The sequence below is a fragment of the Enterobacter sp. CP102 genome (assembly GCF_025152625.1).
In the GTDB taxonomy this organism is placed as follows: Bacteria; Pseudomonadota; Gammaproteobacteria; order Enterobacterales; family Enterobacteriaceae; genus Enterobacter; species Enterobacter soli.
On record NZ_CP104014.1, the window covers coordinates 1,379,774 to 1,436,709 of the forward strand.

Below are 56,936 nucleotides of genomic sequence, written 5' to 3' on the forward strand. Positions count from 1 at the left end.
ATTCTGGCATACAGACTTACGTCAGTATCGAATCGCGTTTAATCACTCAAAAATAGTTGTTACAGTCAAAAAGCTTAGGCCATAACTCGTTTTTCGCTATTTTGTGGCGATTTTTAGGCTGATTCCAGGAATTATCTGCGTGAAGTGTAAAAGCCCGTTTACACTTCCTGGCCGACGAGATAGATTGAAGGGATTGCAATCATTACTAAAGATATGGCAGAGCTGAACAGAAAATGAATTATCAGAATGACGATTTACGCATTAAAGAGATCAATGAGTTATTACCTCCAGTAGCACTCCTTGAAAAATTCCCCGCCACAGAAAACGCAGCAAACACGGTTTCCCATGCCCGCAAAGCGATCCATAAGATCCTGAAAGGTAATGACGATCGTCTTCTGGTGGTGATTGGCCCATGCTCCATTCACGATCCAGCTGCAGCCAAAGAGTACGCTTCCCGTCTGATTAAACTGCGTGATGAGCTTAAAGGTGAGCTCGAAATCGTGATGCGCGTTTATTTTGAAAAGCCGCGCACCACCGTGGGCTGGAAAGGGCTGATTAACGATCCACACATGGATAACAGCTTCCAGATCAACGACGGTCTGCGCATCGCGCGTAAGCTGCTGCTGGAAATCAACGACAGCGGTCTGCCAGCTGCCGGTGAATTCCTGGACATGATCACCCCACAGTATCTTGCCGACCTCATGAGCTGGGGCGCTATCGGCGCACGTACCACAGAATCTCAGGTACACCGCGAACTGGCATCCGGCCTTTCTTGCCCGGTTGGTTTTAAAAACGGGACCGACGGCACCATCAAAGTGGCCATTGACGCAATCAATGCCGCAGGCGCGCCGCACTGCTTCCTGTCAGTGACCAAATGGGGTCACTCTGCCATCGTGAACACCAGCGGCAACGGCGACTGCCACATCATCCTGCGCGGCGGTAAAGAGCCGAACTACAGCGCAAAACATGTGGCAGAAGTGAAAACCGGTCTTGAGAAAGCAGGGCTGTCACCGCAGGTGATGATCGACTTCAGCCACGCAAACTCCAGCAAGCAATTCAAAAAGCAGATGGACGTGGGCACGGACGTTTGTCAGCAGATTGCGGGCGGCGAAACGGCAGTCATCGGTGTGATGATCGAAAGTCACCTGGTTGAAGGCAACCAGAATCTGGAAGGCAGCGAGCCGCTGGTTTATGGCAAGAGCGTGACGGATGCCTGCATTGGCTGGGAAGATACTGACACGATTCTGCGTCAGCTGGCGGAAGCGGTAAAAGCACGTCGCGGCTGAAACAGGTTCAGGCAATAAAAAAGCGTGGATTGCTCCACGCTTTTTTTATGTCTGGCGAAAATTACTTCGCTTTACCCTGGTTCGCTACAGCCGCCGCTTTTGCAGCGATTTCGTCAGCGTTACCCAGATAGTAGTGTTTGATTGGTTTGAAGTTTTCATCGAACTCGTATACCAGCGGCACGCCAGTTGGGATGTTCAGTTCGAGGATCTCGTCTTCACCCATGTTATCCAGGAATTTCACCAGCGCGCGCAGGGAGTTACCGTGAGCTGCAATGATAACGCGCTCACCGCTTTTCAGGCGTGGCAGAATGGTTTCGTTCCAGTAAGGCACAACGCGGTCGATGGTCAGCGCCAGGCTTTCGGTCTGTGGCAGTTCAGCATCGGTCAGTTTTGCGTAGCGCGGATCGTGGCCCGGGTAACGCTCGTCATCTTTGGTCAGCTCTGGTGGAGTCACCGCGAAGCCACGACGCCATTGTTTAACTTGCTCGTCACCGTATTTCTCAGCGGTTTCAGCTTTGTTCAGGCCTTGCAGAGCACCGTAGTGACGCTCGTTCAGTTTCCAGGACTTTTCAACTGGCAGCCATGCCTGATCCAGCTCGTCCAGAACGTTCCACAGAGTGTGGATGGCACGTTTCAGCACAGAGGTGTAAGCAAAATCAAAGCTGAAGCCTTCTTCCTTCAGCAGTTTACCTGCCGCTTTCGCTTCGCTTACGCCTTTCTCGGACAGGTCAACATCGTACCAACCGGTAAAGCGGTTTTCGTTGTTCCACTGGCTTTCGCCGTGGCGCACCAGAACCAGCTTAGTAATAGCCATCTCTTACTCCTCAAGCATTTTGAATGATAACAATTCTCATTATATTGCCGTGTCAGTGCCAGCGGCAACGCTTAACCATAACCATAGCGAAAATAGTCTCTCAGTGTAAGCTGCTTGTGAATCCAGGGTTATGATTTTGTCTATGAGTGGCGCTATTTTCAGCAAGATGGACAAAAAAAAGCCCTCATGGTGAGGGCTCTACATTTCTCAGGATTGCGCCTGGCGTTACGCGTGAGGAATAAAATGATATTCCGTTACGCTAACGTACTCTTCACCCGGGCGCAGCACGCAGTCTGGCTGCGGCCATTCCGTATGGTTAGGGCTGTCCGGGAGGAACTCGCTTTCCAGCGCCAGGCCCTGCCAGTCGCTGTATTCGTTATGCGCGCGGGCTGGCGTGCCGCCGAGGTAGTTACCCGAATAAAATTGCAGGGCAGGGGCCGTGGTGTAGACCGTCATCTGCAACTTTTCATCCGCCGACCAGACATGGGCCGCAGGCTTCTTCACGTCGCCTTGTGCCTGTAACAGGAAAGCGTGGTCGTAACCTTTCACTTTGCGCTGATCGTCATCGCTCAGGAAATCCTGGGCGACAGGTTTGGCCGCGCGGAAATCAAAGCTGGTGCCGCTCACCGATTTCAGGCCCTGATACGGGATACCCATCTCATCAACAGGCAGATAGTCATCTGCCAGCAGCTGAAGCTTATGCTGGCGAACATCGCACTGGTTTCCGTCGAGATTGAAATACGCGTGGTTAGTCATATTGACCGGACAGGCTTTATCGGTCGTTGCGCGGTACTCAATCGCAATACGGTTATCTTTCGTCAGGGTAAAACGCGCCGTGGCGACGAGATTACCCGGGAAGCCCTGATCGCCATCAGGAGAGTCCAGCGAGAACAGCACTTCGCCATCATTCTGCTGAACAATCTGCCAACGGCGTTTATCAAATCCTTCCGGTCCGCCATGCAGCTGGTTTTCGCCCTGGCTGGACAGCAGCGGATAGCTCACGCCATCCAGTACAAAACGGCTTTTGGCGATGCGGTTGGCGTAACGGCCCACGGATGCGCCAAGATAGGCCGCCTGAGTGAGGTATTGTTCCGGCGACGCGCAGCCGAGCAGGGTTTCACGCACGCTGCCATCGGGCATAGGCACACGTGCTGAGAGTAATGTTGCGCCCCAGTCCATCAGCGTAACCACCATCCCTGCGCTGTTGCGCAGGGTTAACAGGCGATACGGCAGACCATCCGGTGCGAGGGTTGGCGTTTCGTTTAGCACTGTCCCGCTCCTTGTGTTGCTTTACACACATAGAAGGTTTCTTTGATGCCGGTTTTGGCTTCGTACTGTTTCGCTACGGCATCCTGAACGGCCGGAACCAGCTCTTCAGGTACCAGCGCCACGACGCAGCCGCCGAAACCGCCGCCAGTCATACGCACACCGCCCTGATCGCCGATGGTGGCTTTAACAATCTCAACCAGGGTGTCGATTTGCGGCACGGTGATTTCGAAATCATCGCGCATAGAGGCATGAGATTCAGCCATCAGCTCACCCATGCGTTTCAAATCGCCTTTTGCCAGCGCTGAAGCGGCTTCCACCGTACGGGCGTTTTCAGTCAGAACGTGGCGAACACGTTTGGCAACGATCGGATCAAGCTCATGGGCAACTTTGTTGAATTCATTGATAGAAACGTCGCGCAGGGCAGTCTGCTGGAAGAAACGCGCGCCGGTTTCGCACTGCTCACGACGGGTGTTGTACTCGCTGCCGACCAGGGTACGCTTGAAGTTACTGTTGATGATAACCACCGCCGCGCCTTTTGGCAGCGGAACCGCTTTGCTTCCCAGCGAACGGCAGTCGATCAGCAGCGCGTGCTCTTTTTTGCCCAGCGCGGAGATCAACTGGTCCATGATGCCGCAGTTACAGCCCACGAACTGGTTTTCTGCTTCCTGGCCATTCAGCGCGATTTGCGCGCCATCCAGCGGCAGATGATAAAGCTGCTGGAACACCGTTCCTACCGCCACTTCCAGCGAAGCCGATGAGCTCAGCCCGGCACCCTGCGGGACGTTACCGCTGATCACCAGATCGGCACCGCCGAAGTTTTTATTGCGCTTTTGCAGATGCTTAACCACGCCGCGCACGTAGTTCGACCATTGCTGGGTATCGTGCGCAATAATCGGGGCATCCAGAGAGAATTCGTCAGCCTGGTTGTCATAATCCGCCGCTACTACGCGAACCTTGCGGTCATCACGCCTGGCGCAGCTGATCACCGTCTGGTAATCAATGGCGCAGGGCAGCACGAAACCATCGTTATAATCTGTGTGTTCGCCAATCAGGTTTACGCGGCCAGGCGCCTGAATAACGTGGGTGGCAGGGTAGCCAAATGTTTCAGCAAACAGGGATTGTGTTTTATCTTTCAGACTCATTTTTTTAGACTCCTGATTCGCGATAGTGAACGTCGCCAACGGCGCGCAGACGTTCTGCCGCCTGTTCTGCCGTAAGATCACGCTGGGTTTCGGCCAGCATTTCGTAGCCCACCATAAATTTACGTACCGTCGCGGAACGCAGCAGCGGCGGATAGAAATGGGCGTGTAACTGCCAGTGTTGGTTTTCTTCACCGTTAAACGGTGCGCCGTGCCAGCCCATCGAATACGGGAAGGAACACTGGAACAGGTTGTCGTAGCGGCTGGTCAGTTTTTTCAGCGCCAGTGCCAGGTCATCGCGCTGCGCATCGCTGAGGTCGGTGATGCGTTGCACTTGCGCTTTTGGCAGCAGCAACGTTTCAAACGGCCAGGCAGCCCAGTACGGCACAACGGCCAGCCAGTGTTCGGTTTCGACCACGGTACGGCTGCCATCAGCCAGCTCGCGTTGGGTGTAGTCCACCAGCATCGGCGATCCATTCTGCGCGTAATACGTTTTTTGCAGACGGTCTTCGCGTTCGGCTTCATTTGGCAGGAAGCTGTTTGCCCAAATCTGGCCGTGCGGGTGCGGGTTAGAGCAGCCCATCGCCGCACCTTTGTTTTCAAACACCTGCACCCAGGGATAGGCTTGACCTAACTCTGCGGTCTGTGCCTGCCAGGTGCTCACCACCTCTTTCAGGGCCTCGATGCTCAGTTCCGGCAACGTTTTGCTGTGATCGGGCGAGAAGCAGATCACGCGGCTGGTGCCACGTGCGCTTTCACAACGCATCAGCGGATCTTCGCTTTCCGGCGCATCCGGGGTGTCGGTCATCAGGGCTGCAAAATCGTTGGTAAAAACGTATGTGCCCTTGTAGTCCGGGTTGGTGTCGCCGGTGACGCGCGTGTTGCCCGGACACAGGAAACAGTCTGGATCATGCTGAGGCAGCGTCTGTTTTGCAGGCGTTTCTTGCGCCCCCTGCCAGGGGCGCTTAGCGCGATGCGGTGAAACCAAAATCCATTGCCCGCTGAGCGGGTTAAAACGACGATGCGGATGATCGACGGGATTGAATTGCGTCATGACAAATCCTTAATTCGGATAGCCCTGCGGGTGGCGTGACTGCCAGTGCCAGGTATCCTGTGCCATTTCATCAAGCGTGCGCGTTACACGCCAGTTAAGCTCTTTATCGGCTTTGGTTGCATCAGCCCAGTAAGCCGGAAGGTCGCCGTCGCGGCGGGGGGCGAAGTGGTAGCTCACAGGCTTGCCGCACGCCTTGCTGAAGGCATTTACCACATCCAGCACGCTGCTCCCGACACCCGCGCCGAGGTTGTAAATATGCACGCCCGGTTTGTCTGCCAGCTGCTGCATCGCCGCAACGTGACCATCGGCCAGGTCCATGACATGAATATAGTCACGCACGCCGGTGCCATCTTCGGTTGGATAATCGTTACCAAAAATAGCCAGTGAATCACGACGGCCAACGGCCACCTGCGCGATATACGGCATCAGGTTGTTTGGAATGCCCTGCGGGTCTTCACCCATATCGCCTGATGGATGTGCGCCAACCGGGTTGAAGTAACGCAGCAGGGCGATGCTCCAGTCAGGCTGCGCTTTTTGCAGGTCGGTCAGGATCTGTTCCACCATCAGCTTGCTTTTGCCATACGGGCTTTGCGGCGTACCGGTAGGGAAGCTTTCGGCATAAGGGATTTTTGGCTGATCGCCGTACACGGTGGCAGACGAGCTGAAGATAAAGTTTTTCACGTTTGCTGCACGCATAGCTGAAATTAAGCACAGCGTACCGTTGACGTTGTTGTCGTAATACTCAAGCGGTTTTGCGACCGATTCGCCAACGGCTTTCAGACCCGCAAAGTGGATCACGGTTTCAATGGCGTGGTCGTGAAGGATCTCGGTCATCAACGCTTCGTTGCGAATATCGCCTTCGACGAAGGTAGGTTGTTTGCCGCCAAGACGTTCAATCACAGGCAGCACGCTGCGCTTACTATTGCACAGGTTGTCGAGGATGATGACATCATGTCCGTTTTGCAGCAGCTGCACGCAGGTATGACTACCGATGTAACCGCTACCACCTGTTACCAGAACTCGCATATTTCGCTCCATTGGGCTTATGGTATGAATTAACCATAGCATAACAGAGACGCGAAAAGTGTGACATGGGATAAAATAGTGGAATCGTTTACACTAATCATCGCACCTTAATTTCGAATGGACGGTAGCATTCTAGATCAAAGAGATAACGTTGTAATGTTGCAGGTAATCTGAAAAGCGGGGGCTGGGCCCCGCCAGGTTAATCGATTTTGCTCAGAAGGTAGCGATAGCTCTCACCATCCGGGATGAATTCCAGGCGGTGGGTAATGCAGGAAGGGGCATCTTCGGCGTGATGTGACACAAACAACAGCTGGGTTTCACCTTCCCCGATCAGCACATCCACAAAGCGTCTAATCAGCTGGCGATTGAGCGGATCCAGCCCCTGGAGCGGTTCGTCGAGGATCAACAGGGTTGGATGTTTCACCAGCGCACGGACGATAAGCGCCAGCCGCTGCTGTCCCCACGACAGGCTATGAAACGGCGCGTCAGCGACCCGGTTATCCATACCCAGAATATCCAGCCACTGCTGCGCCAGCTTGTGCTGTTTGTCCGAAACCGCCTGATAAATGCCGATGGAATCGAAGAACCCGGACAAAATGACGTTACGCACCGTAGTGCTGACGCGATAGTCCAGGTGCAAACTGCTGCTGACGTAGCCAATATGCTTTTTGATGTCCCAGATGGTTTCGCCGCTTCCGCGACGGCGGCCAAACAGGGTGAGATCGTTACTGTAACCCTGCGGATGATCGCCGGTTATCAGGCTCAGCAGCGTCGATTTTCCCGCCCCGTTAGGGCCAGTGATCTGCCAGTGATCGCCAGGGTTTACCGTCCAGCTCAGCTGGTTGAGGATCGGGCGATCGTTATAAGAAACCACGCCGTTATGCAGCACAATGCGTGGCTGGTGGGGATCTAAACCGTGGCGGGCTGAAGGGGCGTCGGGCTCCGGAAGTGAAATGCCGTCCAGCTTTTCACTGTGCGCCAGCTGCGCAATCAGGGCCTGCTTCAGTAGTGCGGCTTTTTCGCCGGTTTCGGTCAGGCTACAGTCGGCTAAGACCCCGGCGTGTTGCACAAAGTCCGGGATTTCATCAAAGCGGTTAAGCACCAGAACCAGGGTGTAACCTTGCTGATTGAGCTTTTCCAGCAGGGTGGCCAGCTGGGCGCGGGATTGCACGTCCAGCCCGTCGAAGGGCTCATCCAGGATCAGCAGTTCCGGCTCGCTCATCAGCGCCTGACAGAGCAGCGTTTTTCGTGTCTCGCCGGTGGAAAGATATTTAAAGCGTCTGTCCAGTAGGGCGGTAATACCGAATTGTTCGGCCAGGTGCTGACAGCGTGCACTGTCTTTTATCTCATCCTGGATTATCTCGGCCGTGGTGCGGCCAGTATCTTCTTCACCGGGACTGAGTAAGTCGGTGTTGTTACGCTGCCACTCATCGCTGACCAGCTTTTGCAGTTGTTCAAATGAGAGGCGAGTCAGGCGCGTAAAGCCACATTGACGCTCGCCTTTAAGCTGCGTGAGCTCACCGGCCAGTGCGCGCGCCAGGGCAGATTTACCGCTGCCGTTTGTGCCGACAAAGGCCCAGCTTTCACCTGCGCGTAACGTTAAATCAGGAAGCGCCAGCGTTTGGGTATCGCTAAGACGAAACGTACCTTGCGAAATATGCAATGATGACATGATTTATCCCATTTTTTGCAGCAATAAGCGTCAGGGATACTCACAGTCGGCACGCTTGTCAATGCGCTTAGCATAATGTGGCGATAATCACCCGGTCTGCGTTGAAATATGCGGTGACGACAGCACCTTCTTCTAACTCAGCTGCATCGGCTACCGGTACCGTGGCACACAGAATTTGCCCATCCGGTAAGGTCATGAGCACCTCGCACTGCTCCTCGCCGCGTTCAATGTGGCTGATTGCGCCGTGCAGTTGGTTATCGGCGTGTTTTGCCAGCTCAGGGGCGCGCGTGATGCTGACCCAGGGGGCTTTCAGTAACACCAGAACTTCTTTACCTTCGTCCAGCCCGAGGCGCTCTCCGCTTTGCGCGGTGATAGCCGCTTTCAGACGCGTAGCGCCATCTGCCAGCAGGATCTCGATATGCTGTTGCACCTGTGAGTTGTCCCTGGCCGTGACGGTACCAAACCACTGGTTGCGGGCACTGGTCTGGAGCGAGAAGCGGGAAATGGCCGCCAGCAGGCTATCCAGCGGAACGTTGTCGTCGTCGCTTAAGACATCGAACGCTTTTTGCTGTATCTGCGCCAGCAGATCGTAAAGCTGAATCAGACGCTGACCGTAGCGGGTCAGTACCGCGCCGCCACCGCCCTTACCGCCGGTCGCTCTGTCGACCAGCGCCTGCTCGCTGAGGGTGTTCATCTCATTGATAGCATCCCAGGCGCTTTTATAACTGATGCCGGCGTTTTTTGCCCCCTGGCTAATTGAGCCGGTTTGCTCTATTTGTTTAAGCAGGGCGATGCGTCGTGGATCGGCGAAAAGCTTCTGCTGAAGTCGTAAGGTGAGGAGAATTTCGGCCTGCATAACAATGTCCTGGCAAAAAGCGTATTGTGACCCAAATGCCCCTGCGGGCAAAGTGCACCGCACAAAAGGGGATGTTTTTCTCACTCGAAAGGGTAGAATAAGCCGTTCACAATGTCTGGAGAAAACCATGTTAGAGTTGTTGAAAAGTCTGGTATTCGCCGTGATCATGGTACCAGTAGTGATGGCTCTCATCCTCGGTGCTATCTACGGCCTGGGTGAAGTGTTCAACGTGTTTTCGAACATCGGTCATAAAGACCAGCCTAAAAAGCAGCATTGATTCCCTACAAAACGCCCGGCCAGCCCGGGCGTTTTGCTCTCAAGTTTCTTCCTTTCCCGCCGATATTATTCACAACATCGGGTGAGTTTACTCATTAATCGGTACGATTTAACGCTAGGATATCCCTACAGTTGTCGTTATATTTGGATGTATATAACGACACTCACAGGAGCTACAGATGGCACGTACATGGTTACGCCTTTTCGCAGGGGCAACGCTGACACTTTCTCTGGCGGGGCACGCACTGGCTGAAGAAGGTAAAATCACGGTCTTTGCAGCGGCGTCGCTGACTAACGCGATGCAGGATATTGCAGCGGAATACAAAAAAGAGAAGAACGTTGAGGTTGTCTCTTCTTTTGCATCTTCTTCTACGCTGGCACGCCAGATTGAAGCCGGTGCGCCTGCCGACCTGTTCATTTCTGCTGACCAGAAATGGATGGACTACGCGGTAGAGAAAAAATCTATTGATACGGCAACCCGTGCCACGTTGCTGGGTAACAGCCTGGTCGTTGTGGCTCCAAAAGCCAGCGTGCAGGCGGATATCGCCATCAACAAAGAGACAAACTGGACTCAGCTTCTGAACGGTGGCCGTCTGGCGGTGGGCGATCCTGAGCACGTACCGGCGGGTATTTATGCCAAAGAAGCCCTGCAAAAACTGGGCGCGTGGGAGACGTTATCCCCTAAACTGGCCCCGGCGGAAGACGTACGCGGCGCACTGGCGCTGGTTGAACGCAACGAAGCACCACTGGGTATCGTTTACGGCTCTGATGCTGTTGCCAGCAAAGGTGTAAAAGTGGTTGGTACGTTCCCGGAAGATTCCCACAAGAAAGTGGAATATCCTGTTGCTGTGGTTGATGGACATAAAAATGCGACAGTCAGCGCCTTCTACGACTACCTGAAGGGCCCGCAGGCGTCTGAAATCTTTAAACGTTACGGATTTACGACTCACTAATGATATTGACCGATCCTGAATGGCAGGCCGTGCTGCTGAGCCTTAAAGTCTCTTCCCTGGCCGTTGTGCTGAGTTTGCCTTTTGGGATCTTCTTTGCCTGGTTACTGGTTCGCTGTAAGTTTCCAGGCAAAGCCCTGCTCGACAGTATTCTTCATCTTCCTCTCGTTTTACCCCCGGTTGTGGTGGGCTACCTGTTGCTGATTGCGATGGGGCGGCGCGGTTTTATCGGCGAATGGCTCTATGACTGGTTTGGCCTGACGTTTGCGTTTAGCTGGCGCGGTGCGGTACTGGCGGCGGCAGTGATGTCCTTCCCGCTGATGGCGCGGGCGATCCGCCTGGCGCTGGAAGGTGTTGACCTCAAACTTGAACAGGCGGCACGTACGTTAGGCGCAGGGCGCTGGCGCGTGTTTCTGACCATTACCTTACCGCTCATGCTGCCGGGCATTATCGTCGGTACTGTGCTGGCCTTTGCCCGTTCACTGGGCGAGTTCGGGGCGACCATTACCTTCGTGTCAAACATCCCGGGCGAAACGCGCACCATTCCGTCGGCGATGTATACCCTTATTCAGACGCCTGGCGGTGAAAGCGCGGCGGCAAGGCTTTGTATCATCTCTATTGTTCTGGCGCTGGTTTCACTGCTGGTTTCAGAATGGCTGGCGCGCATCAGCCGTGAACGGATGGGGAGATAACCATGCTGGAGCTGAATTTCACCCAGACGCTTGGCGACCATTGTCTGACGCTGAACGAAAACCTGCCGGCCAGCGGCATTACGGCTATTTTTGGCGTCTCCGGGGCGGGGAAAACCTCGCTGATTAATGCCATTAGCGGGCTGACGCGCCCTCAGTCAGGGCGCATCGTACTGAATAAGCGCGTCTTAAATGACGTGGAAAACAAGGTTTACCTGTCGCCGGATAAACGGCGCATCGGCTACGTTTTCCAGGATGCAAGGTTATTCCCGCACTACAGCGTGCGCGGCAATCTGCGTTACGGCATGGCAAAAAGCATGGCCGGGCAGTTTGATAAGCTTGTTGCGCTGTTGGGCATTGAACAGTTGCTGGACCGTCTTCCGTCTTCGCTTTCTGGCGGTGAGAAGCAGCGTGTGGCCATTGGCCGTGCTTTGTTGACCGCACCGGAGCTGTTATTGCTGGATGAGCCACTGGCATCGCTGGATATCCCGCGCAAGCGCGAACTGCTGCCATATCTGCAACGCCTGGCCCGTGAAATTAATATCCCGATGCTCTATGTCAGCCATTCGCTTGATGAAATTCTGCATCTGGCAGACAAAGTGCTGGTGCTGGAAAACGGCAGTGTGAAAGCGTTCGGCAATCTGGAAGAAGTGTGGGGCAGTAGCGTCATGCATCCATGGCTGCCAAAAGAGCAGCAGAGCAGCATCCTGAAGGTCAGCGTGCTGGAGCATCATCCGCACTACGCCATGACCGCGCTGGCGCTCGGCGATCAGCATTTGTGGGTCAATAAGATTGATAAACCGCTTCAGTCTGCGTTGCGTATTCGCATTCAGGCCTCGGATGTCTCACTGGTGCTGCAACCGCCTCTGCAAACCAGTATTCGTAATATTCTGCGCGCCAAAGTGGCTCAATGTTTTGACGATAACGGACAGGTGGAAGTGCAGCTCGAGGTTGGCAGCAAGACGCTGTGGGCGCGTATCAGCCCATGGGCCAGAGATGAGTTAGGGATCAAACCTGGCCTGTGGCTTTACGCGCAGATCAAGAGCGTCTCGATCACCACCTGATCACAGCAGGTGGGTATAGATATACTGCGCAATGCTGTCGGTGGTGTTGTCGCCAATCACCACGTTGGCGCGTGCTTTAATGGCATCATCAGCATTACCCATCGCCACGCCGGTGCCTGCGGCTTCCAGCATACTGATGTCGTTATAGTTGTCGCCAAAGGCAATCACGTCCTGCATTGACCAGCCCTGAGACTCCACATACTGCGTCAGGCGTTTGCCTTTGCTGTTGCCTTTACGGGCAATATCCACCTGATCGTGCCATGACCATTCGCACTCCAGACCGAGCGTTTGCTCGACGTGTTTAGCGAAGCCGTTCAGTTTGGTGGTGTCTTCGTCCGTCAGGGCGAATTTCCAGACCGCGTCGACATCCGCCGCCGCCTGGCGCAAAGAGGCAACCTGAGTAAAGACCGGACGCTGTGCTTCAGGTAACGATAGCGCCCAGTTGCTGGTACGGATAACGTGGCCCGTAGGGCGTTCATACACCATCGCGTTATCCACATACATCAGGCCATGAATGTTGTGTTCATCCAGCAGATCAATCAATTGCAGCGCCTGTGGCACCGGCAGCGGATCGGACTCCAGAACCTTTTTTGCCTGATAATCATACAAATAAGTGCCATTACAACAAATTGCAGGTGTATCTAACGCCAGTGCCTGATAAAAAGGATGAATGGCAACGTGATGTCGACCCGTTACGATCAGGAGTTGATATCCCGCTTCTTTGGCGCGCTTCAGCGCTTCGAGAGAAGAGGGAAGCAGGGTTTTTTGAGGGGTAAGCAGTGTTCCGTCTAAATCCAGTGCAATCACACGCGAGGTCATTTGTTCTTCCGGGTTAATATTGAATTTAAGGTCTTAGGGGATGGTACACCGAGTGAATATCGCTGCAAAATTCCTGGCTAAAATTCAGCATTCGCCGTTAAAAATAATCACTTTCACGCGCAGTGAGGAAAGGAGTATTCATGAAACAAACCGTTTATACCGCCAGTCCTGAAAGTCAGCAGATCCATGTCTGGCGTTTGAATGCAGAAGGTTCACTCACGCTGGTTCAGGTTGTTGATGTTCCCGGACAAGTTCAGCCGATGGTCGTCAGCCCGGATAAACGTTTTCTCTATGTTGGCGTGCGCCCTGAGTTCCGTGTGCTTGCTTATCGCATCTCCCCGGATGATGGTGCATTGACCTACACCGCCGAAGCTCCGCTGCCGGGCAGCCCAACCCATATCTCGACCGATCACAAAGGCAACTTCGTGTTCAGCGGCTCCTATAACTCCGGCTGCGTCAGCGTGACGCGTCTGGAAGATGGCATCCCGGTTGAAACGGTTGATGTGGTTGAAGGACTGGAAGGGTGCCACTCTGCCAATATCACCCCGGACAACCGCACGCTGTGGGTTCCTGCGCTGAAGCAGGACCGCATCTGCCTGTTTACCCTGAGTGACGATGGTCACCTGGTTGCGCAAAACCCGGCTGAAGTGACAACCGTTGAGGGCGCAGGCCCACGTCACATGGTGTTCCACCCTAACCAGCAGTACGCTTATGTGGTGAACGAGCTGAACAGCTCTGTGGATGTGTGGGAGCTGAAAGATCCAAATGGCGAGATTGAGTGCGTACAGACACTGGATATGATGCCGTCAGACTTCTCCGACACCCGCTGGGCTGCGGATATCCACATTACACCGGATGGCCGTCATCTTTACGCCTGTGACCGCACCTCCAGCCTGATTACCGTGTTCAGCGTCTCTGAAGACGGCAGCGTGCTGGCGATTGAAGGCTTCCAGCCAACGGAAACCCAGCCACGTGGCTTTAATATCGACCACAGCGGGAAATACCTGATTGCGGCGGGACAAAAATCCCATCACATTGCGCTATACGAAATCAAAGGCGAGCAGGGCTTGCTGGAAGAGAAGGGCCGTTATGCCGTAGGCCAGGGGCCAATGTGGGTTGTTGTTAACGCACACTAAGCGGTGTAAAACAAAAAACCTCGCAGATGCGAGGTTTTTTTATGCCCGGTGAACGGGCTTTATGGGCCGGGTAAGGCAAAGCCGCCACCCGGCAAAAGGACATATTACTGCTTAGGCTCAGCAACCACTTTGCTACCCAGACCGCGGTTGTTGTACTCCCACATGCGGTTGAAGTTAGCGTCGTTCAGGTTGCGCTGCACGTTGCCTTTATCATCCACGGCACCGGTGTTGCCGGAGAATGGACGTTTAGACACGGCGGCGTCTGCCCACGGTTTTGCCGTGTTGAAACCTTCGTTGATCACGCTGTCGCGGATAACCACCTGGCCGTTGGTGGCAGAGTCCAGATCCAGAGAGCGACCCAGTTGCGCAACGCCTTCACCGGACGCGGTGAAGCGGCTGTTTACTGCCAGGAAGCCGTAGAACAGGCTGGACTGTGTTGCCGGTGCGAACACATACCCTTCCTGCTGGGTACGGGAGTTCACTACGCGGAAATCGGTGTTATCAAACACTACCGCGCCACGGCCGGAGACGAGGTCTACATCGCCTTCAACGTAGCTGTTGGTGACCAGAGTACGGGTCAGACGGTTGTTCACCAGCGCGTTCTGTACGCCGCTGTTGGTCACGAAGAAGGTGTTCTGACGACCCAGAATGTTCACGTTATTAATCTGAACCTGATCGCCATCGCTGCGCAGTGCAACCGCCTGATGAGTACCGGCATCCACGCTATCACCCAGGGTGTTTTGAATGGTCAGGTTCTGCAACTGGAGACCGTTGTTCTGCGACCAGAATACCGCAGAGCACATCACACCTACGGTTGCGGTACGTTTGCTCTGGCAGTTATCGAACATATACCACGCAGGTTTGCCCGGCATATATTTCCCGGCCGGGTTCACCAGGCGACGCCAGGTGTTGCTGTCGATTTCGGAGTCAATCGCCAGACCAATTTTCACGTCGATGGCTTTTTCGCCCGTACCGTACAGGGTAATGCTGCCCGGGGCGGCAGGCACGTATACGGTGCCTTCGTATTCACCTGGCAGGATCGCGATGTACTGACGGGATGCACTGTGTTTGGTGATTGCTGCGTCAACCGCTGCCTGAATAGAGGTGTGCGTAACACCCTGCGTGCCTGCCGGGCCGACGACGAAATCAGGCTGCTTAGGCAGGTTGATTGAAGACGGGCTCCACGGTGCCCCATTTGGGTCCATTGCCGTGAAGTAACGCGCCTGGCTGAAGTTTTTCGCTTCATCAGCAGACAGAATCGGACGAGATGCTGTGCCCGGTGCAACCTGCTCAGAAGGCTGCTGGTCCGGTGGCGTTGAGCTACATGCGGATAATGTCACGCCAAAGGCGAGTGCTAACGCCAGACGGGAAATCCTGGAAATGTTCAAGGTAAAGCTCCTGGGTATGCAAGTCTTAACGGGATAGACGAAATAGCCTGCTTTTTTATACTAAGTTGAGCGAAACGGGAAGTTTAAATGGTAAAAAGTTGCATTTTTCGCCCGGCGGATGCGGGAAAGTAATCACAAATAAATAACATTTTCCGTAAAGGCGGTTGACAGCGGCAAACAGATGAAAATAAATGTCTATACAACCCATGACAAGTGGAATCCCCATGCAGCAGCTTCATCCCGACGATGTTATCTGGCGTAATGCGCGACTGGCGACAATGGATCCCGACCATTCCGTCCCTTATGGACTGACTGAAAGCTGTGCGCTGGTGGTCCGCGACAAGACTATTCTGGCCGTGCTCCCCGAAGCAGAAATCCCGCACGGGCACGCTAACAGCATTGATTTAGCGGGAAGGCTGGTTACGCCGGGGCTTATCGACTGCCATACCCATCTGGTCTTTGGCGGCGATCGCGCAGCGGAATGGGAGCAGCGGTTAAACGGGGTCTCTTATCAGACCATCAGCGCCCAGGGGGGCGGGATTAACGCCACCGTGACGGCGACCCGCAATAGCTCTCACGAAGCGTTACTGACGCTTGCGCAGCAGCGCCTGCAACGGCTGATGAATGAAGGTGTGACAACCCTTGAAATCAAGTCAGGATACGGTCTGAACGCCGAAGCCGAAGAGAAAATGTTGCAGGTGGCGCGTCAGCTTGGCCAGGATTATCCGGTAGAAATCAGCCCGACGCTGCTTGCGGCTCATGCGGTGCCTGCGGAATACCTCCACGACCCTGATGCCTACCTTACGCTGGTGTGCGAACAGATAATGCCTGCCCTGTGGCAAAAAGGGTTGTTCGAATCGGTAGACGTTTTTTGCGAAAACGTCGGATTCACCCCGGCGCAAACCGAGCGGGTATTCCAGGCCGCGCTTGCGCTGGGCATTCCGGTAAAAGGGCATGTCGAGCAGCTGTCTAATCTGGGCGGCGCGGCGCTGGTCAGTCGTTACCAGGGGCTGTCCGCCGATCATATTGAATATCTTGATGAGGCCGGGGTTCAGGCGATGGCAGAAAGCGGCACGGTTGCGGTTCTGCTGCCCGGCGCGTTCTATTTCCTCCAGGAGCGTCAGCGTCCGCCGGTTGAACGGCTCAGAAAGCAGGGCGTTGCGATGGCGGTCGCCACCGACTACAACCCCGGGACCAGCCCGTTTGCCAGCCTGCATCTGGCGATGAATATGGCCTGCGTCCAGTTTGGCCTGACACCGGAAGAAGCCTGGGCTGGTGTGACGCGACATGCCGCACGCGCGCTCGGACGTGGTGCAACACACGGGCAGTTAAAGGCGGGTTTTGTGGCTGATTTTATCGTCTGGGATGCGAAGCACCCGGTGGAAATGGTGTATGAACCCGGGCGTAACCCGCTGTATCAACGTATCTTTCGTGGGGAGGCAGTATGACGTTATGGAAGCCCGTTTCTGAGCAGGTCTGGCAGGGGCGCGATGACAGCGCAGAGGCCAGCAATGCTAAACGCATTTTCCAGACCATCCGACAGCAGGCGCAGTTTGCGCCTGCCTCCTCAGGTATTGCGCTGCTGGGCTTCGGGTGTGATGAAGGCGTAAAACGCAACCACGGCAGGCCGGGTGCCGCGCAGGCTCCCGATGTCCTGCGCAAGGCGCTGGCCAATATGGCCAGCCATCAGGGGCATGAGCGGCTTGCGGATCTGGGCACGATAGAGGTCGAGGGAGATGGGCTTGAGGCTGCGCAGCGGGTGTTAAGCGATGCGGTTACGGCCTGCCAGCGCGCCGGGATGCATACGTTTGTCTTTGGCGGCGGACATGAAACGGCCTGGGCGCACGGGCGCGGCGTACTGGATGCCTACCCGCATGAACGTGTGGCTATTATTAACCTCGATGCCCATCTCGATCTGCGCAAGGCGGAACGCGCCACCTCCGGCACGCCGTTTCGTCAGCTTGCGCACTACTGCGCTGAGCAGTCCCGCGCATTTCAGTATGCCTGCTTTGGCGTGAGCCGGGCGGCAAACACCCAGGCGTTATGGGATGAGGCTGAACGGCTGAATGTGACGCTGGTTGAAGACCTTCATTTCCGCCGCGATGCGTTATCCGCGCTTGAAGAGGTACTGGCCAGAGCAGACAGCGTTTATCTGACCATCGATCTTGATGTGTTGCCCGCCGGCGAGATGCCCGCCGTATCAGCTCCTGCGGCGTTAGGTATTCCTGCGCTGGATCTGTTACCGGTCATCGAGCGCATCTGCCGCAGCGGAAAACTGCGGGCGGCAGATTTAGTTGAATTTAATCCACATTACGACCAGGACGGTCAGGGGGCGAAACTCGCCGCCCGTCTGGCCTGGCAAATTGCTCACTGGTGGGCATAACACAGGTTAAGGAGTCACCATGTTTTCACGCTCACCTCAGGCCAACCCGAGCCCGCCTGCGCCTTTTTATGAAAAAGTGAAGCAGGCGATCAGCGAAAAAATTGCCAGCGGCGTATGGCGCCCGCACGACCGTATTCCGTCAGAGGCCGAGCTGGTGGCGCAGTTTGGTTTTAGCCGCATGACCATCAACCGTGCGCTGCGTGAGCTGACCGACGAAGGTTTGCTGGTGCGCCTGCAAGGGGTGGGGACCTTTGTGGCTGAACCAAAAGGCCAGTCGGCCCTGTTTGAAATTCGCAGTATTGCCGATGAGATTGCCGCGCGTAACCATCAGCACCGTTGCGAAGTGCTGGTGCTTGAAGAGACTCAGGCCAGCGCCGAACAGGCTCTGGAGCTGAACGTCAAAGAAGGAACGCGGGTGTTCCATTCGATAATGGTCCACTTTGAAAATGAGGTTCCGGTGCAGATTGAAGATCGCTGCGTCAACGCGCTAAGCGTGCCGGAATATCTTGAACAGGACTACACCCGCACCACGCCACATGCCTATCTGTCGCTGGTGGCTCCGCTCACGGAAGGGGAGCATATCGTGGAAGCGGTGCGTGCAACGCAGCAGGAGTGTGAACTGCTGCGGATGAAAGAGCACGATCCCTGCCTGCTTATCCGCCGCCGCACCTGGTCATCGTCCCGGATAGTGTCACACGCCAGGCTGCTCTTTCCGGGCGATCGTTACCGTTTGCAGGGCCATTTTATGTCCTGAGGGTCATAAGAAGTAAAAGCGTGATAGCTAACTCAATATAACAAAATTGTATCTTTTTTGTTAAAACCAACCTTGTGTGTGCTTGTCTATACAAGTATATCTATTTGTATCATCTGTCCCGTATGAGGAGCACACAATGTCGTCAGGTAAATACCGCCAGCAGGATGTCCGCGCTGCGCGTGGCACCACGCTTACCGCAAAAAGCTGGCTCACCGAAGCACCGCTGCGCATGTTGATGAACAACCTTGATCCTGAGGTCGCAGAAAATCCCCATGAGTTAGTGGTCTACGGCGGCATTGGCCGCGCCGCGCGCAACTGGGAGTGCTACGACGCCATTGTAGAAGCCCTGACTCAACTGGAAAACGACGAAACCCTGCTGGTACAGTCCGGCAAACCGGTCGGCGTATTCAAAACCCACAAAAACGCACCGCGCGTGCTGATTGCAAACTCAAACCTGGTGCCGCACTGGGCGACCTGGGAACACTTCAACGAGCTGGACGCGAAAGGGCTGGCGATGTACGGCCAGATGACGGCGGGCAGTTGGATCTACATTGGCAGCCAGGGGATTGTGCAGGGAACCTATGAAACCTTCGTTGAAGCCGGTCGCCAGCACTATAACGGCTCGCTGAAAGGCCGCTGGGTGCTGACTGCGGGCCTGGGCGGAATGGGCGGCGCACAGCCGCTGGCCGCAACGCTTGCCGGCGCCTGTTCCCTGAACATTGAATGCCAGCAGAGCCGCATCGATTTCCGTCTGCGTACCCGTTATGTCGACGAGCAGGCCGAAAACCTTGATGACGCGCTGGCACGTATTAAAAAATACACCGCTGAAGGCAGAGCTATGTCGATTGCCTTGTGCGGTAACGCGGCGGATATCGTCCCTGAACTGGTGGCTCGCGGTGTTCGCCCTGATTTAGTCACCGACCAGACCAGCGCCCACGATCCGCTGCACGGCTATCTGCCAAAAGGCTGGACGTGGGAAGCCTATCAGCAAAAAGCCGAAACCGACCCGGAAGGTACGGTGCTCGCGGCAAAACAATCCATGGCAGAGCATGTGAGCGCTATGCTGGCGTTCAGCAAAATGGGCATCCCTACCTTCGATTACGGCAACAACATCCGCCAGATGGCCAAAGATATGGGGGTGGCCAACGCCTTTGATTTCCCGGGCTTCGTACCTGCCTATATCCGCCCGCTGTTCTGTCGCGGTATTGGCCCGTTCCGCTGGGTGGCCCTGTCCGGCGACCCGGAAGATATCTACAAAACAGATGCGAAGGTCAAAGAGATTGTCGCAGACGACGAACACCTGCATCACTGGCTGGATATGGCCCGCGAACGCATTAACTTCCAGGGCTTACCGGCGCGCATCTGCTGGGTAGGGCTGGAATGGCGTCAGAAACTGGGGCTGGCGTTTAACGAAATGGTGCGCAGCGGTGAAGTCTCCGCGCCGATTGTTATCGGACGTGACCACCTCGATTCCGGTTCGGTCGCCAGCCCTAACCGTGAAACCGAAGCCATGCGTGATGGTTCGGATGCGGTATCCGACTGGCCACTGCTGAATGCGTTACTGAACACCGCCAGCGGTGCGACCTGGGTATCACTGCACCACGGCGGCGGCGTAGGAATGGGCTTCTCCCAGCATTCGGGGATGGTCATTGTCTGCGACGGTACTGACGAAGCGGCCGCGCGTATCGCTCGCGTGCTGCATAACGACCCGGCAACCGGCGTGATGCGTCACGCGGATGCGGGTTACGAGATAGCGGTTGAATGTGCCAAAGAGCAGGGGCTAAACCTGCCGATGATCCCTGCCACACAAGGAAAGCTTTAATGAACGCTCTTACACTCACTCCCGGTTCACTGACGCTAAAACAGCTGCGTAACGTCTGGCGTCACCCGGTGACACTGGCGCTGGATGAAAGCGCCCATCGCGCAATTAACGACAGCGTCGCCTGCGTCGAGGCCATTGTAGCCGAAGGGCGCACCGCCTACGGTATCAACACCGGATTTGGCCTGTTAGCCCAGACGCGTATTGCGACTCACGATCTGGAAAATCTGCAACGCTCGCTGGTGCTCTCCCATGCTGCGGGCGTGGGGCAGCCGCTGGATGATGAGATTGTCCGTCTGATGATGGTGCTCAAAATCAACAGCCTGGCGCGTGGTTTTTCCGGTATCCGCCTGAGCGTTATCCAGGCGCTGATGGCGCTGGTGAATGCCGGAGTTTATCCGTGGATCCCGGCGAAAGGCTCTGTGGGCGCTTCCGGCGACCTGGCTCCGCTGGCACATATGTCTTTGCTGCTGCTGGGTGAAGGCAAGGCGCGCTGGCAGGGAGAGTGGTTACCGGCAACAGAAGCGCTGAAAAAAGCCGGACTGGCGCCGATCACGCTGGCGGCGAAAGAGGGGCTGGCGCTGCTCAATGGGACGCAGGCATCCACTGCGTTTGCCCTGCGCGGTCTGTTTGAAGCCGAAGATCTGTTTGCCTCGGCGGTGGTGTGCGGCGCACTGACCACCGAAGCCGTGCTCGGCTCCCGTCGTCCGTTTGATGCGCGTATTCACGAGGTGCGCGGTCAGCGCGGGCAGATCGACGCGGCCGCCCTGTATCGCCATCTGCTGACCGATACCAGCGACATTGCCGAGTCTCACCATAACTGCGACAAGGTGCAGGATCCGTATTCCCTGCGCTGCCAGCCGCAGGTGATGGGGGCGTGTCTGACGCAGCTGCGTCAGGCGGCGGAGGTATTGCTGGTGGAAGCCAATGCGGTGTCGGATAACCCGCTGGTGTTTGCCCAGGAAAACGAGGTGGTGTCCGGTGGTAACTTCCACGCCGAGCCTGTGGCGATGGCGGCGGATAACATCGCGCTGGCGATTGCCGAAGTGGGCGCGTTGTCTGAACGCCGTATCGCGCTGATGATGGATAAACACATGTCTCAGCTTCCGCCGTTCCTGGTGCGTAACGGTGGGGTGAACTCGGGCTTTATGATTGCCCAGGTAACGGCCGCGGCGCTGGCAAGTGAGAACAAAGCGCTGTCGCATCCGCACAGCGTGGACAGCCTGCCGACATCCGCAAACCAGGAAGATCACGTTTCGATGGCTCCGGCTGCCGGGCGTCGTCTGTGGGAAATGGCCTCTAACACCCGTGGTGTACTGGCGGTTGAGTGGCTGGCGGCCTGTCAGGGTATTGACCTGCGTGACGGGCTGAAATCCAGTGCGTTACTGGAGCAGGCGCGCCATGTTCTGCGCGAGCATGTCACGCATTACGACGATGACCGTTTCTTTGCCCCGGATATTGATAAGGCGATGCAGCTCCTCGAAGAAGGGCGGCTGGTGGGATTGTTACCGTCAGTGTTGTAACTGACGCCCGGCGGCGCTGCGCTTACCGGGCCTACTGGTGCCGAAATGTAGGCCGGGTAAGGCGTAGCCGTCACCCGGCTTTTTTTACGAGTACATCGCCGTTATCGACGCGCTTCCCAGCGTATGGAAGTGCACGTTAAAGCCCACCATCGCCCCGCTGGCACCTTCGTCCACCTCAATCTTATCCACATCCAGCGCATGAACCGTGAAGATATAGCGGTGGGTTTCCCCTTTTGGTGGTGCTGCGCCGCCGTAGCCCGCTTTACCAAAGTCGGTACGCGTCTGGATCGCGCCTTCAGGCAGGGCGGAAACGCCAGAGCCCGCACCCTGCGGCAGGACGCGCGTGCTGGCTGGCAGGTTGGCGACAATCCAGTGCCACCAGCCGGAGCCGGTTGGTGCATCCGGGTCGTAGCAGGTAATAACAAAGCTTTTGGTTCCCGCAGGAACGTCATCCCAGGCCAGATGTGGGGATAAATTATCCCCCTGATATCCCATTCCGTTAAATACGTGGCGCTCAGGCAATTTCTCGCCGTCGTGCAGATCCTGACTGATGAGTTTCATTCGTTTTCTCCGTACTGAGCCGTGCAAAAAGTGTAATGCATAAACAGAGTACCGAAGCTAACGCCCTGGATTAAATCGCAAAATGTGCGGGAACCTTAACCGCTTCGACAACCGCTGCGGTCAGCTTACGCAGCTGCTCCCCGGTAATGAGGTACGGCGGCATCAGATAAATAAGCTTACCGAAAGGACGAACCCAGACGCCACGCTCCACGAAGAAGCGTTGTAGCGCGGCCATATTCACCGGATGTGTTGTCTCAATCACGCCAATAGCGCCAAGCACGCGCACATCTGCCACAAACTCAGAGTCTGATGCCGCGCTGAGCTCCTGCTGAAGTTGCGCTTCAATTGCGGCAACCTGAGTTTGCCATTCACCGCTCTCCAGAATGGCCAGGCTTTCGCTTGCCGCCGCACAGGCCAGTGGATTTCCCATAAACGTCGGGCCATGCATAAAGCAGCCCGCTTCGCCGTCGCTGATGGTATCGGCAACGTGGCGGGTGGTGAGCGTGGCGGAAAGCGTCATTGTGCCGCCGGTCAGTGCTTTACCCAGGCACAGGATATCCGGTGCAATACCGGCATGTTCACAGGCGAACATTTTGCCTGTGCGGCCAAAGCCGGTGGCTATCTCATCGGCAATCAGCAGAATGCCCTCGCGATCGCACATCTTACGGATACGTTTTAGCCACTCCGGGTGGTACATGCGCATCCCGCCAGCACCCTGCACAACAGGCTCGAGGATCACCGCGGCTATCTCATGGCGGTGCGCGGCCATCAGGCGTGCGAAGCCGACCATGTCCATCTCATCCCATTCACCATCGAAACGGCTCTGCGGCGCCGGGGCAAACAGGTTTTCCGGCAGGTAGCCTTTCCACAGGCTGTGCATTGAGTTGTCCGGATCACAGACCGACATCGCGCCGAAGGTATCCCCGTGATAACCGTTACGGAAGGTGAGGAATCGCTGGCGGGGCTCGCCCCTGGCGTGCCAGTACTGCAACGCCATTTTCATTGCCACCTCAACGGCCACGGAACCCGAGTCGGCGAGGAAAACGCACTCCAGCGAGTCCGGCGTCATCGCGACCAGACGGCGGCAAAGATCAACCGCAGACTGATGGGTGATACCGCCGAACATCACGTGCGACATCTGGTCAATCTGCGCTTTCATCGCTGCGCTCAGACGCGGATTGTTGTAACCGTGAATGGCGGCCCACCAGGAGGACATCCCGTCAACAAGCCGCTCGCCGCTGGCGAGATGCAGTTCGCAGCCGTGAGCTGAGGCTACCGGGTAAACGGGCAGCGGGTTCGTCGTGGAAGTGTAAGGGTGCCAGATATGCAGCTTATCGAAGGCGAGATCGTCCTGTGTCATAATCGACTTGTAAACCATTTTGAAAAGTTTTAGGTTTACGAGTATAAACCGAACCGAAAATTAACAAAACCCTTTGGAGAAGCCCGATGGCTCACCACGCACGCTGGACAATGTCGCAAGTCACTGAATTATTCAATAAACCTTTCCTTGAACTGCTGTTTGAAGCGCAAACGGTACACCGTCAGCACTTCGACCCGCGTCATGTGCAGGTCAGTACGCTGCTGTCGATCAAGACGGGCGCGTGCCCGGAAGATTGCAAATATTGCCCACAAAGTGCCCGCTATAAAACCGGTCTTGAATCCGAGCGCCTGATGGAAGTGGAGCAGGTTCTGGATTCTGCGCGTAAAGCGAAAAACGCCGGGTCGACCCGTTTTTGCATGGGTGCAGCGTGGAAAAACCCGCACGATCGCGACATGCCGTACCTGGAACAGATGGTGAAAGGCGTGAAGGAGATGGGGCTGGAAGCCTGTATGACCCTGGGTACGCTGAATGACGATCAGGCGCAACGTCTGTCGGCTGCGGGGCTGGATTACTACAACCATAACCTCGACACCTCTCCGGAGTTTTACGGCAACATCATCACCACGCGTACCTACCAGGAGCGCCTGGACACGCTGGATAAAGTCCGCGATGCGGGCATCAAAGTGTGTTCCGGCGGGATCGTTGGCCTGGGCGAAACGGTGAAAGATCGCGCCGGTCTGCTGCTGCAACTTGCCAACCTGCCAACCCCACCAGAAAGCGTGCCAATCAACATGCTGGTGAAGGTGAAAGGTACGCCGCTGGCGGATAACGACGATGTCGATGCGTTTGATTTTATCCGCACCATTGCGGTAGCGCGCATCATGATGCCGACCTCCTTTGTGCGCCTGTCTGCCGGACGCGAGCAGATGAGCGAACAGACGCAGGCCATGTGCTTTATGGCCGGTGCAAACTCAATCTTCTACGGCTGTAAACTGCTGACCACACCAAACCCGGAAGAGGACAAAGACGTCCAGTTGTTCCGTAAGTTAGGGCTGAATCCGCACCAGACCGAGGTGCTGACGGGGGATAACGAGCAACAGCAGCAGCTGGAGCAGCAAATTTTTAACGCCGATACCGACCAGTTTTACAACGCGGCGACCGTATGACCTGGCAACAACGCATAAACACCGCACTGGAAGAACGCCGGGCGGCGGATGCTTTTCGCGTACGCAGGGTGGTGGAAAACGGTGCTGGCCGTTTTCTCACCCGCGACAATCAGCGTTTTTGCAATTTCTCCAGTAACGATTATCTGGCCCTGAGTCAGCACCCGCAGGTTGTCCGCGCCTGGCAGCAGGGTGCTGAACGTTACGGCGTGGGCAGTGGCGGATCGGGCCACGTCAGCGGCTACACCACAGCCCATCAGGCGCTGGAGGAAGAGCTGGCCGACTGGCTGGGGTATCCCCGTGCGCTGCTGTTTATCTCGGGCTTTGCGGCCAATCAGGCGGTGATTACCGCCCTGATGGGGAAAGACGACAGAATTGTGGCCGACCGCTTAAGCCATGCCTCGCTACTGGAGGCGGCAAACCTGAGCCCGGCGCAGCTTCGCCGCTTTGCCCATAATGACGCCACCCCGCTTCACGCTCTGCTGGGCAAACCCTGTGACGGCCAGCAGCTGGTGGTGACGGAAGGGGTGTTTAGCATGGACGGCGACAGCGCACCGCTGAACGCCCTGCATGACACTGCGCAGCAGCACAATGCCTGGCTGCTGGTGGATGATGCCCACGGCATCGGCGTGGTGGGTGATGAAGGGCGCGGAAGCGCGTATCACCAGGGGGTGAAACCTGAATTGCTGGTGGTGACGTTCGGTAAAGGATTTGGCGTCAGTGGCGCGGCGGTGCTGTGCAGTGACACGGTGGCCGATTATCTGCTGCAATTCGCACGGCACCTGATTTACAGCACCAGTATGCCGCCTGCTCAGGCCGTGGCGTTATCTGTGGCTATGCAGGTCATTCGCGGGGATGATGGGGAAGCACGTCGGCAGCGCCTGGCGCAGCACATTCGGCATTTCCGCCAGGGGTTAAGTACGCTGCCGTTCCGGAGCACTGACTCACTGAGCGCCATTCAGCCGGTGATCGTCGGGGATAACGGCCGGGCGCTGGAGCTGGCGCAACGGCTACGCGAAAAGGGCATGTGGGTGACAGCGATCCGCCCACCGACCGTACCTCCTGGCACGGCGCGGTTACGCCTCACGCTCACGGCGGCGCACGAAACGCAGGATATCGATACGCTGCTGGAGGCGCTGCATGTCTCCCGTCAATAAAGAGGCCATTGCAGCCGCGTTTGGCCGCGCGGCACAGAGCTATTCACAACACGATGAACTGCAACGTCAGAGCGCGCGTGGGTTGCTCAGCACGCTGGGTGAGAGCGATTTCCCGCAGGTGCTGGATGCCGGATGTGGTCCGGGCGCCAACAGCCGCTACTGGCGCGCGGCGGGAAGCCGTGTGACGGCTATCGACCTCTCGCCACAGATGCTTGACGAAGCGCGCCAGCAACAGACAGCCGACCATTATCTGGTGGCGGATATTGAAGCTATTCCCCTTCCAGACGGGCAGTTTGACCTGGTGTGGAGCCACCTTGCGGTGCAGTGGTGCAGCAGCCTGCCTCAGGCGTTGCATGAGCTGTATCGCGTGGCACGACCGGGCGGAAAAATCGCGTTTACCACGTTGCTTGAAAGCTCGTTGCCGGAGCTGAATCAGGCCTGGCACGCGGTGGATAGCGGGGCGCACGCGAACCGCTTTTTATCGCGGGATGAAGTGCTCCAGGCGCTGAGAGGCTGGCGTTATCGCAGCGTGGTGCAGACCATTACGCTCAGTTTTAGCGATGCCCTCAGCGCCATGCGCTCGCTGAAAGGCATTGGGGCGACGCATTTGCATTCAGGGCGGGACACCAAACCGCTTACCCGTGGTCAGTTGCACCGTTTAGAGATGGCCTGGCCGCAGCAACAGGGTGAGTTTCCGCTCTCTTATCAACTTTTTCATGGGATTATCGAACGTGACTGAACGTTATTTTGTCACCGGCACCGATACGGAAGTCGGTAAGACGGTTGCCAGCTCGGCGCTATTGCAGGCGGCGAATCAGCAAGGGCTTATCACCGCGGGCTACAAACCTGTGGCCTCCGGCAGTGAGATGACGTCAGACGGTTTGCGCAACACCGACGCGCTGGCGTTGCAACGTAACAGCAGCCTTGCGTTGAGCTACCCGCAGGTAAATCCGTATACGTTCGCAGAACCAACCTCGCCGCACATCGTCAGTGCAGACGAAGGCCGGGCGATTGATTTTGCGGTGCTGTCGGGGGGATTACGCGCTCTGGAGCAGCAGGCAGAGTGGGTACTGGTGGAAGGGGCAGGCGGCTGGTTTACCCCGCTTTCTGACCAACAAACCTTTGCCGACTGGGTTCAGGCTGAGCAGCTTCCGGTCATTCTGGTGGTAGGGGTGAAGCTTGGCTGCATCAACCACGCCATGCTGACTGCGCAGGCTATCCAGCAGGCAGGATTGCGCCTGGCGGGCTGGATAGCTAACGACGTGGTCGCCCCGGGCAGACGTCACCAGGAGTATCTGGCAACGCTAAAACGCGTGCTGCCTGCGCCATGCCTGGGTGAGATCCCCTGGCTTGCTGAGGGGGCAGAAAGTGCCGAAACCGGTCACTATCTGGATCTCAGCGTCTTGCCTCCAGCGTCATCCAGTGGGCAATAAGCTCATCATTCAGCTCGTTAACGTGGCCCTGGGCCACGTTACGCCCGCGATACAACATGCAGAAGCGGTCCGCTACCCGGCGGATAAACGACAGCTGCTGCTCCGCTAACAGTACCGTCATACCCAGCTCCCGGTTCAGCCGTATCAACAGTTGCGCAAGCTTCTGGGCAAAGCTCGGCCCCGCGCCGTGCATCGGCTCATCCAGAATCAATACCCGCGGGCGGTTCACCAGGGCGTTGGCTATCGCCAGCTGATACTGAATATCCGGCGATAACCCGTTGGCCCGGGTCTGGCGCAGCGTATAGAGCTGCGGGAAAAGGGCGTAAACCTCGCTTTTGGCGGTGGCATCCGGCTTCCCGGTGGCCCGCATCGCGATATGCAGATTCTCTTCAATCGTCAGCTGCGAGAAGATCCGCCTGTCCTGCGGAACGTAGCCAATTCCAGGCCGGTTTCGCTGTTCAGGTGGCTGGCTGAGCAGGTCGCGCGGTGGTGCGCCTGCTTCATGCCAGATGATGGTTCCGCTCTCAACGGGTAAATTGCCCGCGATGCAGTTCATCAGCGTGGATTTTCCCATACCCGGCAGGCCAACAACCCCCGTACACAGACCTGGCGGTAAATCTAAATCAACATTCCATAGCGTATGTTGGCTTCCGTAAAACTGATTCACTGCACGCAGACTCAACATGTTTCTCTCCTTAAACATCGATGTGGGTATGGCTCGTACGAATTGTGCAAAACTCCTGCCAGAACCGTTAAGTTGATTAAAAAAGAGACTTTTTTAGGAATGAGCCTGGGGCAAGGGAGGGATGTGACAGGGAATTGCACAGTAGCAGTGCCGGTGATGTTGAGTTGTGGTGCAGCGGCATAATCACTGAATTGTGATTAAGATCTCACCAATCCGTTATGTCTTGCGCAACTGATTACCATCAAAAAAGAGCTATAAAAATTTTTTGTCACCCCACCGGTGGGAAAAACCGGGAATTAGCTGAGTGGCGGTCTATACGGGCTGGAAGCAGTTATCCACTATTCCTGTGGATAACCATGTGTATTAGAGTTAGAAAACACGCGATAAGCGAGAGAATACGCGGCTTACGCCTGAATTGGTGCGAAACGCGGCTTTATGAAATATCGTTTAAAAATCAATTTGTTATATAAAAGCAATTGGCGTAATGAAACTGTCACTGGTTGCCACAAAACTTTCATTACACGGCTTGACAAATGTTAAAAAAGAAAAAGTTCTGGGGATAACCCGGGTTAGCTGGTGTTTTATTTTGTCACAGTCTAAATTTTGGCCGGGATTGCGCTAATCATCCGAACGCTACTCTAAATATCCTGACACGCCACTGGTTTTTCATCCAGTATTTTTTACTGGCAATCCTGGCAGCTGCGAGTAAAATTACTCACCTGCCGCTAATTACGTCATCAGGTCATCGCCCATGAGTAAACCGTTCAAATTGAATTCTGTTTTCAGCCCTTCAGGCGACCAGCCTGAGGCGATCCGTCGCCTGGAAGAGGGTCTGGAAGACGGTCTGGCACATCAGACGCTGCTGGGCGTTACCGGCTCGGGTAAAACGTTTACCATTGCCAACGTCATTGCGGATCTCCAGCGCCCCACCATGGTGCTTGCCCCGAATAAAACCCTGGCGGCTCAGCTTTATGGTGAGATGAAAGAGTTCTTCCCGGAGAATGCGGTGGAGTACTTCGTCTCTTACTACGATTACTACCAGCCTGAAGCGTATGTCCCAAGCTCAGATACCTTTATCGAAAAAGATGCGTCGGTGAACGAACACATCGAACAAATGCGTCTGTCGGCAACCAAGGCGCTGCTGGAACGCCGCGATGTAATTGTGGTGGCGTCGGTGTCCGCTATCTACGGTCTGGGTGACCCGGACCTGTACCTGAAGATGATGCTGCACCTTACCCAAGGGATGATCATCGATCAGCGTGCGATTTTGCGCCGCCTGGCGGAGCTGCAATACACCCGTAACGACCAGGCCTTCCAGCGCGGTACGTTCCGCGTGCGCGGTGAAGTTATCGATATCTTCCCGGCAGAGTCAGACGACATTGCACTGCGTGTTGAACTGTTCGACGAAGAGGTTGAGCGGCTGTCGTTGTTTGACCCGCTGACCGGGCATGTGGAATCGATCATTCAGCGTTTCACGGTTTACCCTAAAACGCACTACGTGACCCCGCGCGAACGTATTGTGCAGGCGATGGAAGAGATTAAAGTCGAGCTGGCAGACCGCCGTAAGGTGCTGCTGGCGAATAACAAGCTGCTTGAGGAGCAGCGCTTAAGCCAGCGCACCCAGTTTGACCTCGAGATGATGAACGAGCTGGGTTACTGCTCTGGTATCGAAAACTACTCACGCTTCCTCTCTGGCCGTGGGCCGGGCGAGCCACCGCCAACCCTGTTTGACTATCTTCCGGCGGACGGCCTGCTGGTGGTGGATGAATCCCACGTGACGATCCCGCAGATTGGCGGCATGTATCGCGGTGACCGGGCTCGTAAAGAGACGCTGGTGGAGTACGGCTTCCGCCTGCCATCAGCGCTGGATAACCGCCCGATGAAGTTTGAAGAGTTTGAAGCGCTTGCCCCGCAAACCATCTACGTGTCGGCAACGCCGGGCAGCTACGAGCTGGAAAAATCCGGTGATGAGGTCGTTGACCAGGTGGTGCGTCCTACCGGTCTGCTGGATCCGATTATCGAAGTGCGCCCTGTTGCCACCCAGGTTGACGATCTTCTGTCTGAGATCCGCACCCGCGCTGCCATCAATGAACGCGTGCTGGTGACGACCCTGACCAAGCGCATGGCGGAAGACCTGACTGAATATCTTGAAGAACATGGTGAGCGCGTGCGGTATCTGCACTCGGATATCGATACCGTGGAACGTATGGAAATAATCCGCGACCTGCGTCTGGGCGAGTTCGACGTACTGGTGGGGATCAACCTGCTGCGAGAAGGTCTGGATATGCCAGAAGTGTCGCTGGTCGCGATTCTGGATGCAGACAAAGAGGGCTTCCTGCGTTCTGAACGTTCCCTGATCCAGACTATCGGCCGTGCCGCGCGTAACGTGAACGGTAAAGCTATCCTCTACGGCGACAAGATAACCCCGTCAATGGCGAAAGCGATTGGTGAAACGGAACGTCGACGCGAGAAACAGCAGCGTTACAACGAAGAAAACGGTATTACGCCGCAAGGGCTGAACAAGAAGGTGGTGGATATCCTGGCGCTGGGTCAGAACATCGCCAAAACCAAAGCGAAAGGGCGTGGCAAGGCGCGTTCAGTGGTGGAAGAAGATACCGTCGTGCTGACGCCGAAAGCGCTCCAGCAGAAAATTCACGAGCTGGAAGCACAGATGATGCAGCACGCGCAGAACCTGGAGTTTGAAGAGGCGGCGCAAATCCGTGACCAGCTGCATCAGCTGCGGGATTTGTTTATTGCAGCATCGTGATTTACAGGTTATGTGCCCTTTGTAGCCCCGGTAAGCGCAGCGCCACCGGGGTTTTTTTAACCCAGCGCCTGAATAGCTTTTTCCAGCGCCTCGCGCAGCAGATGGCGATCGTGGCGATACTGAATATCGCTGGCTTCCAGCGGCTCCTGCACCACCACGCGGGCACCAATTCCTGACACATTCGCTTTCGGCCCTACAACCACCGCGTCGATGATTTTTTTCCCGACGTACTGCTCCATGATGCCAAGCTTATCTGCAAGCGTCAGGCCTGCCGCCGCCGGGCTCAGTTCACGCCCTAAATTACCGATATAGACCACCGGCGCAGGGGTTCTGCGCAGCGCCTGGGCAAGCTCTTTGACCAGCAGAATGGGCATCAGGCTGGTATAAAAACTGCCCGGCCCAATCAGGATCAAATCCGCTTCGCCGATAGCATCAACGGCTTCGCGCGTGGCGGGCACGGCCGGATAAGTCATAAGTTCTTTCGGCGGCAGGGTCAGCTGGTCAATATTCACTTCGCCGTAAATTTCGTGGCCTTCCACATCAATTGCCATCAAGTCGACCGGATGTTCAGACATAGGGATCAGGAACGCATCTACTTTAAGCAAATTACGTATTAAATTGATGGCTTCAAGAGGGCGCACGCTCAGGTGATCAAGCGCCTTTAACATCAGGTTTCCGAGGTTATGGCCAGAAAGTTCACCATTACCGGCAAAACGATACTCAAACATCGCTGAAGCTACGCTCGGTTCGGTAATTAACTGATTTAAACAGTTACGCATATCACCCCATGCGATACCGCCTTCCGAACGGCGAATGCGCCCTGTAGAACCGCCGTTATCGGTGGTGGTGACTATCCCTGTGAGCCTGGATCCCAGAGAGGAAAGTGAAGACATCACCCGCCCCAGACCGTGGCCTCCGCCAAGAGCAACTACCCGGTCAAGATCCGCAAAAGTGCGATTGCGCATACCAATTCCTTATCACGTTCGAACAGCGTAACAGTAACCTAACTACCCCTAAAAGACGATGCTTCACCCGGTGCAAAATGACGTATATCAATGCGAAAGTACCGTTTTTGCGTATTCTGTTACGAAAATGCACGAACATGTCGCTATATATATAATTATATAGCGAAAAGCGATAATGGCGAAGAGATGATTTCCGCGCTACTATCGCCTTAACCACGTTTTCGAATTTGAAAACATACACTCTAGCCTTTGTGCCTGTGTCGAAAGATATGGCGCTCTGGCCGTGGCGGTTTTGCCACCAGGGTACAGAAAGAAATGACTGTGCCTCCCGTATCTGGAAAGGTGTACATGGCTTCACAACTTACTGATGCTTTCGCGCGTAAGTTCTTCTACTTACGTCTGTCGATTACCGATGTGTGCAATTTTCGTTGCACCTACTGCCTGCCTGACGGTTACAAACCTGGCAGTACCACCAATAACGGCTTTCTCTCCGTGGATGAAGTGCGCCGCGTCACGCGTGCGTTCACTGAACTCGGCACCGAAAAGGTGCGCCTGACCGGGGGAGAACCTTCTCTGCGTCGCGACTTTCCCGACATTATCGCTGCGGTGCGCGAAAACGACCGTATCCGTCAAATTGCGGTAACCACCAATGGGTATCGCATGGCGCGGGACGTGGCGAACTGGCGTGACGCTGGCCTGACGGCGATCAACGTCAGCGTAGATAGTCTCGATGCCCGCCAGTTCCACGCCATTACCGGCCAGGATAAGTTCCGGCAGGTGATGGACGGCATTGATGCGGCGTTTACTGCCGGTTTCGAGAAGGTGAAAGTCAATACGGTACTGATGCGCGATGTTAACCATCATCAACTGGACACCTTCCTGGCGTGGATCAAATCACGCCGTATTCAATTGCGTTTTATTGAGCTGATGGAAACCGGCGAGGGCAGCGAGCTGTTCCGTCGTCATCACATCTCCGGCATGGTGCTGCGCGATGAGCTGCTGAAACGCGGCTGGATCCACCAGATCCGCCAGCGCAGCGACGGCCCGGCACAGGTCTTTTGTCACCCTGATTACGAAGGGGAAATCGGGCTTATCATGCCGTACGAGAAAGACTTCTGCGCCAGCTGTAATCGCCTGCGCGTCTCGTCTGTGGGCAAGCTGCACTTATGCCTGTTCGGGGATGGCGGCGTAGACCTTCGCGATCTGCTGGAAAACGATGCTCAACAGGACGCGCTTGAAGCGCGCATTTCCGAAGCGCTGACGCATAAAAAACAGACCCACTTCCTGCATCAGGGCAACACCGGAATTACTCAGAACCTGTCATACATTGGCGGGTAATCAGTCTTAAGAAGGAACCAGAAGATGAGTCAGGTAAGCGCAGAATTTATCCCGACACGTATCGCTATTCTTACCGTTTCTGAACGCCGTGGTGAAGAGGATGATACCTCTGGCCACTGGCTGCGCGATGCGGCACACGAAGCCGGGCACCATATTGTTGATAAAGCGATTGTTAAAGAGAACCGCTACGCCATCCGCGCCCAGGTTTCCCAGTGGATCGCCGGCGATGACGTGCAGGTGGTGCTGATTACTGGCGGGACCGGTTTTACCGCAGGTGATCAGGCTCCCGAAGCGTTGATTCCTCTGTTTGATCGCGAAGTGGAAGGCTTTGGCGAAGTGTTTCGGATGCTCTCATTTGAAGAGATTGGCACCTCAACCTTGCAGTCCCGCGCGGTGGCGGGGGTCGCGAACAAAACGCTGATCTTTGCCATGCCAGGCTCCACCAAAGCCTGTCGTACTGCGTGGGAGAACATCATTGCGCCGCAGCTCGATGCCCGCACCCGTCCATGTAATTTCCATCCCCATTTAAAGAAATAAGTTATGTCGCAACTGACCCACATTAACGCCGCTGGCGAAGCGCATATGGTGGATGTGTCTGCCAAAGCCGAAACGGTGCGTGAAGCGCGTGCTGAAGCATTCGTTACCATGTTGCCTGAAACCCTGGCGATGATTATCGACGGCAGCCACCACAAGGGCGATGTGTTCGCAACCGCGCGCATTGCCGGTATCCAGGCCGCGAAACGGACCTGGGATTTGATCCCACTGTGCCACCCGTTGATGCTCAGCAAGGTTGAGGTAAACCTGCTGGCGCAGCCGGAACACAACCGCGTGCGAATTGAATCACTCTGCCGTTTAACCGGGAAAACCGGCGTCGAGATGGAAGCGCTGACGGCGGCCTCTGTCGCCGCCTTGACCATCTACGATATGTGTAAGGCCGTGCAAAAAGACATGGTGATTGGCCCGGTTCGTCTGCTGGCAAAAAGCGGCGGCAAATCTGGCGATTTTAAGGTGGACAGCCATGATTAAAGTGCTCTTTTTTGCTCAGGTCCGCGAGCTGGTCAACACCGATAGCCTGACCCTGGAAACTTCATTCGATAACGTTGCCGCACTGCGCGCGCATCTGGCAGGACAAAGCGACCGCTGGGCGCTGGCGCTGGATGAAGGCAAATTGCTGGCGGCTGTTAATCAGACCCTGGTGGATTTTAACCATCCGCTGAAGTCCGGTGACGAAGTGGCGTTCTTCCCGCCGGTAACAGGAGGCTGAAATGGCTGAAACCCGAATTCTGGTAGGTCATGACCGCTTCAGTGTCGGTACAGAATACGACTGGCTGGCGGAACGCGACGAAGATGGTGCGGTGGTCACCTTCACAGGCAAAGTGCGTAATCATAATCTTGGTGACAGCGTAAAAGCGCTCACGCTGGAACATTATCCCGGCATGACCGAAAAATCGCTGGCGGAGATCGTGGACGAGGCGCGCGGGCGCTGGCCGCTCGGGCGCGTCACGGTAATTCACCGCATCGGCGAAATGTGGCCGGGTGAAGAGATCGTGTTTGTCGGCGTGACCAGCGCGCACCGCGGTAGCGCGTTTGCGGCGGGCGAATTTATTATGGACTACCTTAAAACCAAAGCGCCATTCTGGAAGCGTGAAGCAACGCCAGAAGGTGAGCGGTGGGTGGAATCGCGTGACAGCGATAAACAAGCTGCTGGTCGTTGGTAGTCGGTTTACGTAGATGTGTTAGTCTTAAAACGTGTGTCTACTTAATCTTAATCAGGAGTGAATCATGGACCGATTTCCGCGTTCCGATTCGATAGTGCAGCAGACCCGAACCGGTCTGCAAACGTATATGGCCCAGGTGTACGGCTGGATGACAGTCGGCCTGCTGCTGACCGCGTTTATCGCGTGGTACGCCGCAAATACACCTGATCTGATGATGTTTATCTTTTCCAGCAAAATCACCTTCTTTGGGTTGATCATCGCCCAGCTGGCGCTGGTATTTGTCCTCTCTGGTCTGGTGCACAAGCTCAGCGCCGGCATGGCGACCACGCTGTTTATGCTCTACTCGGCCCTGACCGGGCTAACGCTTTCGAGTATTTTCATCGTTTACACCTATTCCTCCATCGCCAGTACATTTGTGGTGAGCGGCGGGATGTTCGGTGCGATGAGCCTGTACGGTTACACCACAAAGCGCGACTTGAGCGGTTTTGGCAGTATGCTGTTTATGGCGCTGATTGGGATCGTGCTGGCATCGCTGGTGAACCTGTGGCTCAAGAGCGAAGCGCTGATGTGGGCAGTGACCTACATTGGGGTGATTGTCTTTGTCGGGCTGACGGCCTACGACACCCAGAAACTGAAAAACATCGGCGAGCAGATTGACGTGCGTGACAGCTCAACGTTGCGCAAATACTCCATCCTTGGCGCGCTGACGCTGTATCTGGACTTTATCAACCTGTTCCTGATGCTGCTGCGTATTCTGGGTAACCGTCGCTAGGGTTGTTTTGCCAGGTGGCGGCTTTGCCTTACCCGGCCTACGAAACGCGAACCGTAGGTCGGGTAAGGCGAAGCCGCCACCCGGCTTATTCACTTCGCTAACATCCTCTCATTCTTCGCCCGCAGCTTTTTCGCCCGGCTCTCCAGCAACAAATAACAGACCGTTGCCAGCGCCAGCGGCAGGAAGTAATAGAGCATTCGGTACGCGAGCAGGGCGGCGATAATCGTTCCCTGAGAGACGTGCTCTCCGGCAAGCAGGGCGATAAACACCGCTTCCAGTACGCCAATCCCTGCCGGGATATGGACAATTACACCTGCGATACTGCTCACCAGCAGCACACCCAGCACGAAGAAATAGTTCACATCCTCGCCGATCAGTAACCAGATGATCACCCCCATCACCATCCAGTTGGCGCCTGATACCACTAACTGTATAGCGGCAAATCGCCAGGAGGGCAGCACCAGCTTTTGGCCTTTTATGGTCATGTGGCGGCGACGTGAAAAAGCACAGGCCCACAGATAAAGCGCGATAATCAGCAACAGCACACTGCCTAAGATGCGCAGCGTAGTGTCATCGATGTACCAGTGTGCGGGCAGTTGCACCACGCCTGCGGTGAAAATAACGCCGCCCAGCAGGATATAACCCAGCCAGTTCGTGGTAATACTCAGGGAGAAAATGCGCGTGATGGTACTGCCAGGCAGCCCAAGCCGTGAATAGAGGCGGTAACGCATCCCGATGCCGCCCACCCAGGTGCTGAGTGTCAGGTTGAAGGCATAGCAAATAAACGACACCAGCATCACCTGCCGTTTCGCCAGTTTATGGCCGCAGTACTTTCGCCCCAGCAGATCGTAACAGCCGTAAATCAGGTAACTGACAATCACCAGTCCAAGTGCGCCTAGCAGTACCATACGGTTGTAATTGCGGATAACCTTCCACACCTCTTCCCAGTCGACTTTCCGGGCGTACACCACCAACAGCACCACAACGGCAATAAAGAAAAGCCAGGTGAGGATTTTCTTAGCCAGGCGCCAGCGAGGATGGGAGCGTGACATCAGGTTTTTCCTCCATCTTCCGCTTCAACGCGATCCTGTGTTTCCATTTCAGGCTGCACTGGCGGGTTGACCAGCGCAAGTTTAGGCGTGTGTGCGGGCAGCCAGCCGACCATGGCCGGGAAATGGCGCAGGAAGTGGAACACCACCACGCCGATACCGAGGTTCCACCAGGTGCGTTTCGGCACCATAGACTCATCCACTCGCACGCAGTCGTTAACGATCAGCCCCTGAAGGTTATCGCGCAGGGTCTGGTTGAACTGGCGATCGTGGACGATCAGATTGGCTTCCAGATTGAGCGACAGGCTCAGCGGATCGAGGTTACTGGAGCCGACGGTCGCCCAGTGATCGTCCATCAGTGCGACTTTTCCATGCAGCGGTCGGCGGCGGTATTCGTAAATCTGCACACCGCCTTTCACCAGATAGTTATACAGTAGACGCGCGCCGACTTTGACAATCGGCATATCGGGCTCACCCTGCACAATCAGTTTCACCCGCACGCCGCGACGCGCCGCATTGCGCATGGCGTGCAACAGGCGGTAGCCAGGGAAAAAGTAGGCGTTGGCAATAATCACCTCGCGCTTTGCGTTCGCCAGCATCTTCAGATAATGACGCTCAATATCGTTCCGGTGTTCGCCGTTATCCCGCCAGACAAACAGCGCCTGCGCTTCGCCGGGCTTGCGGTTCTCTTCCGGGCGATGGCGGCGCTTCCACCAGCGTCGCACAGCATTATTACCCGGCAGGTTTTCCAGTTCGAACAGTAATATGTCCTGAACCACCGGGCCTTCGATACGGATCGCGTAATCCTGCTTGGCCTCCGGGCCATAGTCAGACATATGTTCGGCGGAATAATTAATGCCACCGACAAAGGCGACCGCTTCATCAACCACCACAATTTTGCGGTGCATACGTCGGAAAAGATTGGTGCGCATACCAAACAGACGCGAGCCGGGATCGTAGTAGCGGAATATCACACCAGCCGACGTGAGTTCATTGACGAATTCGTCGCTCAGATCCGGAGAGCCGTAGCCGTCGAGCAGCACTTCGATTTTGACGCCGCGCAGGGCGGCGCGCAGCAGCACGCCATGTAACTGTTTCCCCACCTCGTCCTCGAACCAGATAAAGGTTTCGAGGATCACTTTGTGTTGCGCACGGTCAATGGCCCTGAACACCGCAGGATAATAATTATCGCCATTTTCCAGCAGCGTGATGCGGTTGCCTTCCTGCCATGAGCATCTCATAAGTGGATCTCCGCGCTAAGCGGGGCGTGGTCGGAAAGATGGTGCCAGTTGAGTAACGCCAGGGCGGTTGGGCTACTGGCGTGGGCGTTTTTCACGTAGATGCGGTCAAGCCGCAGCAGGGGAAAGCGCACCGGGAAGGTCCGTGCCGGGCGGCCATTGGCGCGGGTAAAAATCTCCTCAAGCCCGGCATCCACCTTCAACGGGTGGTTGGCCCGCTGCCGCCAGTCGTTAAAATCACCCGCCACCACCACTGGCTCACCTTCCGGCAGGGCATTGCTCCATTCGGCCAGCATCTTTAGCTGCGCCTGACGGTGCGCTTCACGCAGGCCAAGATGCACGCAGCCAACGTGAACGGGAAAGTCCAGTCTGGGGGGGGTAATGCGGCAGTAAAGCAGACCGCGTTTTTCGCTTTCGCCCACGGAAACGTCGCGGTTTTCGTAATATTCGATCGGGAAGCGGGACAGCACCGCGTTGCCGTGGTGGCCTTCCGGGTAAACCGCGTTACGCCCGTAGGCATAATCACTCCACATCGTATCCGCCAGAAATTCGTAGTGCGGCGTATCGGGCCAGTTCTCGACATGCATTGGGTGCACGTCATGGGCGCCCATCACCTCCTGCAGGCAGACGATGTCTGCGCTGACGGTGCGTACAGCATCGCGCAGCTCCGGTAACATGAAGCGGCGGTTAAATGCTGTGAAGCCTTTATGAATGTTTATCGTCAGCACTTTAAGCGAGAAATGCTGCATTTTTTTCGTCATAAGCTCCTTCCTGAGTGACTATCCCGATGAAAATAAAGTGTAGTAGGCGTCACAAAAAGATGCGGCGTTACGGAATTTTCCGTAAAGTGCGGTAGTCTGATTAAGCAGAGAAAAATCCTTCAGGAGAGAAGCCATGAAGTGGCAACAACGTGTTCGTGTCGCAACTGGCCTGAGTTGCTGGCAGATAATGTTGCATTTACTGGTCGTGGCCGTGCTGGTGATGGGCTGGATGAGCGGTACGCTGGTGCGTGTTGGCTTAGGGCTATGTGTTCTTTACGGCGTCACCGTGCTGTCGATGCTGTTTTTGCAGCGCCACCATGAAGCGCGCTGGCGCGAGGTGGGTGATGTGCTCGAAGAGCTCACCACCACCTGGTATTTTGGTGCGGCAATGATTGTGCTCTGGCTGTTGTCGCGTGTGCTGCAAAACAATCTGTTGCTGGCCCTGGCGGGTCTGGCAATCCTCGCAGGGCCTGCGGTGGTCTCACTGTTGACCAAAGAGAAAAAGCTACGCAATGTTGCGTCTAAACATCGCGTACGCCACTGAGCCCGTCGTGGCCGCTATAACCAAAAGCGGCCACAAACTTCCCCAGATAATCGCCATACTCGCATCCTTGAGATAAATTTGCTTGGTGATGTCCGTAAAGTGCCGGATAGGGTTAATCCATGTCAGATCCTGCAGCCACACCGGCATGTTCTCCACAGGTGAGACATACCCCGAAAGCAAAATCGCCGGCATCATAAAGACAAACACGCCGATAAACGCCTGCTGTTGCGTGGAGCACAGCGCTGAAATCAACAGACCAAATCCCACCAGCGACAGACCGTAAATCACCATAGTGAAATAGAACAGAGCCAGCGATCCGGCGAAAGGAATTTGATACGCCCAGATCCCCACCCCCAGCACAATAGTTGCCTGAAAGGTGGCAACAATCAGCGCCGGAACGGCTTTACCGACAAAAATCTGCCAGGTGGCCAGCGGGGACACCAGCAGCTGATCGAGCGTGCCTTGCTCGCGTTCACGGGCGACCGACAACGAAGTCACGATCATCACGCCGATGGTGGTGATCATGGCGATAAGCGATGGCACCACAAACCATTTGTAGTCCAGATTTGGGTTATACCAGTTACGCACTACCAGCTGGCTGTTGTTGGGCTTAGGTTTACCTTCCATCAGCTCCTGCTGGTAGTCCTTCACCACCTGTTGCAGGTAATTTGCGGCAATTTGCGCGCTGTTCGAGTTACGTCCGTCCAGAATCAGCTGCATTGGCGCAGTTTGCCAGGTATCCAGGTTGCGGGAAAAATCGGCCGGGAAACGCACCAGCAGCAGCGCTTTTTGCGTGTCGATGGTGGGCTGGATCTCCTGGGGGCTTTTCAGCAGCAGAATGTGGGTAAAGGCTTTCGCCCGGGCAAAACGCTGAGTCAGCTCGACGGAGTGTTTGCCGCTGTCTTCGTTGTAGATGGCAATGGTGGCGTTCGTCACCTCAAGCGTTGCGGCAAACGGGAACAGGAAAACCTGGATCAGCACGGGCAGAATCAAAATGGCGCGGGTTTGCGGCTCGCGCAGCAGCGATTGCAGCTCTTTGCGTATTAACGTCCATAAGCGGTGAAACATTACATCATCCTCCAGTCGGGTGGCGCTTGCGCTTGCCCGACCTACAAAATCCGTTGGCTAATCTAATCTTCTTTTCGTTTTCATCCACGTCAGCCCGATAAACATCACCGCTGACGCCATCAAAAACAGGATGTTGATAATCAGCACCATCGGAATATTCCCGGCCAGGAACAGGCTTTGCAGTGTACTGACGAAATAACGTGCCGGAATGATATAGGTCACCGCACGGATGACGGCCGGCATACTGTCTATCTGGAAGATAAAGCCCGACAGCATGATAGACGGCAAAAAGGCGGCGTTCAGCGCAACCTGCGCGGCGTTAAACTGGTTACGGGTGATGGTCGAAATCAGCAGCCCCATGCCCAGAGTGCTCAGTAAAAACAGGCTGGTGATAAAGAACAACAGCACCAGCGAGCCGCGATAAGGCACCCCCAGAATGAACACTGACACCAGCATACAGAGCAGCATGGCCAGCATTCCGAGGAAGTAGTAGGGGATAAGCTTACAGAGCAGTAGCTCCACCCGCGTGACCTCGGTGGAGAGCAGCGCCTCCATCGTGCCGCGCTCCCACTCGCGGGCGATCACCAGCGAGGTCAGTATCGCGCCAATCACCGTCATGATAATGGTCACTGCGCCCGGGATAATAAAATGCTGGCTGATGGCGGCCGGGTTAAACCAGTAACGGGTCTGTACGTCGATCAGCGGTTCGAAGGTTTCCCCCCTGTCTTCCGCCCGCTGTTTCTGCCAGAGCTGCCAGATGCCTTCGACATAGCCCTGCACAAAGTTAGCGGTGTTAGGCTCGCTGCCGTCGGTGATGACCTGAATCGGCGCGTCGGCATCGGCGCGCGCCATGTTGGCGGCGAAATCGACCGGGATCACCACCAGGCCGCGAATTTTCCCGGCCTGCATTTTCTGAATCAACGCCTGGCGGTCGTCGCTGATGGTGGCGTCAATGTAAGGCGAGCCGGTCATGGCGTGGGTGAAATCCAGCGCCTCTTCGCTGTGCTGCTCCAGCAAAATCCCCACCCGCAGCTTACTGGAGTCGAGGTTTATCCCGTAGCCGAAGATAAACAGCAGCAGCAGTGGGATCACCACCGCAATCAGCCAGCTGCTGGGATCGCGTACGATCTGGCGGGTTTCTTTGATGCATAACGCCCGCACCCGGCGCCATGAAATCGCGTTATGACGCATTGGCGTGCTCCTTATCCCAGTCGTGAATGAGCGTGATAAACGCCTGCTCCATTGTCGGGTCCGGCTGCTCATCGTCAGCGGCCTGGCTTTTCAGGTCATCCGGCGTGCCGTGGGCGATCAATTTGCCGCGATACACCAGCCCGATGCGATCGCAATATTCCGCTTCATCCATAAAGTGCGTGGTTACCATGACGGTCACGCCTTTTTCCACCATGCTGTTGATATGCAGCCAGAACTCACGGCGGGTGAGGGGGTCGACCCCGGACGTTGGCTCATCAAGAAACAGGATGTCGGGCTCATGCATTAGCGAGCAGGCCAGCGCCAGACGCTGCTTGAAGCCGAGTGGCAGGTCGTCTGTGGCGTGAGACGCAATGTTCGTCAGGCTGAACGCGTCGCTCATGCGGCTGATCTTCTCGTTTTGCGCCCGCCCGCGCAGGCCATAAACGCCGGAGAAAAAGCGCAAGTTCTGTTCAACGGTCAGGTTGCCGTACAACGAGAATTTTTGCGCCATGTAGCCGAGGTGCTGCCGCGCCTTTCCGGAGCTTACTTTCAGGTCCATATCCAGTACCAGCGCCTTACCAGAGGTCGGCACCAGCAGGCCGCACATCATTTTAAAGGTGGTGGATTTGCCCGCGCCATTGGGCCCCAGCAGGCCAAAGATCTCACCGCGTTTCACCGCGAAATTCACGTTGTCGGTGGCGGCAAAATCGCCAAACTTTTTGGTCAGGGATTTGGCTTCAATCACCGTTTCGCCTGGTGTGCCCTCAACCGTATGCAGGATAGCCCCCAGCGGGGATTCTGACGTCCCCGCGCCGCCCAGCAGGTCGATAAACGCGTCTTCAAAACGCGGGGCGGTTTCTTCGATCTCCACATCCGGCATTCCCTGCGCCTGGCGAATGTCGTCCGCCGTGGCCTCTTTCTTGAGAATGACCCGTACGGATCGCCCCTGAATCATCCCGTCGCTGATCTGCGGCAGTTTCAGTACCCGCTGGAGCAGCTTGCGGTTGGACTCCTGCGGGCTGTGCAGCAGGAAGCTGCGTCCGGCCATGCTTTGCGTGAGCTTTGTCGGCTCGCCCTGATAAAGCAGCTCTCCTTCGTTCATCAGCAAGACATCGCGGCACTGTTCCGCTTCGTCGAGGTAAGAGGTGCTCCAGAGGATCAGCATCCCGTCGCCCGCCAGCTCGTGCACCATCTGCCACAATTCACGGCGCGAGATGGGATCCACGCCCACGCCAGGTTCATCAAGCAGCAGCACTTTTGGCTCGCCTACCAGGGTGCAGGCCAGCCCGAGTTTTTGCTTCATCCCACCGGATAACTTACCCGCAAGGCGCTCCGTGAACGGCCCGAGCGAAGTAAATTCCAGCAGACGGGCGAAGGTTTTTTGCCTCGCTTCCCCGGTGACGCTGCGCAAATCGGCGTACAGATTCAGGTTTTCCATCACCGTTAAATCTTCGTACAGACCGAATTTCTGCGGCATGTAGCCCAGCATGGCGTGAAGGGCGCTGTCGTCCTGGACGGGATCAAGCCCAAGCACGCTTGCACGTCCGTCATCAGGTTTGAGCAACCCGGCGAGCATTCGCATCAGCGTGGTTTTGCCTGCGCCATCGGGGCCAACCAGCCCTGTGACATAGCCTTTTTGCAGCGTACAGTTCAGCGGCGCGACGGCGGGTTTATCCATGCCCGCGAAGCGTTTTGTCAGGTTGTCGAGTTGGATAACCGCATCATTCATGTCGTTCCCCGTCGGTGAATTTCACGGTAACCGGCATCCCCTGACGCAGGGAGTCGTCAGCGTCAGTCACGACGATGCGCAGGCGATAGACCAGGTCAGTACGCAGGTCTGGCGTTTCAACGGTTTTCGGCGTGAACTCGGCAGTTGGCGACACAAAGCCTACCTTGCCGTGATAAGGCTTGTCAGGGCGACCATCGGTATAGAGCAGCAGCTCACGCCCAGGCTGGACCTGGCTGAGATTCGGCTCGTCAATATAGGCACGCACCCACACCGGGCGCGTCAGTGAAAGGGTCAGAACGGTGCTGCCCGCGCTTAACATGCTGCCCGGCTCCACGGCGCGGGTCATTAGCGTACCGTCGGACGGGGCAACCAGCGTGGTGTCATGTAAATCCAGCTGTGCCTGCGCCAGTTGCGCCTGCGCCTGCTCGAGGCTGGCTTTGGCCTGGGCGATATCCTGCGGGCGATTACCGGTGTGATACTGGCTTAATTTATCCTGCGCAGATTTAAGCGTTGCCTGTGCCTGGTCGCGGGAAGAGCGGGCATTTTCCAGGTCGTTGGCGGAAATGGTTCGGCTTTTCCACAGCCCCTGCTGACGGGCGTAGAAGTTCTGCGCATAGTCGTAGGCGGCCTGCGCCTGTTTAACTGCCGCCGCGGCCTGGGCAATTTCTTCATCGCGATAGCCTGCCAGCATCAGGTCATACTGTGCCTGGGCGACGGAAACGCCTGCTTTTGCCTGCATCAGCGCGTTCTCGTAGGGCGCGGTGTCCAGCACGCCTAACGTCTGCCCGGTTTTAATGGTGTCACCTTCATCAACAGAGAGGGACGCCAGGCGGCCGCCAACGCGGAAACTCATGTTCACCGTTCGAATATCGACGTTACCGTACAGCGTCAGGCCGTTGTCTTGTCGGCTCTGATACCACAGCCAGCCACCGATCCCCGCAGCAAGCAGAATAACGACCACCAGAATGATGGCGACAGGTTTTTTCATGACTTCAGGCTCCTTAGCGTTAAGCCTTGCAGGATCAGATCAAGGTGACAGGTGATCACCTGGCTAATCTGCGCGGCTTTATCCTCATCAAATTGTGTCCAGCCGGTGCGTAACAAAATGGTTTCCCGGCCCAGGCGAAAAGCCAGCACTTCGCCCAGCAGGGCATGGGTATGCAAAATAGTTTCGGTATCGCTGGCATCGCGGCCGGTATAGGCTGCAATGAGCCGGGTCAGGTGCGTGTGCATCGGAGAGATCACCTGATCGTGAACCAGCTGGTAAGCGGCGGAAGGCGAGAGTTGCTCGCGTGAGATAAACTTACTCAGGTTCAGCGTATCGTCGTGCGTCAGCAGGCGGATCATATTATGGCAGGCGTTGAGGATAAGCTGACGAATGGCGGCCCGGTCGGGCGACGGCTGGCTGAACAGCGCGGTGGCTTCATCAACGTGCTGGCGAAAATGGGTGCCGATAAAATCGGCTATCCACTGCGCACAGGCGAGGTACAAGTCCTCTTTTGAGCCAAAATAGTAGGTAATAGCCGCTATGTTCTGCCCGGCCTGCGCGGCGATATCGCGCGTGGTGGCATGAAGTCCATACTCGCCAAACTGTGCCAGCGCGGCGGCGATAAGCTGGCTTTTAGCCTGTTCGCCTTTGGTTGTTGTTGGGGTTGTATTCATAGCAGTATTTAAAATTAATCAATCGATTGATTAAGATTATGCCCGGTTCACCATTTTGTCCAGCTACCCCCTTGCGCGGGAAATATTTCGTCGATGAATCACAGAGGGATATTTTATGCGCCACGTCACAAAAGCTGCTACACTCCGCTGCTTCGCGACATTGTGGTTTTTGTCCTCTCATATTCGTTATATCTCCCTGAAAACTACACCTGTGATGGTCGGGGCGGTTCGGAGTTTTTATGTCTTTTGATTCCCTTGGCCTGAACCCGGAAATTCTGCGCGCGATTGCAGAGCAGGGCTACGTTGAGCCTACCCCAATTCAGACGCAGGCCATCCCTGCTGTACTGCAAGGCCGCGACCTGATGGCCAGCGCCCAGACCGGTACCGGCAAAACCGCAGGCTTTACCCTGCCGCTCCTTGAGCTGCTGGTAAAAAACCAGCCGCACGCAAAAGGCCGTCGTCCGGTACGGGCCCTGATCCTCACGCCAACCCGTGAACTGGCCGCTCAGATTGGTGAGAACGTGCGTGAGTACAGCCGCTATCTCAACATTCGCTCGCTGGTGGTCTTTGGTGGGGTCAGCATTAACCCGCAGATGATGAAACTGCGCGGTGGCGTAGACGTGCTGGTGGCAACGCCGGGTCGTCTGCTGGATCTGGAACACCAGAATGCGGTGAAGCTCGATAACATCGAAATCCTGGTACTGGATGAAGCTGACCGGATGCTGGACATGGGCTTCATTCATGATATTCGTCGCGTGCTGGCTAAGCTGCCGCCGCGTCGCCAGAACCTGCTGTTCTCTGCGACCTTCTCTGACGAAATTAAGGCCCTTGCCGAGAAGCTGCTGCATAACCCGCTGGAAGTGGAAGTGGCACGCCGTAACACGGCGTCCGAGCAGGTGACCCAGCATGTGCACTTCGTTGATAAAAAACGTAAGCGGGAACTGCTCTCCCAGATGATTGGCCAGGGCAACTGGCAGCAGGTGCTGGTCTTCACCCGTACCAAACACGGCGCCAACCACCTGGCGGAACAGCTGAATAAAGACGGCATTCGCAGCGCCGCGATCCACGGTAACAAGAGCCAGGGTGCGCGTACCCGTGCGCTGGCAGATTTTAAATCTGGCGATATTCGTGTGCTGGTGGCAACTGACATCGCCGCGCGCGGTCTGGACATCGAAGAGCTGCCACACGTGGTGAACTACGAGCTGCCAAACGTGCCGGAAGATTACGTTCACCGTATCGGCCGTACCGGTCGTGCGGCGGCAACCGGTGAAGCACTGTCTCTGGTCTGCGTGGATGAGCACAAGCTGCTGCGCGACATCGAACGCCTGCTGAAGAAAGAGATCCCACGCATCGAAACCCCGGGCTACGAAGTGGACCCGTCCATTAAAGCCGAACCAATTCAGAACGGTCGCCAGGGCGGTGGTCGTGGTCAGGGTGGTGGCGGTCGTGGTCAGCAGCCGCGTCGCTCTGAAGGTGGAGCACCGAAATCAGGTAAACCGCCACGTCGTAACAACGATGCCAAACCGGCGGGTGAAAATCCGTGGCGTAGCGGCGAAGGGAAACCGGCTGGAGAAGGGCAACGTCGCCGTCGCCCGCGCAAACCGGCTAACCCGCAGTAATCTGGAAGCCCGGCTGTAAAGCCGGGCTTTTCTTTTTGCGACAACGAAAAGAAAGTGCCACAATAGTGGCTGTTTATACAGTATTTCAGGTTTTCCGATGGCTTTAACCGCTGCGCTAAAAGCGCAAATTGGCGCCTGGTATAAGGCGTTACAACAGCAGATCCCCGACTTTATCCCCCGAGCACCGCAGCGGCAGATGATTGCTGACGTGGCAAAAACGCTTGCCGGGGACGACGGGCGACATCTGGCGATTGAAGCCCCCACAGGGGTCGGGAAAACCTTGTCGTACCTGATCCCCGGTATTGCCATCGCCCGTGAAGAACAAAAAACGCTGGTGGTCAGTACCGCTAACGTGGCGTTGCAGGATCAGATCTACAGCAAAGATTTACCGCTGCTGCGCAAAATTATCCCGGACCTGCGCTTTACGGCGGCATTTGGGCGCGGGCGTTATGTCTGCCCGCGTAACCTGGCGGCGCTCGCCAGCAGCGAACCCACGCAGCAGGATCTGCTCGCATTTCTGGATGACGAGCTGACGCCAAACAACAAAGCCGAGCAGGATCAGTGCGCGAAGCTAAAAACCGAACTGGATAGCTATAAGTGGGATGGCCTGCGCGATCACACCGATCAGGCCATTGGCGATGACCTGTGGCGCCGGCTCAGTACCGATAAAGCCAGCTGCCTGAACCGTAACTGCCACTACTACCGCGAATGCCCGTTTTTTGTCGCTCGCCGTGAAATTCAGGAAGCGGAAGTGGTGGTGGCTAATCATGCGCTGGTGATGGCCGCACTGGAAAGCGAAGCGGTTCTGCCGGAGCCGAAAAACCTGCTGCTGGTGCTGGATGAAGGCCACCATCTGCCTGATGTGGCGCGGGACGCGCTGGAAATGAGCGCCGAGATCACCGCGCCGTGGTTTCGCTTGCAGCTGGATCTGTTCTGCAAACTGGTGGCGACCTGTATGGAGCAGTTCCGCCCAAAAAACACGCCACCGCTGGCGGTGCCTGAGCGTCTGAGCGAGCACTGCGAAGAGGTTTATAGCCTGATTGCCTCACTCAATACCATCCTCAATCTCTGGCTTCCGGCAACGCAGGAGGCTGAACACCGCTTTGCGATGGGCGAACTCCCGGATGAAGTGATGGAGATATGTCAGCAGCTGGCGAAGCACCTTGAAAAGCTACGTGGGCTGGCGGAGATGTTTTTAAACGATCTTAGTGAGAAAACCGGTACCCATGATGTGGTGCGGTTACACCGCATCCTGCTTCAGATGAACCGCGCGCTGGGGATGTTTGAAGCGCAAAGCAAGCTGTGGCGACTGGCCTCGATGGCGCAGGCCTCTGGCGCACCGGTCACCAAGTGGGCCACCCGTGAAGTGAAAGATGGCCAGGCGCATCTGTTTTTCCACTGCGTGGGGATCCGCGTAGCCGATCAGCTGGAAAAGCTGATCTGGCGTAGCGTACCGCATGTGGTGGTCACTTCGGCCACGCTGCGTTCCCTGAACAGTTTTTCACGCTTGCAGGAGATGAGCGGCCTGAAAGAGAAAGCGGGCGATCGCTTCGTGGCGCTGGACTCGCCGTTTAACCACTGCGAGCAGGGGAAGCTTGTGATCCCGCGCATGAAGTACGAACCGCTTATCGACAACGAAGAGCAGCATATCGCCGAGATGGCCGCCTACTTCCGCGAGCAGGTCGAGAGCAAAAAATACCCCGGGATGCTGGTGCTGTTTGCCAGCGGGCGTGCGATGCAGCGCTTTCTGGAACATGTTACCGACCTGCGTCTATTGCTGCTGGTACAGGGCGATCAGCCGCGCTATCGACTGGTGGAGTTGCACCGCAAACGTATCGACAACGGCGAGCGCAGCGTGCTGGTGGGGTTGCAGTCGTTCGCAGAAGGTCTTGATTTGAAGGGCGATTACCTGACGCAGGTGCATATTCATAAAATTGCCTTCCCGCCTATCGACAGCCCGGTGGTGATCACCGAAGGCGAGTGGCTGAAAAGCCTGAATCGTTATCCGTTTGAAGTACAAAGTCTGCCTGCGGCATCGTTTAACCTGATTCAGCAGGTGGGGCGATTGATCCGTAGCCACGGGTGCTGGGGGGAAGTGGTGATTTACGACAAACGTCTGCTCACCAAAAACTACGGTGGTCGCTTGCTGAATGCGCTGCCGGTTTTCCCTATCGAACAACCCGAGGTGCCAGAGGTAAAAAAACGCCCGGCGACTAAACCTGCCGGGCGTAAAAAAAGCATCCGTGCTAAGGGGCGCGGTCCTACTGGTAAGTAAAGGTGACCTGGACAACGCTGCTGAACGTACCGGCGCTCACGGGCATGGCGGTAGCGTAATAGCGTGCAGCCAACGGGAAATCGGCAGTATGCGTTGTGGCGTCTATCACGGCATTGAAACTCGATTGAGGGGCTAACGTAATAAAATCCGTTCTGTCAGCTAATTCAAGAGCAACCCCGGTAGCCGTACCCGTGTTGGCGAATTTATTAGGATGCTGCGCATCGGGTTGTCCATTCACGGTAATCGTGGCCAGCATCAGACTCGGCGGGCACTTTGACAGGGTCAGGTCAAAGTTTTTCCATTCCCCCGTATCACCGATATCCTTGAAATCACTGGCTACGGCCTGCCCAAGATCTACCACCATATTCTGACTGGCACTGTCCACCTGGCAGGTGGTGTCGTAAATATTCCCCTGGATATTGACCGTCACGTCGGTCGCGCCCGCAGAGAGGCTCGCCAGCGCGAGTAAAAAGGGTAATCTGTTCATCATCGCTCCGTTACTGATATTCCATATCGATGGTGACAACCGTGTTGGCTTTCCCCGCCGTGACGGTGGTATCCGTCTGGTAATACTGTACGGCGAAGGGGATAACATCCGGTACGTTGGGTTCAGTGCTTCCGCCAACCGGGATCGGGTAGTTGTATTTAAGATCAACACCATCGAGCAGCATCCTTACCCCCACCCCCGTGGCGCTGTCGCTACCGGGGGTGAGATTGAGCACATCGTCGTATTGGCTGTTAACACCATTCGCGCTGGTCACGGAGGCCGTAAGATTCACCGCTTCTGTACAGGTGGCAGTGATGTTGAAATTCTTCCAGGCCGTGTAGCTGCCTACATGGGTAAATTGCGTAACCGGGAAATCGCCGAGTGTGACCGTCAGATTCAGCGGATCGATGGAGCAGGTCGCCGTTCTTTCGGATACTGTGGCGGAATAGCGGCTGGCATTGCGTGCGCCAGAAATACCGACAGAGTGATATACACCGAATCCAAAAGGATCTTCCGCATCTGAAATGGTGCCGCTACCGATATGGGACGCCGTTTTTATTAGCCTTTCGGTATAGCTGAAAGAGAAAGTCTGTCCGCTGTCGCTGCTGACGGTTCCTATCGGGGTTGAGGTTGAGTCGCATGTGTAACCTTGCCCGCGAACGATCTGACCGTTACTGTTCACGAGTTCAATGCCTATGCCGTCTACGTTGGTGGAGTAAATGCCCGGCATACCAGGCACTTCCGTTCCCGTTCCGTAATAGCAGGAAACAATGGTGTGACTTGTTATCGTCCCGACACAGCTGCCGTTAACGGTATGTGTTTTTGCCGAACCCGGGATGATGCCGCCGATATCAAGGGTCGTGGGTACGGAAAGCGTGCCGGCATCAAGGATATAGGGCAGATCGGTGCTATCACAGGTTGTCGCCGCCTGCGCATGCGGCATCAGGCACGCGCTTGTAAGGAACAAAATCAGCGCAAAGGCATATTTAAGCATGTTCATTTTTTCCTCGAAAAGGGTCATACGCACTGCGCCGTGATGTTAAGCACTGCACCATCGTCTTTTGCTGGCAGGTGGTAGGCTGCGGTACAGTGGCTGTCGGCGGTTTTTCCCCAGGTGACGTCAATCGTGCCTTTTTCGTGCATGCCGGTCAGGTACACCTGACCGCCGTCGCCCACGATAAACTCGCCGTCCTGATGGGTCTGAGATGCCGTCGCGCCGAACGGGATCGTGCGTCCATCAGCGCGTTTCAACGTCATTAATACCCGGCTGCCAACGTGCGTTTCATAATGGGCGCGCACGATGGCGCCGCGCGTTGGCGTCACGGTTTTGGCTGCCCGATCGACGTCCGCATTTCCAGGCAGTGTTTCTGTGTTGAGCGCCAGGGTGTTATGACGGTACGGCGACACGTACGGCACAATGGCATAGCCGCGGAAGTCGGTATTTACGCCGGTCTGGTTGGTGATGTTGGTGTCGTCTGCGCCCGGCGCTTCGACCAGCGCGGCCGTCTCGCCCATTGGCTGACCCAGCGTGACGCCGTGCGCATGGGCGATCATGCTTCCCTGAAGACCGACGTTGAGCTGTCGCTGCTGGTTATCCTGTGAATATCCGGCGTTCACTTCACCGTAGGTGCCTTTGTAGTCGGCATTCAGGCTGGTGCTGTCGCCGCTGCTCTGGCTATGGCCCTGTTGAACACCCCAGCTGAGATTATTGCCAGCCAGCGCGGTACCGTTCAGGCCCACGCTTTGGGTGGTATCATGTTTCGTGCTGTTCAGGTTGTAGTTCACCCAGGTGTTGCTGAGCCAGCGATCGAGAGGAACGGAAATGTTGAAGGCGATGGTCTGCTCGCTGGTTTTTTCGTTGTCATCGTCGCTGCCGTCACGGGTGTTTTTATCCAGCCCGTAGCTCAGGCCGTAGCTGATGCCGTGCCACGAGTTGTTGTAACCCAGGTTCATTGAGGTCATCCCCTGGCTGGCGTTCCAGTAGTTTTCTTTCACCAGGCTCAGCGTCAGGGAACCGAACGACCCGCCTAAGGACTGATCAACAGTCGCCTCTTCACGGCTGCGGCGAGAATCGGGTGTTTGCCAGTCATCATTGCGGGTGTGCGAGTCCAGCGTATCCTGTAGGGTGTAGAAGCCTTTGCTGTTGTAGCGATAACCGGCAATGGAAAAATGAGTACCGGTGGTTGCGATGTCTTTGCTGTAGCGAATGCGCCATGAAAGCCCGTGAGTCGTATCTTGATCCTGCATCTCTGACTTCGCGTCGGTAACATCCACCGAGAACGCACCGAGATCGCCGATGTTTTTGCCAAACCCCAGCGCCAGCGCATCGTAGTACTGGCTGGCCTGCACGCCGCCGTAGGCCGTAAAACCGTAAGGCAACCCGTAGATTGCCGTACCCTGCACAAAAGGCGTTTTTTCGACGTCGCTGTCGTAGCTGCGATAGCGACCTGCGGTGAGGCTGTATTTAAGGCGGCCTTCGCGCTGCAAGATCGGCACCGACGCGTAGGGCACCACAAAATGTTGTTCGCTACCGTCCGTCTCTTTAACGGTGACGTTCAAATCTCCGCTGCCCCCCGTGGGGTAGAGATCGTTTATCTCGAATGCGCCGGGGGCGACGTAGTTTTGGTAAATCACGTAGCCATTCTGGCGGACGATGACCTGGGCGTTGCTGCGCGCCGTGCCACGGATCACCGGCGCAAAACCTTTCATGCTGTCAGGGAGCATGTCGTCATCCGAGGCGATCTGCGCTCCGGTGTAAGATATGCTGTCAAACACGTCCGAAGGTGAAGAGCTTTGCCCGAATTTGACGTTACTCCCAAGGCCGATAATATCGCGCTGGGCATAGGTATAGACCGACGAAAACTCACTCTCGGCGTCACCCTCACCGCTGGTTTTGCTCCAGGTGGAGTAGTTACGCAATCGCCACGCGCCGAGGTTAAGCCCGGGGCGCAGGTTGAGAAACTCGCTGCGCTGGTCGGTGCCGTTCTCGCTCTTGCCGTGGTTGTCCCCGGCGGTAAAGCTGTAATTCAACAGCAGGGCATTGATCCCTTCGTCGTACTCTTGCGGGTCGACATAATCATGCGGTACCTGGGTGATGGCGGTCTGTGGAATGCTTAACAGCAGCTGCTGAGGATTAACGTGAAATGTGGCGCTGGCTGAAGGAATAACGCTCAGGTCAATGCACTGTGCTTTATCATCCTGCACGAATTTGTCGACCTTGATGCCAAAGCTTTTTAGCTGGGACGCACTCAGGCACGGTTGCAGGCTTGATTTTCCGCTGGCATCTTTTTTTAGCGTGAACTCAATCTCTTTGCTGCCTACTTTATTATTGTTAACGAAAACGTCGACGTGATATTTCCCTGGCGCCTGGCCTGGGCCAATTTCATAAATACTGAGATCTGTTTTACCCTGACCCGGGTTGTCGATGTCCAGCAGCGCCGGGTTGAAATAATCTTCGGCCAGAACTTTTTGCACACAAACGCCCAGCAAAGTACATCCCAATGCAATAAGCATTGAGCGACCGTACTGTTTAGGGGGTTCGGTGGTGTATTCCCAGCACATAATGAGTATCAGATATCCCTGGAATATTATTGAATCTGTGCGGTATATGACTGACTAATACCGCCGTAGTCATTAATGATTTTCCAGCTCACCGAGTGCGCGGTAATCTTTGCCGGCGTGGTGAAATGCGTTTCACTTTTTGGTGCGGCATAGGTGACTTTATCGATTTTCTTGCCGTCCAGTTTGATTTCCTGGAAGTTCATATAAAACGGCGTAGGGTTTTCAACAATAAGCTGGTTGCCTTGTCTGTGCCAGGATAATTGCGTAGTGACATCTTCCGGTTTGCCGGTAATATTTTTCGGGCGATACAGGAGTTTAATTCGGGTTTTAATCGCGATCTGTAGCGTGTTCGTGTTTTCATTGCGCCCGGAAGAGGGAATGGATTTAATATTTAACCAGAACAGCGATTCACGATCGGCAGGTAAATTCCCTCCGGTTCTGATAATGCGCAGAACGTTTTCCTGTTTTGCATCAAGGCGGAACAGAGGTGGCGTAATCAGAAACGGGGCTTTCTCGCGCGCGTTGTCTTCTGTTTCTACCCACGACTGCACCAGGTAGTCGAGGTTGTCCGGGTTGGTGATCCCAATAGACGACTCTTTTTTATTTTCCGGGTACACCACGCGCGTGCCACCGATGGTAATTCCGGCATGAGCGGCAGAGGTGATTAATAAAAATGAGGAGAGCAGAAGATATTTACGCATTGCGATACCGTAATCAAGAAGTAACAGATATTAGCCACTGGAGTAGCTAATATCTGCTTTATTAGTTGTAAACGATGGTGAAGGTTGATGCGGCATTCGCCAGCCCGGCAGTAATAATATCTCCGGTCTGGATATAGCGTGCACCAAATTCCAGGTCGTTCGTTGTGGCACCAGGCGTGAGCGTATACGCTGCGGAAGCCGTATATAAACTCAGTGGGTTTTGAGTTTTATCCAGCAGCTGAACACCCACACCCGACGCAGCACCTGTGCCTGACGTCACAGCAAGGATATCCTTATTGTTACTGTCAGGTGTCCCGCCGAACGTTACCGATGCGCTGGTGACCGTTTCAGGACAATCTTTAAGCTGGATACTAAAGCGGGTTGTCGACGTCGTCGAACCACTTCCGGTAAATGCAGATTTAGCAACTTTACCTAATGAGACATCAAGTGGATTGCTTAAACCATTTACAACCGTACATGCAGAATCAATAACTTCACCTGTGAAATTAATTTGACCTTCACCACCGGATGCGAATGCAGATACAGAAGCACATGCCATCCCGGCAGCGATGCCCGCAATAATAAATTTTTTCATTTTAATCCTCTGAATGAAAGTGTGAGACTTCTGACATTAATCATCACGTGGCTGATTAATTCGGTGTGAACTATCGCTGAGAATTATTTTTCGCTCAATTTATCTTCAGACCATTTTTATCCTCAAAGCGTCTTCACAGGCTTCCGGGAGAGGAAAATGATTACCTGCCAGGCATTTATCAGGGCTATAGTATTTGCAAAGAGCCGTAAGGAGAGATGTCGTGGATTACCGTAAAATTATCAAAGAGGTAGGCCGGGGGAAAAACCACGCCCGTGACCTGGATCGGGAGACAGCCCATGCGCTGTACACCCATATGCTCAAGGGTGATGTTCCCGAGCTGGAGATGGGCGGTATCCTGATTGCCCTGCGTATTAAGGGTGAAGGTGAAGCCGAAATGCGCGGCTTCTATGACGCGATGCAGTCGCAAACGCTGCGCTTAACGCCGCCCGTCGCTAAACCGATGCCGATTGTCATTCCCTCCTACAACGGCGCGCGCAAGCAGGCTAACCTCACGCCGCTGCTGGCGATTTTGCTGCATAAGCTTGGATTCCCGGTCGTGGTGCACGGTGTGAGTGAAGATCCCACTCGGGTGTTGACGGAAACGATCTTTGAACTGCTGGGCATTGAGCCGACACTGCACGCAGGCCAGGCGCAGGCGAAACTGGATGGCCATCAGCCGGTTTATATTCCTGTAAGGGTGCTCTGCCCGCCGCTGGAAAAGCAGCTGGATATGCGCTGGCGCATGGGCGTGCGAAACAGCGCGCATACGCTCGCAAAACTGGCGACCCCCTTTGCAGAAGATGCAGCGCTGCGCCTCTCCAGCGTCTCTCATCCGGAATATGTAGCGCGAGTCGGGATGTTTTTTGAGGAGATTGGCGGGCGAGCGCTGTTGATGCACGGAACAGAAGGGGAAGTTTACGCCAACCCGCAGCGCTGCCCGCAGATCGCGCTGATCGATGCATCCGGCACGCGCGTTGTGCTTGAGCGCGGAGAAGAGAATAGCGATGTGGTCCTGCCTCTCGCTAAAGATCCGCACACGACCGCACACTGGATTGAGCAATGCCTTGCCGGGAATGCCCCCGTTCCGCACTCCATTAAGCTGCAAATGGCCTGTTGCCTGTATGCAACGGGTGAAGCTGAAACGGTGGAAGCCGGGCTCCAGCGCGTTGAGCAGTCATTTTAGGCAAAAAAAAGCCCGTCCAGTGGCGGACGGGCAAGCAAGGGTAACAACAACAGGGTCAATGAGGGTGGAGCAACTCGCCAGAGGGTATAGCGAGTGTGGAGCATAATTCCGTTCGGTTATTTGTAGATAACCGCAGTACCGCTAAGTTTGTTGTTGGTGTTCGCGGAGGTAATGGTATAACCGCTTGCACCCGCTGCTTCAGCTTTTGCAGCCAGTTTGGCTTCCAGACCGTCCAGAGTGGTTGCACCTTCAGCACTTACCACACCGATTTTATTCATGTTCTGTGCCTGAGCAGAGGAGACTGCTTCTGCGGCGAACGCGCCAAAGGACAGAGCAGACAGGGCAACAGCAGCAACAGCATATTTGATGGTTTTCATAGTTAATCTCTCGCAGGTTATTCTGTTAAGGGGACGATGTTCCGTCGATGTGATAAGTATCACGTTTTTTTGCGGAGGATAAAATCGAAGAGAATTGACGGCGTTGCTCAAAAAAATTGAATGACAAATAAGTTATTGAATATTAATAAATTCGAAAGCGTGATTTACACTTCTTGTCGCTGCGCTTTACAGAGCCAGAGTGAAGGGCACATTTTGCTACGCGTGGTGCGAAATTTCGTGAGCGTAAAGGAAACCTCTTGCGCGGTTAGTTTACGTAAATCAAAGTCAACGTAACTGGCTGTCTTTCGATCCTCTGCGATTATATCCCGCATAAGATGAGTTATGTGAATCTTTATCCTGCTGACAGGTGATGCATAACCGGACGCCGGGAATGGCTTTGCGCCGGGCCTCGGGAATCGGTTCGCCACACTCAGCGCACTCTTCTAAACTTTCGCCCTGCGGGATCTCACCGCGAGCGCGTGCGACAGCATCTTCAATTGTACTGTTGATCTGCTCGTTGACCGCGTCGTCATTTGCCCAACCGGAAGCCATTACTTACTCCTGCACAGGGGATGTACCTCATAAGATTACTATGGGGTCAAAAAACGTACAGTCAAGGCGGGAAAAAGAGAACCGCATCTGCCGGGCAGATGCAGCTCTTTATCAGGAGGGAGCTTATTTGTAGATAGTGGCTGTACCGTACATACGGTTTTCACCGCCGGCAGAATTAACCACAATGCCTTTAGCACCTTCTTCACGCGCTTTTTCGGCGAGTTTCGATTGCAGGTCGTCAAGATTGGCTGCACCTGTTACGGAAACCGTGCCCGAAGGGCGCAACTGCCCGGTATCGTTATGCGATAGTGTCTCAACAGACCAGGCGGAGAAAGATGCTCCAGCCAGTGCGCCTGCAATAACGATGAGTGTCAGGTATTTCTTCATAATCACATCCTCTGAATGACAACGGGTGATCCTTAGTAAGTTTAGAAGCTTGCAGAGTGTGATTTGGAGCAAATATTTGATGATGATCTGCTTATTTTTTGAACGATATAAATTGACAAATCATTGACAGATCATAGACATACAGGCCACTGATTTTTTT

At 55.6% G+C, this 56,936-nt stretch carries 55 protein-coding genes and 1 riboswitch; of the genes, 26 read left to right on the plus strand and 29 right to left on the minus strand.

Annotation, left to right across the window (positions count from 1 at the left end):
* Positions 1–233 precede the first annotated feature (233 nt).
* Complete coding sequence (gene aroG / locus N1249_RS06470) at positions 234–1,286, plus strand: 3-deoxy-7-phosphoheptulonate synthase AroG (protein ID WP_259835601.1); 1,053 nt, start codon at positions 234–236, stop codon at positions 1,284–1,286.
* A gap of 61 nt (positions 1,287–1,347) precedes the next feature.
* Here aroG and gpmA read toward each other — a convergent pair whose 3' ends face one another.
* The 7 genes from gpmA to modE all read right to left on the minus strand — a co-directional run bounded on the left by gpmA (position 1,348) and on the right by modE (position 9,116).
* Positions 1,348–2,100, minus strand: a complete 753-nt coding sequence (gpmA, locus tag N1249_RS06475; protein WP_014069398.1) for a 2,3-diphosphoglycerate-dependent phosphoglycerate mutase — start codon at positions 2,098–2,100, stop codon at positions 1,348–1,350.
* 225 nt (positions 2,101–2,325) lie between these two features.
* Complete coding sequence (gene galM, locus N1249_RS06480) at positions 2,326–3,369, minus strand: galactose-1-epimerase (protein WP_259835604.1); 1,044 nt, start codon at positions 3,367–3,369, stop codon at positions 2,326–2,328.
* The gene (galK, locus tag N1249_RS06485; protein WP_259835606.1) at positions 3,363–4,511 is read right to left on the minus strand and encodes a galactokinase; all 1,149 of its coding nucleotides are present in this window, start codon (positions 4,509–4,511) and stop codon (positions 3,363–3,365) included. The genes galM and galK overlap by 7 nt, the downstream gene beginning before the upstream one ends.
* Before the next feature lie 4 nt (positions 4,512–4,515).
* Positions 4,516–5,562, minus strand: coding sequence for a galactose-1-phosphate uridylyltransferase (gene galT, locus N1249_RS06490; protein ID WP_259835620.1), 1,047 nt, complete (start codon positions 5,560–5,562; stop codon positions 4,516–4,518).
* Between the two features lie 9 nt (positions 5,563–5,571).
* A complete protein-coding gene (gene galE, locus N1249_RS06495; RefSeq protein ID WP_259835632.1) occupies positions 5,572–6,588 on the minus strand; it encodes a UDP-glucose 4-epimerase GalE in 1,017 nt (338 codons plus the stop codon).
* A gap of 199 nt (positions 6,589–6,787) precedes the next feature.
* Positions 6,788–8,260, minus strand: coding sequence for a molybdate ABC transporter ATP-binding protein ModF (gene modF / locus N1249_RS06500; protein ID WP_259835635.1), 1,473 nt, complete (start codon positions 8,258–8,260; stop codon positions 6,788–6,790).
* Between the two features lie 67 nt (positions 8,261–8,327).
* Positions 8,328–9,116 (minus strand): molybdenum-dependent transcriptional regulator, encoded by a 789-nt coding sequence (gene modE, locus N1249_RS06505; RefSeq protein ID WP_259835638.1) that lies wholly within the window; start codon positions 9,114–9,116, stop codon positions 8,328–8,330.
* A gap of 127 nt (positions 9,117–9,243) precedes the next feature.
* Here modE and N1249_RS06510 point away from each other — a divergent pair, with 127 nt between their 5' ends.
* The 4 genes from N1249_RS06510 (at position 9,244) to modC (ending at position 12,095) form a co-directional block, all read left to right on the plus strand.
* Entirely contained in the window at positions 9,244–9,393 is a 150-nt protein-coding gene (locus N1249_RS06510) for an AcrZ family multidrug efflux pump-associated protein (protein ID WP_014069405.1), read from the plus strand.
* 178 nt (positions 9,394–9,571) lie between these two features.
* Complete coding sequence (gene modA / locus N1249_RS06515; RefSeq protein WP_259835651.1) at positions 9,572–10,345, plus strand: molybdate ABC transporter substrate-binding protein; 774 nt, start codon at positions 9,572–9,574, stop codon at positions 10,343–10,345.
* Positions 10,345–11,034, plus strand: coding sequence for a molybdate ABC transporter permease subunit (gene modB, locus N1249_RS06520; protein ID WP_259835667.1), 690 nt, complete (start codon positions 10,345–10,347; stop codon positions 11,032–11,034). Before modA ends, modB begins: the two co-directional genes overlap by 1 nt.
* Positions 11,035–11,036: 2 nt before the next feature.
* Positions 11,037–12,095, plus strand: coding sequence for a molybdenum ABC transporter ATP-binding protein ModC (gene modC / locus N1249_RS06525; RefSeq protein WP_259835670.1), 1,059 nt, complete (start codon positions 11,037–11,039; stop codon positions 12,093–12,095).
* On the opposite strand, the gene N1249_RS06530 is transcribed toward modC, so the two are convergent.
* On the minus strand, positions 12,096–12,914 hold the full coding sequence (locus N1249_RS06530) for a pyridoxal phosphatase (protein WP_259835672.1): 819 nt from the start codon (positions 12,912–12,914) through the stop codon (positions 12,096–12,098).
* Positions 12,915–13,054: 140 nt separating this feature from the next.
* Here N1249_RS06530 and pgl point away from each other — a divergent pair, with 140 nt between their 5' ends.
* Entirely contained in the window at positions 13,055–14,050 is a 996-nt protein-coding gene (gene pgl / locus N1249_RS06535) for a 6-phosphogluconolactonase (RefSeq protein WP_259835674.1), read from the plus strand.
* A gap of 104 nt (positions 14,051–14,154) precedes the next feature.
* Here pgl and N1249_RS06540 read toward each other — a convergent pair whose 3' ends face one another.
* The gene (locus tag N1249_RS06540) at positions 14,155–15,438 is read right to left on the minus strand and encodes a putative acyl-CoA thioester hydrolase (protein WP_259835684.1); all 1,284 of its coding nucleotides are present in this window, start codon (positions 15,436–15,438) and stop codon (positions 14,155–14,157) included.
* Between the two features lie 224 nt (positions 15,439–15,662).
* Here N1249_RS06540 and hutI point away from each other — a divergent pair, with 224 nt between their 5' ends.
* The 5 genes from hutI (at position 15,663) to hutH (ending at position 21,917) form a co-directional block, all read left to right on the plus strand.
* Positions 15,663–16,886 carry an imidazolonepropionase gene (hutI, locus tag N1249_RS06545; RefSeq protein ID WP_259835687.1) on the plus strand — a complete coding sequence of 408 codons (1,224 nt, stop codon included), beginning with the start codon at positions 15,663–15,665 and terminating at the stop codon, positions 16,884–16,886.
* Positions 16,883–17,821, plus strand: a complete 939-nt coding sequence (gene hutG, locus N1249_RS06550; protein WP_259835689.1) for a formimidoylglutamase — start codon at positions 16,883–16,885, stop codon at positions 17,819–17,821. The genes hutI and hutG overlap by 4 nt, the downstream gene beginning before the upstream one ends.
* A 19-nt stretch (positions 17,822–17,840) precedes the next feature.
* A complete protein-coding gene (locus N1249_RS06555; protein WP_259835694.1) occupies positions 17,841–18,575 on the plus strand; it encodes a histidine utilization repressor in 735 nt (244 codons plus the stop codon).
* Positions 18,576–18,711: 136 nt separating this feature from the next.
* Positions 18,712–20,397 (plus strand): urocanate hydratase, encoded by a 1,686-nt coding sequence (hutU, locus tag N1249_RS06560; protein ID WP_259835698.1) that lies wholly within the window; start codon positions 18,712–18,714, stop codon positions 20,395–20,397.
* Positions 20,397–21,917: a histidine ammonia-lyase gene (gene hutH, locus N1249_RS06565; protein ID WP_014069416.1), complete on the plus strand. Its 1,521-nt coding sequence runs from the start codon at positions 20,397–20,399 to the stop codon at positions 21,915–21,917. Before hutU ends, hutH begins: the two co-directional genes overlap by 1 nt.
* 84 nt (positions 21,918–22,001) lie before the next feature.
* Here hutH and N1249_RS06570 read toward each other — a convergent pair whose 3' ends face one another.
* Entirely contained in the window at positions 22,002–22,478 is a 477-nt protein-coding gene (locus N1249_RS06570; protein ID WP_259835701.1) for a kinase inhibitor, read from the minus strand.
* Positions 22,479–22,548: 70 nt separating this feature from the next.
* The gene (gene bioA, locus N1249_RS06575; RefSeq protein WP_409193161.1) at positions 22,549–23,838 is read right to left on the minus strand and encodes an adenosylmethionine--8-amino-7-oxononanoate transaminase; all 1,290 of its coding nucleotides are present in this window, start codon (positions 23,836–23,838) and stop codon (positions 22,549–22,551) included.
* Positions 23,839–23,924: 86 nt separating this feature from the next.
* Here bioA and bioB point away from each other — a divergent pair, with 86 nt between their 5' ends.
* The 4 genes from bioB to bioD are packed head-to-tail and all read left to right on the plus strand — an operon-like array spanning position 23,925 to position 27,552.
* On the plus strand, positions 23,925–24,965 hold the full coding sequence (gene bioB / locus N1249_RS06580) for a biotin synthase BioB (protein WP_014069419.1): 1,041 nt from the start codon (positions 23,925–23,927) through the stop codon (positions 24,963–24,965).
* On the plus strand, positions 24,962–26,119 hold the full coding sequence (gene bioF, locus N1249_RS06585) for an 8-amino-7-oxononanoate synthase (protein ID WP_259835717.1): 1,158 nt from the start codon (positions 24,962–24,964) through the stop codon (positions 26,117–26,119). The genes bioB and bioF overlap by 4 nt, the downstream gene beginning before the upstream one ends.
* Positions 26,103–26,858: a malonyl-ACP O-methyltransferase BioC gene (gene bioC / locus N1249_RS06590; protein ID WP_259835720.1), complete on the plus strand. Its 756-nt coding sequence runs from the start codon at positions 26,103–26,105 to the stop codon at positions 26,856–26,858. Before bioF ends, bioC begins: the two co-directional genes overlap by 17 nt.
* The gene (gene bioD / locus N1249_RS06595) at positions 26,851–27,552 is read left to right on the plus strand and encodes a dethiobiotin synthase (protein ID WP_259835723.1); all 702 of its coding nucleotides are present in this window, start codon (positions 26,851–26,853) and stop codon (positions 27,550–27,552) included. The genes bioC and bioD overlap by 8 nt, the downstream gene beginning before the upstream one ends.
* On the opposite strand, the gene N1249_RS06600 is transcribed toward bioD, so the two are convergent.
* On the minus strand, positions 27,515–28,237 hold the full coding sequence (locus tag N1249_RS06600; protein ID WP_014069423.1) for an ABC transporter ATP-binding protein: 723 nt from the start codon (positions 28,235–28,237) through the stop codon (positions 27,515–27,517). The two genes, bioD and N1249_RS06600, sit on opposite strands and share 38 nt — an antisense overlap.
* A gap of 751 nt (positions 28,238–28,988) precedes the next feature.
* On the opposite strand from N1249_RS06600, the gene uvrB reads away from it, so the two are divergent.
* Positions 28,989–31,004: an excinuclease ABC subunit UvrB gene (uvrB, locus tag N1249_RS06605; RefSeq protein ID WP_259835727.1), complete on the plus strand. Its 2,016-nt coding sequence runs from the start codon at positions 28,989–28,991 to the stop codon at positions 31,002–31,004.
* A gap of 56 nt (positions 31,005–31,060) precedes the next feature.
* Here uvrB and yvcK read toward each other — a convergent pair whose 3' ends face one another.
* Positions 31,061–31,969 carry a uridine diphosphate-N-acetylglucosamine-binding protein YvcK gene (yvcK, locus tag N1249_RS06610; protein ID WP_259835730.1) on the minus strand — a complete coding sequence of 303 codons (909 nt, stop codon included), beginning with the start codon at positions 31,967–31,969 and terminating at the stop codon, positions 31,061–31,063.
* Between the two features lie 226 nt (positions 31,970–32,195).
* Positions 32,196–32,330, plus strand: a riboswitch (molybdenum cofactor riboswitch).
* Between yvcK and moaA the strand changes: the two genes are divergently transcribed.
* From moaA to N1249_RS06640, 6 genes are all read left to right on the plus strand, one after another.
* Positions 32,318–33,307: a GTP 3',8-cyclase MoaA gene (moaA, locus tag N1249_RS06615; protein ID WP_259835733.1), complete on the plus strand. Its 990-nt coding sequence runs from the start codon at positions 32,318–32,320 to the stop codon at positions 33,305–33,307. (Overlaps the previous riboswitch by 13 nt.)
* A 24-nt stretch (positions 33,308–33,331) precedes the next feature.
* Positions 33,332–33,844 carry a molybdenum cofactor biosynthesis protein B gene (gene moaB / locus N1249_RS06620; protein WP_166717433.1) on the plus strand — a complete coding sequence of 171 codons (513 nt, stop codon included), beginning with the start codon at positions 33,332–33,334 and terminating at the stop codon, positions 33,842–33,844.
* A 3-nt stretch (positions 33,845–33,847) separates the two neighbouring features.
* Positions 33,848–34,333: a cyclic pyranopterin monophosphate synthase MoaC gene (gene moaC, locus N1249_RS06625; protein WP_166717434.1), complete on the plus strand. Its 486-nt coding sequence runs from the start codon at positions 33,848–33,850 to the stop codon at positions 34,331–34,333.
* A complete protein-coding gene (moaD, locus tag N1249_RS06630; protein WP_259835737.1) occupies positions 34,326–34,571 on the plus strand; it encodes a molybdopterin synthase sulfur carrier subunit in 246 nt (81 codons plus the stop codon). The genes moaC and moaD overlap by 8 nt, the downstream gene beginning before the upstream one ends.
* A 1-nt stretch (position 34,572) precedes the next feature.
* A complete protein-coding gene (gene moaE, locus N1249_RS06635; protein WP_259835740.1) occupies positions 34,573–35,025 on the plus strand; it encodes a molybdopterin synthase catalytic subunit MoaE in 453 nt (150 codons plus the stop codon).
* A gap of 64 nt (positions 35,026–35,089) precedes the next feature.
* Positions 35,090–35,797, plus strand: a complete 708-nt coding sequence (locus tag N1249_RS06640) for a Bax inhibitor-1/YccA family protein (RefSeq protein WP_259835743.1) — start codon at positions 35,090–35,092, stop codon at positions 35,795–35,797.
* 89 nt (positions 35,798–35,886) lie between these two features.
* On the opposite strand, the gene N1249_RS06645 is transcribed toward N1249_RS06640, so the two are convergent.
* From N1249_RS06645 to N1249_RS06655, 3 genes are read right to left on the minus strand one after another with little or no spacing between them, the layout of a single operon-like run.
* Positions 35,887–36,849: a YbhN family protein gene (locus N1249_RS06645; RefSeq protein ID WP_259835746.1), complete on the minus strand. Its 963-nt coding sequence runs from the start codon at positions 36,847–36,849 to the stop codon at positions 35,887–35,889.
* Positions 36,849–38,087, minus strand: coding sequence for a cardiolipin synthase ClsB (gene clsB / locus N1249_RS06650; protein WP_259835749.1), 1,239 nt, complete (start codon positions 38,085–38,087; stop codon positions 36,849–36,851). Before clsB ends, N1249_RS06645 begins: the two co-directional genes overlap by 1 nt.
* The gene (locus N1249_RS06655) at positions 38,084–38,845 is read right to left on the minus strand and encodes an endonuclease/exonuclease/phosphatase family protein (RefSeq protein WP_259835752.1); all 762 of its coding nucleotides are present in this window, start codon (positions 38,843–38,845) and stop codon (positions 38,084–38,086) included. Before N1249_RS06655 ends, clsB begins: the two co-directional genes overlap by 4 nt.
* Positions 38,846–38,978: 133 nt before the next feature.
* Here N1249_RS06655 and N1249_RS06660 point away from each other — a divergent pair, with 133 nt between their 5' ends.
* Entirely contained in the window at positions 38,979–39,389 is a 411-nt protein-coding gene (locus tag N1249_RS06660; RefSeq protein WP_014883088.1) for a YbhQ family protein, read from the plus strand.
* Here the strand turns inward: N1249_RS06660 and N1249_RS06665 are convergent.
* The 5 genes from N1249_RS06665 to cecR are packed head-to-tail and all read right to left on the minus strand — an operon-like array spanning position 39,351 to position 45,039.
* Positions 39,351–40,457 (minus strand): ABC transporter permease, encoded by a 1,107-nt coding sequence (locus tag N1249_RS06665; protein ID WP_259835755.1) that lies wholly within the window; start codon positions 40,455–40,457, stop codon positions 39,351–39,353. The two genes, N1249_RS06660 and N1249_RS06665, sit on opposite strands and share 39 nt — an antisense overlap.
* Positions 40,458–40,514: 57 nt before the next feature.
* The gene (locus N1249_RS06670) at positions 40,515–41,648 is read right to left on the minus strand and encodes an ABC transporter permease (RefSeq protein ID WP_259835758.1); all 1,134 of its coding nucleotides are present in this window, start codon (positions 41,646–41,648) and stop codon (positions 40,515–40,517) included.
* Positions 41,638–43,377, minus strand: a complete 1,740-nt coding sequence (locus N1249_RS06675) for an ATP-binding cassette domain-containing protein (protein ID WP_259835761.1) — start codon at positions 43,375–43,377, stop codon at positions 41,638–41,640. Before N1249_RS06675 ends, N1249_RS06670 begins: the two co-directional genes overlap by 11 nt.
* Positions 43,370–44,365 (minus strand): secretion protein HlyD, encoded by a 996-nt coding sequence (hlyD, locus tag N1249_RS06680; protein ID WP_166717442.1) that lies wholly within the window; start codon positions 44,363–44,365, stop codon positions 43,370–43,372. The genes N1249_RS06675 and hlyD overlap by 8 nt, the downstream gene beginning before the upstream one ends.
* A complete protein-coding gene (gene cecR / locus N1249_RS06685; protein ID WP_259835778.1) occupies positions 44,362–45,039 on the minus strand; it encodes a transcriptional regulator CecR in 678 nt (225 codons plus the stop codon). Before cecR ends, hlyD begins: the two co-directional genes overlap by 4 nt.
* Before the next feature lie 239 nt (positions 45,040–45,278).
* Between cecR and rhlE the strand changes: the two genes are divergently transcribed.
* Together rhlE and dinG are read left to right on the plus strand one after the other, a co-directional pair.
* Positions 45,279–46,658: an ATP-dependent RNA helicase RhlE gene (gene rhlE, locus N1249_RS06690; protein WP_259835782.1), complete on the plus strand. Its 1,380-nt coding sequence runs from the start codon at positions 45,279–45,281 to the stop codon at positions 46,656–46,658.
* 97 nt (positions 46,659–46,755) lie between these two features.
* On the plus strand, positions 46,756–48,933 hold the full coding sequence (gene dinG / locus N1249_RS06695) for an ATP-dependent DNA helicase DinG (protein ID WP_259835785.1): 2,178 nt from the start codon (positions 46,756–46,758) through the stop codon (positions 48,931–48,933).
* Here the strand turns inward: dinG and N1249_RS06700 are convergent.
* The 5 genes from N1249_RS06700 to N1249_RS06720 all read right to left on the minus strand — a co-directional run bounded on the left by N1249_RS06700 (position 48,920) and on the right by N1249_RS06720 (position 54,277).
* Positions 48,920–49,420, minus strand: a complete 501-nt coding sequence (locus tag N1249_RS06700) for a fimbrial protein (RefSeq protein ID WP_259838017.1) — start codon at positions 49,418–49,420, stop codon at positions 48,920–48,922. The two genes, dinG and N1249_RS06700, sit on opposite strands and share 14 nt — an antisense overlap.
* 10 nt (positions 49,421–49,430) lie before the next feature.
* Positions 49,431–50,420 (minus strand): fimbrial protein, encoded by a 990-nt coding sequence (locus N1249_RS06705; protein WP_259835787.1) that lies wholly within the window; start codon positions 50,418–50,420, stop codon positions 49,431–49,433.
* A gap of 17 nt (positions 50,421–50,437) precedes the next feature.
* Positions 50,438–52,981 carry a fimbria/pilus outer membrane usher protein gene (locus N1249_RS06710; protein WP_409193162.1) on the minus strand — a complete coding sequence of 848 codons (2,544 nt, stop codon included), beginning with the start codon at positions 52,979–52,981 and terminating at the stop codon, positions 50,438–50,440.
* 26 nt (positions 52,982–53,007) lie between these two features.
* Entirely contained in the window at positions 53,008–53,682 is a 675-nt protein-coding gene (locus N1249_RS06715) for a molecular chaperone (protein ID WP_259835792.1), read from the minus strand.
* A gap of 61 nt (positions 53,683–53,743) precedes the next feature.
* Entirely contained in the window at positions 53,744–54,277 is a 534-nt protein-coding gene (locus tag N1249_RS06720) for a fimbrial protein (RefSeq protein ID WP_259835795.1), read from the minus strand.
* Between the two features lie 220 nt (positions 54,278–54,497).
* Here N1249_RS06720 and ybiB point away from each other — a divergent pair, with 220 nt between their 5' ends.
* Positions 54,498–55,460, plus strand: coding sequence for a DNA-binding protein YbiB (ybiB, locus tag N1249_RS06725; RefSeq protein ID WP_259835798.1), 963 nt, complete (start codon positions 54,498–54,500; stop codon positions 55,458–55,460).
* A gap of 116 nt (positions 55,461–55,576) precedes the next feature.
* Here ybiB and ybiJ read toward each other — a convergent pair whose 3' ends face one another.
* From ybiJ to mcbA, 3 genes are all read right to left on the minus strand, one after another.
* Positions 55,577–55,837 (minus strand): DUF1471 family protein YbiJ, encoded by a 261-nt coding sequence (gene ybiJ, locus N1249_RS06730; protein ID WP_259835800.1) that lies wholly within the window; start codon positions 55,835–55,837, stop codon positions 55,577–55,579.
* Positions 55,838–56,122: 285 nt separating this feature from the next.
* Complete coding sequence (locus N1249_RS06735; RefSeq protein WP_259835815.1) at positions 56,123–56,389, minus strand: DksA/TraR family C4-type zinc finger protein; 267 nt, start codon at positions 56,387–56,389, stop codon at positions 56,123–56,125.
* A 123-nt stretch (positions 56,390–56,512) separates the two neighbouring features.
* Positions 56,513–56,776 (minus strand): DUF1471 family periplasmic protein McbA, encoded by a 264-nt coding sequence (gene mcbA, locus N1249_RS06740; RefSeq protein WP_259835819.1) that lies wholly within the window; start codon positions 56,774–56,776, stop codon positions 56,513–56,515.
* Positions 56,777–56,936 lie beyond the last annotated feature (160 nt).

Bases quoted from the DNA above. Each gene is read 5' to 3' on its own strand.
- aroG (WP_259835601.1), top strand. From the start codon at position 234: ATGAATTATCAGAATGACGATTTACGCATTAAAGAGATCAATGAGTTA.
- moaD (WP_259835737.1), top strand. From the start codon at position 34,326: ATGATTAAAGTGCTCTTTTTTGCTCAGGTCCGCGAGCTGGTCAACACC.
- hutH (WP_014069416.1), top strand. From the start codon at position 20,397: ATGAACGCTCTTACACTCACTCCCGGTTCACTGACGCTAAAACAGCTG.
- ybiJ (WP_259835800.1), bottom strand. From the start codon at position 55,837: ATGAAAACCATCAAATATGCTGTTGCTGCTGTTGCCCTGTCTGCTCTG.
- yvcK (WP_259835730.1), bottom strand. From the start codon at position 31,969: ATGCGCAATCGCACTTTTGCGGATCTTGACCGGGTAGTTGCTCTTGGC.
- N1249_RS06660 (WP_014883088.1), top strand. From the start codon at position 38,979: ATGAAGTGGCAACAACGTGTTCGTGTCGCAACTGGCCTGAGTTGCTGG.
- moaE (WP_259835740.1), top strand. From the start codon at position 34,573: ATGGCTGAAACCCGAATTCTGGTAGGTCATGACCGCTTCAGTGTCGGT.
- uvrB (WP_259835727.1), top strand. From the start codon at position 28,989: ATGAGTAAACCGTTCAAATTGAATTCTGTTTTCAGCCCTTCAGGCGAC.
- N1249_RS06555 (WP_259835694.1), top strand. From the start codon at position 17,841: ATGTTTTCACGCTCACCTCAGGCCAACCCGAGCCCGCCTGCGCCTTTT.
- N1249_RS06510 (WP_014069405.1), top strand. From the start codon at position 9,244: ATGTTAGAGTTGTTGAAAAGTCTGGTATTCGCCGTGATCATGGTACCA.
- N1249_RS06675 (WP_259835761.1), bottom strand. From the start codon at position 43,377: ATGAATGATGCGGTTATCCAACTCGACAACCTGACAAAACGCTTCGCG.
- modC (WP_259835670.1), top strand. From the start codon at position 11,037: ATGCTGGAGCTGAATTTCACCCAGACGCTTGGCGACCATTGTCTGACG.
- N1249_RS06530 (WP_259835672.1), bottom strand. From the start codon at position 12,914: ATGACCTCGCGTGTGATTGCACTGGATTTAGACGGAACACTGCTTACC.
- N1249_RS06570 (WP_259835701.1), bottom strand. From the start codon at position 22,478: ATGAAACTCATCAGTCAGGATCTGCACGACGGCGAGAAATTGCCTGAG.
- hutG (WP_259835689.1), top strand. From the start codon at position 16,883: ATGACGTTATGGAAGCCCGTTTCTGAGCAGGTCTGGCAGGGGCGCGAT.
- hutI (WP_259835687.1), top strand. From the start codon at position 15,663: ATGCAGCAGCTTCATCCCGACGATGTTATCTGGCGTAATGCGCGACTG.
- modB (WP_259835667.1), top strand. From the start codon at position 10,345: ATGATATTGACCGATCCTGAATGGCAGGCCGTGCTGCTGAGCCTTAAA.
- bioC (WP_259835720.1), top strand. From the start codon at position 26,103: ATGTCTCCCGTCAATAAAGAGGCCATTGCAGCCGCGTTTGGCCGCGCG.
- moaA (WP_259835733.1), top strand. From the start codon at position 32,318: ATGGCTTCACAACTTACTGATGCTTTCGCGCGTAAGTTCTTCTACTTA.
- N1249_RS06710 (WP_409193162.1), bottom strand. From the start codon at position 52,981: ATGTGCTGGGAATACACCACCGAACCCCCTAAACAGTACGGTCGCTCA.
- modE (WP_259835638.1), bottom strand. From the start codon at position 9,116: ATGCAGGCCGAAATTCTCCTCACCTTACGACTTCAGCAGAAGCTTTTC.
- pgl (WP_259835674.1), top strand. From the start codon at position 13,055: ATGAAACAAACCGTTTATACCGCCAGTCCTGAAAGTCAGCAGATCCAT.
- galE (WP_259835632.1), bottom strand. From the start codon at position 6,588: ATGCGAGTTCTGGTAACAGGTGGTAGCGGTTACATCGGTAGTCATACC.
- N1249_RS06655 (WP_259835752.1), bottom strand. From the start codon at position 38,845: ATGACGAAAAAAATGCAGCATTTCTCGCTTAAAGTGCTGACGATAAAC.
- clsB (WP_259835749.1), bottom strand. From the start codon at position 38,087: ATGAGATGCTCATGGCAGGAAGGCAACCGCATCACGCTGCTGGAAAAT.
- N1249_RS06670 (WP_259835758.1), bottom strand. From the start codon at position 41,648: ATGCGTCATAACGCGATTTCATGGCGCCGGGTGCGGGCGTTATGCATC.
- moaB (WP_166717433.1), top strand. From the start codon at position 33,332: ATGAGTCAGGTAAGCGCAGAATTTATCCCGACACGTATCGCTATTCTT.
- N1249_RS06600 (WP_014069423.1), bottom strand. From the start codon at position 28,237: ATGTTGAGTCTGCGTGCAGTGAATCAGTTTTACGGAAGCCAACATACG.
- modF (WP_259835635.1), bottom strand. From the start codon at position 8,260: ATGTCATCATTGCATATTTCGCAAGGTACGTTTCGTCTTAGCGATACC.
- mcbA (WP_259835819.1), bottom strand. From the start codon at position 56,776: ATGAAGAAATACCTGACACTCATCGTTATTGCAGGCGCACTGGCTGGA.
- bioB (WP_014069419.1), top strand. From the start codon at position 23,925: ATGGCTCACCACGCACGCTGGACAATGTCGCAAGTCACTGAATTATTC.
- moaC (WP_166717434.1), top strand. From the start codon at position 33,848: ATGTCGCAACTGACCCACATTAACGCCGCTGGCGAAGCGCATATGGTG.
- N1249_RS06715 (WP_259835792.1), bottom strand. From the start codon at position 53,682: ATGCGTAAATATCTTCTGCTCTCCTCATTTTTATTAATCACCTCTGCC.
- N1249_RS06720 (WP_259835795.1), bottom strand. From the start codon at position 54,277: ATGAAAAAATTTATTATTGCGGGCATCGCTGCCGGGATGGCATGTGCT.
- hlyD (WP_166717442.1), bottom strand. From the start codon at position 44,365: ATGAAAAAACCTGTCGCCATCATTCTGGTGGTCGTTATTCTGCTTGCT.
- gpmA (WP_014069398.1), bottom strand. From the start codon at position 2,100: ATGGCTATTACTAAGCTGGTTCTGGTGCGCCACGGCGAAAGCCAGTGG.
- bioF (WP_259835717.1), top strand. From the start codon at position 24,962: ATGACCTGGCAACAACGCATAAACACCGCACTGGAAGAACGCCGGGCG.
- N1249_RS06700 (WP_259838017.1), bottom strand. From the start codon at position 49,420: ATGAACAGATTACCCTTTTTACTCGCGCTGGCGAGCCTCTCTGCGGGC.
- dinG (WP_259835785.1), top strand. From the start codon at position 46,756: ATGGCTTTAACCGCTGCGCTAAAAGCGCAAATTGGCGCCTGGTATAAG.
- rhlE (WP_259835782.1), top strand. From the start codon at position 45,279: ATGTCTTTTGATTCCCTTGGCCTGAACCCGGAAATTCTGCGCGCGATT.
- galT (WP_259835620.1), bottom strand. From the start codon at position 5,562: ATGACGCAATTCAATCCCGTCGATCATCCGCATCGTCGTTTTAACCCG.
- N1249_RS06640 (WP_259835743.1), top strand. From the start codon at position 35,090: ATGGACCGATTTCCGCGTTCCGATTCGATAGTGCAGCAGACCCGAACC.
- N1249_RS06705 (WP_259835787.1), bottom strand. From the start codon at position 50,420: ATGAACATGCTTAAATATGCCTTTGCGCTGATTTTGTTCCTTACAAGC.
- cecR (WP_259835778.1), bottom strand. From the start codon at position 45,039: ATGAATACAACCCCAACAACAACCAAAGGCGAACAGGCTAAAAGCCAG.
- N1249_RS06665 (WP_259835755.1), bottom strand. From the start codon at position 40,457: ATGTTTCACCGCTTATGGACGTTAATACGCAAAGAGCTGCAATCGCTG.
- galK (WP_259835606.1), bottom strand. From the start codon at position 4,511: ATGAGTCTGAAAGATAAAACACAATCCCTGTTTGCTGAAACATTTGGC.
- bioA (WP_409193161.1), bottom strand. From the start codon at position 23,838: ATGACACAGGACGATCTCGCCTTCGATAAGCTGCATATCTGGCACCCT.
- hutU (WP_259835698.1), top strand. From the start codon at position 18,712: ATGTCGTCAGGTAAATACCGCCAGCAGGATGTCCGCGCTGCGCGTGGC.
- N1249_RS06735 (WP_259835815.1), bottom strand. From the start codon at position 56,389: ATGGCTTCCGGTTGGGCAAATGACGACGCGGTCAACGAGCAGATCAAC.
- N1249_RS06645 (WP_259835746.1), bottom strand. From the start codon at position 36,849: ATGTCACGCTCCCATCCTCGCTGGCGCCTGGCTAAGAAAATCCTCACC.
- modA (WP_259835651.1), top strand. From the start codon at position 9,572: ATGGCACGTACATGGTTACGCCTTTTCGCAGGGGCAACGCTGACACTT.